The 53567-nt window shown below is 62.4% G+C and carries 42 protein-coding genes (1 of these 42 cut by a window edge); 25 read left to right on the plus strand and 17 right to left on the minus strand.

Annotation, left to right across the window (positions count from 1 at the left end):
- The 9 genes from ML539_RS11750 to ML539_RS11790 form a co-directional block, all read left to right on the plus strand.
- Positions 1-309, plus strand: partial view of a dTDP-4-dehydrorhamnose 3,5-epimerase family protein gene (locus ML539_RS11750; protein ID WP_243324063.1) — the 3' portion only. 192 nt of this gene lie to the left of the window's left edge; only the last 309 of its 501 coding nucleotides appear in the window; its start codon lies off the left edge, out of view; it ends in the stop codon at positions 307-309.
- Complete coding sequence (gene rfbD / locus ML539_RS11755; protein WP_243324065.1) at positions 309-1148, plus strand: dTDP-4-dehydrorhamnose reductase; 840 nt, start codon at positions 309-311, stop codon at positions 1146-1148. Before ML539_RS11750 ends, rfbD begins: the two co-directional genes overlap by 1 nt.
- Before the next feature lie 15 nt (positions 1149-1163).
- A complete protein-coding gene (gene gmd / locus ML539_RS11760) occupies positions 1164-2207 on the plus strand; it encodes a GDP-mannose 4,6-dehydratase (protein ID WP_243324067.1) in 1044 nt (347 codons plus the stop codon).
- A gap of 24 nt (positions 2208-2231) precedes the next feature.
- Positions 2232-3209, plus strand: coding sequence for a dTDP-glucose 4,6-dehydratase (gene rfbB, locus ML539_RS11765; protein WP_243324068.1), 978 nt, complete (start codon positions 2232-2234; stop codon positions 3207-3209).
- A gap of 158 nt (positions 3210-3367) precedes the next feature.
- Positions 3368-4633 (plus strand): hypothetical protein, encoded by a 1266-nt coding sequence (locus tag ML539_RS11770; protein WP_243324070.1) that lies wholly within the window; start codon positions 3368-3370, stop codon positions 4631-4633.
- Positions 4630-5562 carry an NAD-dependent epimerase/dehydratase family protein gene (locus ML539_RS11775; RefSeq protein ID WP_243324072.1) on the plus strand — a complete coding sequence of 311 codons (933 nt, stop codon included), beginning with the start codon at positions 4630-4632 and terminating at the stop codon, positions 5560-5562. Before ML539_RS11770 ends, ML539_RS11775 begins: the two co-directional genes overlap by 4 nt.
- A complete protein-coding gene (locus ML539_RS11780; RefSeq protein ID WP_243324073.1) occupies positions 5552-6517 on the plus strand; it encodes a glycosyltransferase family 2 protein in 966 nt (321 codons plus the stop codon). Before ML539_RS11775 ends, ML539_RS11780 begins: the two co-directional genes overlap by 11 nt.
- A 62-nt stretch (positions 6518-6579) precedes the next feature.
- Positions 6580-7818: a hypothetical protein gene (locus ML539_RS11785; protein ID WP_243324074.1), complete on the plus strand. Its 1239-nt coding sequence runs from the start codon at positions 6580-6582 to the stop codon at positions 7816-7818.
- A gap of 28 nt (positions 7819-7846) precedes the next feature.
- Positions 7847-8803, plus strand: a complete 957-nt coding sequence (locus ML539_RS11790) for a glycosyltransferase family 2 protein (RefSeq protein ID WP_243324076.1) — start codon at positions 7847-7849, stop codon at positions 8801-8803.
- A 35-nt stretch (positions 8804-8838) separates the two neighbouring features.
- On the opposite strand, the gene ML539_RS11795 is transcribed toward ML539_RS11790, so the two are convergent.
- From ML539_RS11795 to pnp, 5 genes are all read right to left on the minus strand, one after another.
- Positions 8839-9948, minus strand: a complete 1110-nt coding sequence (locus tag ML539_RS11795; RefSeq protein ID WP_243324078.1) for a glycosyltransferase family 1 protein — start codon at positions 9946-9948, stop codon at positions 8839-8841.
- Positions 9949-10063: 115 nt separating this feature from the next.
- Positions 10064-10912, minus strand: coding sequence for a polysaccharide deacetylase family protein (locus tag ML539_RS11800; protein WP_243324080.1), 849 nt, complete (start codon positions 10910-10912; stop codon positions 10064-10066).
- A 16-nt stretch (positions 10913-10928) separates the two neighbouring features.
- Positions 10929-11786 (minus strand): GNAT family N-acetyltransferase, encoded by an 858-nt coding sequence (locus ML539_RS11805; protein ID WP_243324081.1) that lies wholly within the window; start codon positions 11784-11786, stop codon positions 10929-10931.
- Positions 11787-11847: 61 nt separating this feature from the next.
- Positions 11848-12969, minus strand: a complete 1122-nt coding sequence (locus ML539_RS11810; protein WP_243324084.1) for a DUF1972 domain-containing protein — start codon at positions 12967-12969, stop codon at positions 11848-11850.
- A 178-nt stretch (positions 12970-13147) separates the two neighbouring features.
- Positions 13148-15322, minus strand: coding sequence for a polyribonucleotide nucleotidyltransferase (gene pnp / locus ML539_RS11815; RefSeq protein ID WP_243324086.1), 2175 nt, complete (start codon positions 15320-15322; stop codon positions 13148-13150).
- Positions 15323-15684: 362 nt separating this feature from the next.
- Here pnp and ML539_RS11820 point away from each other — a divergent pair, with 362 nt between their 5' ends.
- From ML539_RS11820 to ML539_RS11840, 5 genes are all read left to right on the plus strand, one after another.
- Positions 15685-16761, plus strand: a complete 1077-nt coding sequence (locus tag ML539_RS11820; protein WP_243324088.1) for an MraY family glycosyltransferase — start codon at positions 15685-15687, stop codon at positions 16759-16761.
- A 114-nt stretch (positions 16762-16875) separates the two neighbouring features.
- The gene (locus tag ML539_RS11825) at positions 16876-19797 is read left to right on the plus strand and encodes an SLBB domain-containing protein (RefSeq protein WP_243324093.1); all 2922 of its coding nucleotides are present in this window, start codon (positions 16876-16878) and stop codon (positions 19795-19797) included.
- 60 nt (positions 19798-19857) lie between these two features.
- Entirely contained in the window at positions 19858-20205 is a 348-nt protein-coding gene (gene queD, locus ML539_RS11830) for a 6-carboxytetrahydropterin synthase QueD (protein WP_243324094.1), read from the plus strand.
- 1 nt (position 20206) lies between these two features.
- The gene (locus tag ML539_RS11835) at positions 20207-20707 is read left to right on the plus strand and encodes a hypothetical protein (protein ID WP_243324096.1); all 501 of its coding nucleotides are present in this window, start codon (positions 20207-20209) and stop codon (positions 20705-20707) included.
- A gap of 13 nt (positions 20708-20720) precedes the next feature.
- A complete protein-coding gene (locus ML539_RS11840) occupies positions 20721-21401 on the plus strand; it encodes an HAD family hydrolase (protein WP_243324098.1) in 681 nt (226 codons plus the stop codon).
- A 343-nt stretch (positions 21402-21744) separates the two neighbouring features.
- On the opposite strand, the gene ML539_RS11845 is transcribed toward ML539_RS11840, so the two are convergent.
- From ML539_RS11845 to ML539_RS11880, 8 genes are all read right to left on the minus strand, one after another.
- A complete protein-coding gene (locus ML539_RS11845; protein ID WP_243324100.1) occupies positions 21745-23367 on the minus strand; it encodes a capsule assembly Wzi family protein in 1623 nt (540 codons plus the stop codon).
- A gap of 448 nt (positions 23368-23815) precedes the next feature.
- Positions 23816-25342, minus strand: coding sequence for an Rne/Rng family ribonuclease (locus tag ML539_RS11850; RefSeq protein WP_243324101.1), 1527 nt, complete (start codon positions 25340-25342; stop codon positions 23816-23818).
- A gap of 438 nt (positions 25343-25780) precedes the next feature.
- Positions 25781-26179: an aspartate 1-decarboxylase gene (panD, locus tag ML539_RS11855; protein ID WP_243324102.1), complete on the minus strand. Its 399-nt coding sequence runs from the start codon at positions 26177-26179 to the stop codon at positions 25781-25783.
- A 93-nt stretch (positions 26180-26272) separates the two neighbouring features.
- Entirely contained in the window at positions 26273-26818 is a 546-nt protein-coding gene (locus tag ML539_RS11860; RefSeq protein ID WP_243324104.1) for a hypothetical protein, read from the minus strand.
- A gap of 12 nt (positions 26819-26830) precedes the next feature.
- Positions 26831-27211: a hypothetical protein gene (locus ML539_RS11865; RefSeq protein ID WP_243324105.1), complete on the minus strand. Its 381-nt coding sequence runs from the start codon at positions 27209-27211 to the stop codon at positions 26831-26833.
- A gap of 323 nt (positions 27212-27534) precedes the next feature.
- Positions 27535-28416, minus strand: a complete 882-nt coding sequence (panC, locus tag ML539_RS11870) for a pantoate--beta-alanine ligase (RefSeq protein WP_243324107.1) — start codon at positions 28414-28416, stop codon at positions 27535-27537.
- A 52-nt stretch (positions 28417-28468) separates the two neighbouring features.
- A complete protein-coding gene (gene panB / locus ML539_RS11875) occupies positions 28469-29332 on the minus strand; it encodes a 3-methyl-2-oxobutanoate hydroxymethyltransferase (protein ID WP_243324108.1) in 864 nt (287 codons plus the stop codon).
- A gap of 406 nt (positions 29333-29738) precedes the next feature.
- The gene (locus ML539_RS11880; RefSeq protein WP_243324109.1) at positions 29739-30107 is read right to left on the minus strand and encodes a GxxExxY protein; all 369 of its coding nucleotides are present in this window, start codon (positions 30105-30107) and stop codon (positions 29739-29741) included.
- A 586-nt stretch (positions 30108-30693) separates the two neighbouring features.
- On the opposite strand from ML539_RS11880, the gene ML539_RS11885 reads away from it, so the two are divergent.
- The 11 genes from ML539_RS11885 to ML539_RS11935 all read left to right on the plus strand — a co-directional run bounded on the left by ML539_RS11885 (position 30694) and on the right by ML539_RS11935 (position 45354).
- The gene (locus tag ML539_RS11885) at positions 30694-31812 is read left to right on the plus strand and encodes a polysaccharide biosynthesis/export family protein (protein WP_243324110.1); all 1119 of its coding nucleotides are present in this window, start codon (positions 30694-30696) and stop codon (positions 31810-31812) included.
- A 3-nt stretch (positions 31813-31815) separates the two neighbouring features.
- Positions 31816-32277, plus strand: a complete 462-nt coding sequence (locus ML539_RS11890) for a low molecular weight protein-tyrosine-phosphatase (protein ID WP_243324111.1) — start codon at positions 31816-31818, stop codon at positions 32275-32277.
- The gene (locus ML539_RS11895) at positions 32274-34472 is read left to right on the plus strand and encodes a polysaccharide biosynthesis tyrosine autokinase (RefSeq protein ID WP_243324112.1); all 2199 of its coding nucleotides are present in this window, start codon (positions 32274-32276) and stop codon (positions 34470-34472) included. The genes ML539_RS11890 and ML539_RS11895 overlap by 4 nt, the downstream gene beginning before the upstream one ends.
- An 82-nt stretch (positions 34473-34554) precedes the next feature.
- A complete protein-coding gene (locus ML539_RS11900) occupies positions 34555-35958 on the plus strand; it encodes an oligosaccharide flippase family protein (RefSeq protein WP_243324113.1) in 1404 nt (467 codons plus the stop codon).
- A gap of 706 nt (positions 35959-36664) precedes the next feature.
- Positions 36665-37924: a hypothetical protein gene (locus ML539_RS11905; RefSeq protein ID WP_243324114.1), complete on the plus strand. Its 1260-nt coding sequence runs from the start codon at positions 36665-36667 to the stop codon at positions 37922-37924.
- A 174-nt stretch (positions 37925-38098) separates the two neighbouring features.
- On the plus strand, positions 38099-39058 hold the full coding sequence (locus ML539_RS11910; protein WP_243324115.1) for a glycosyltransferase: 960 nt from the start codon (positions 38099-38101) through the stop codon (positions 39056-39058).
- A gap of 318 nt (positions 39059-39376) precedes the next feature.
- Positions 39377-40663 carry a nucleotide sugar dehydrogenase gene (locus ML539_RS11915; RefSeq protein ID WP_243324116.1) on the plus strand — a complete coding sequence of 429 codons (1287 nt, stop codon included), beginning with the start codon at positions 39377-39379 and terminating at the stop codon, positions 40661-40663.
- A complete protein-coding gene (locus tag ML539_RS11920) occupies positions 40651-41847 on the plus strand; it encodes a glycosyltransferase family 1 protein (RefSeq protein ID WP_243324117.1) in 1197 nt (398 codons plus the stop codon). Before ML539_RS11915 ends, ML539_RS11920 begins: the two co-directional genes overlap by 13 nt.
- 58 nt (positions 41848-41905) lie before the next feature.
- Positions 41906-43033, plus strand: a complete 1128-nt coding sequence (locus tag ML539_RS11925) for an NAD-dependent epimerase/dehydratase family protein (protein WP_243324118.1) — start codon at positions 41906-41908, stop codon at positions 43031-43033.
- Positions 43030-44157, plus strand: a complete 1128-nt coding sequence (gene wecB / locus ML539_RS11930) for a UDP-N-acetylglucosamine 2-epimerase (non-hydrolyzing) (RefSeq protein ID WP_243324119.1) — start codon at positions 43030-43032, stop codon at positions 44155-44157. Before ML539_RS11925 ends, wecB begins: the two co-directional genes overlap by 4 nt.
- Positions 44158-44301: 144 nt before the next feature.
- The gene (locus ML539_RS11935; RefSeq protein ID WP_243324137.1) at positions 44302-45354 is read left to right on the plus strand and encodes a polysaccharide biosynthesis protein; all 1053 of its coding nucleotides are present in this window, start codon (positions 44302-44304) and stop codon (positions 45352-45354) included.
- Here the strand turns inward: ML539_RS11935 and ML539_RS11940 are convergent.
- The 4 genes from ML539_RS11940 to ML539_RS15560 form a co-directional block, all read right to left on the minus strand.
- Positions 45344-45904 (minus strand): sugar transferase, encoded by a 561-nt coding sequence (locus ML539_RS11940; protein ID WP_243324120.1) that lies wholly within the window; start codon positions 45902-45904, stop codon positions 45344-45346. The genes ML539_RS11935 and ML539_RS11940 overlap by 11 nt on opposite strands.
- A gap of 10 nt (positions 45905-45914) precedes the next feature.
- On the minus strand, positions 45915-47141 hold the full coding sequence (locus ML539_RS11945; protein ID WP_243324125.1) for a glycosyltransferase family 4 protein: 1227 nt from the start codon (positions 47139-47141) through the stop codon (positions 45915-45917).
- Positions 47142-47232: 91 nt separating this feature from the next.
- Positions 47233-49167 (minus strand): nucleoside-diphosphate sugar epimerase/dehydratase, encoded by a 1935-nt coding sequence (locus tag ML539_RS11950; RefSeq protein WP_279341627.1) that lies wholly within the window; start codon positions 49165-49167, stop codon positions 47233-47235.
- A gap of 789 nt (positions 49168-49956) precedes the next feature.
- The gene (locus ML539_RS15560; protein WP_279341628.1) at positions 49957-53385 is read right to left on the minus strand and encodes a hypothetical protein; all 3429 of its coding nucleotides are present in this window, start codon (positions 53383-53385) and stop codon (positions 49957-49959) included.
- Positions 53386-53567 lie beyond the last annotated feature (182 nt).

Below are 53567 nucleotides of genomic sequence, written 5' to 3' on the forward strand. Positions count from 1 at the left end.
GACCTCTTCTGCTGGGTGGGCCCCGGCGACTTCAAGCTCACCCTCTGGGACAACCGCCCGGACAGCCCCACCTTCCGGAACCGCATGGAAGTGGCCATGGGCGCCAACAACCCCGGTTCCGCCATCATCCCCAAGGGCGTCGTCCACTGCTACCGCTGCATCAGCGCCGAGCCCGGCTTCGTCATCAACTGCCCCGACCGCCTGTTCATGGGGCAGGGCAAGGCCGAGCCCATCGACGAGATCCGCCACGAGGACGATCCCGAGAACCCGTTTGTGAAGGACGAGCGCGCACGCCGGGTGCACGCCTGATGCGCGTCCTCGTCACTGGCGCCTCGGGGCAGCTGGCCCACGCCATCCGCCTTGTCTGGGCGGACCACGAGCTGGAGCTTCCCGAGGAATCGGTGCTGGACCTCTCCAGGGAGGAAGCCATCCATTCGGTGATCTCCGGCGTTCATCCCGACGTGGTGATTAACTGCGGTGCCTTCACCCAGGTGGACCGCTGCGAGTCCGAGCCGGAGCTGGCCCAGAAGATCAACGCCACCGCCGTGGGCTGGCTGGCGGAGGCCTGCGAGGCCCAGAAGGCCATGCTGATCCAGGTCAGTACGGACTACGTCTTCGACGGCACGGGCACCCGCCCCTACCGGGAGGACGATCCCACGAACCCCGTGTCCGTCTACGGCCGCACCAAGCTGGAAGGCGAGCGCCAGGCCGCCCGCTGCTCCCGGCACCTCATCGCCCGCACCAGCTGGCTCTACGACGCCTGGGGCAAGAACTTCCTCAACACCATGCTGAACGCTGCCGCCCAGGGCCGGTCGCTTCGGGTGGTGGACGACCAGCGGGGTGCCCCCACCACCTGTCGGGCCTTGGCCCGCCAGCTCAAGCTGGCCGCCGAGCAGGGCTGGCGGGGCCTCGTGCACACGACCTGCGCTGGTGAGACTACCTGGCATGGCTTCGCGAAGGCCATCTTCGAGGCCAAGGGGATATCCGCCGACCTCCATCCCTGCACCACCGCCGACTATCCCACCCCGGCCCGGCGCCCCGCCTACTCCGTCCTCGACGGAAGCCGCCGCAGGACCCTCGGCCCCGACCTCATGCCCGAGTGGCGTGACGGATTGCGCGAAATCGTCGAATCCGGCTTGGCCGTCTAACTGATTGAGGATTTTATGCAGAAGACCGCACTCATCACCGGCGTGACTGGCCAGGACGGCAGCTACCTGGCCGAGCTGCTGCTGTCGAAGGGCTACCAGGTCCACGGTGTGGTGCGGCGGGCCAGCCTGTTCAATACGGATCGCATCGACCACCTGCACGTGGGCGAGACGCCGGATCCCTCGTTCTTCCTTCACTACGGCGACCTGTCCGACGCTGGAGCCCTGCGGAACCTGCTGGACGAGATCCAGCCCGACGAGGTCTACAACCTGGGCGCCCAGAGCCATGTGCGCGTGAGCTTCGACCAGCCCGAATACACCGTGGATGTGGTGGGCGTGGGCGTCATCCGGCTGCTGGAGGCCATCCGCAGCTACATGAAGCACACGAAGAAGCAGATCCGCTTCTACCAGGCCGGCAGCTCCGAGATGTTCGGCAGCGCCAAGCCGCGCCAGCACGAGGGCACCCGGTTCGAGCCCCGCAGCCCCTATGCCTGCGCCAAGGTCTACGCCCACTACCAGGTGATCAACCACCGGGAGAGCTACGGGCTCTTCGCCTGCAATGGCATCCTGTTCAACCACGAGAGCCCGCGGCGCGGCGAGACCTTCGTGACCCGGAAGATCACGCGTGCCGCCACGCGCATCAAGCTGGGGCTCCAGGACAAGCTCTTCCTGGGCAACCTGGACGCGAAGCGGGACTGGGGCTTCGCGGGAGACTACGTGGAAGCCATGTGGCGCATGCTCCAGCAGGACACGCCGGACGACTACGTGGTGGCCACGGGCGAGAGCATCAGCATTCGCGATTTCCTGGGGCTCACCTTCGGGCGGCTGGACCTGGACTGGCAGAAGCACGTGGAGATCGACCCCCGCTACTTCCGCCCCGCCGAGGTGGACCACCTGGAAGGCGATCCGTCCAAGGGCCGCCGCATCCTGGGCTGGGAGCCGAAGACCGACATCCGGGCCCTGGCGGCCATGATGGTGGATTCGGACCTCAAGCTGGCCCAGAAGGAGCAGGTGCTCCGCGAGGCCGGCCACGCCGAGGCGCCTCGCGCCGGGTACCGCTGAACCCCTTACCAAGGAACATCGAACATGTCCGAATCCATCCTCGTCACCGGCGGCGCCGGCTTCATTGGCAGCAACCTGGTGCACCGCTGGCACCGGAACCATCCGGATGACCGCATCATCGTGCTGGACAAGCTCACTTACGCGGCCGATCCGAAGCAACTCGAAGGCCTGGACCGGGTGGAGCTGGTGGTGGGCGACATCCAGAACCTGGAGCTGGTCCGCCACCTCATCGAGAAGAACCGGGTGCAGAAGGTCTTCCACCTGGCGGCGGAAAGCCATGTGGACCGCAGCATCACGGGCCCGGCGGCCTTCATCCAGACCAACCTGGGCGGCACCTTCGCCATGCTGGAGGCCGCCCGCCAGGCCTGGGCCGGTCAGAAGGACTGCCGCTTCCTGCACATCAGCACGGACGAGGTCTATGGCTCCCTGGGCGAGACCGGCAAGTTCCATGAAGCCATGGCCTACGCCCCCAATAGCCCCTACAGCGCCAGCAAGGCCGGCAGCGACCACCTGGTGCGGGCCTACCACCACACCTACGGCCTGAACGTGGTGACGACCAACTGCTCCAACAACTACGGCCCCCGCCAGCACCCCGAGAAGCTCATCCCCCTGGCCATCACCCGTATGGCCAAGGGTGAGCCCATCCCTATCTACGGCGATGGGATGAACGTCCGCGACTGGCTCTACGTGGAGGATCACTGCGCCGCGTTGGAGACTGTCATGCTCAAGGGTGTGGCCGGCGAAACCTACTGCGTGGGTGGTGACAACGAGCAGACCAACCTGGCCCTGATCGACCTGCTCTGCGACCTGGTGGACCAGCACCTGGCCCGCCCCCAGGGCACCAGTCGGAAGCTCAAGACCTTCGTGCAGGATCGGGCCGGGCACGACCGGCGCTACGCCATTGACGCCACGAAGATCCAGGGGGAGCTGGGATGGACCCCGAATGCGACCTTTGTTGATGGGCTTAAACAAACGATCGCTTGGTACCTGACGAAGAACTGAGCCCTGCCGGCGCACCTCGGATCAACCGGAGGTGGATGAAAGATCCTTAGCACTACCTCGGGGGAGTAAGCATGTGGGCAAGGGTCAGATCCATCATCGGGAACAACCGGATCGCATTGATCACCGTCTTCGGGCGAATGATTTCAGCGGGGGGTTGGATGCTGAATCTGCTCCTTGTGGCGAAGTATCTATCTCCTGAGGGACAAGGGTATTACTACACCTTCCAAAGCCTCATTGCATTGCAGGCTTTTCTTGAAATGGGCGCAACAACAGTTATTATTACGGTTGGCGGACACGAGGTCTCCCGGCTTGCATGGCGACAAAGTCGCTGGTGTGGAGATTTGATCGCGCTGGAGCGATTGTCATCCTTCTTCCGGGTGGTTTTGAAGTGGTTTGGGGTAGTGTCCATCGCCTTCGCACTTGTAATCATTCCTGTCGGTTCCTGGTTCTTCTCGCGGAGAGGGGGAAGCGGTCACGAAGTCGCCTGGATTGGCCCCTGGGTGGCTCTGGGATTGGCCACTGCCGCGTCGCTCTTACTGGTTGGTCTGAATGCGTTCGCGGAAGGGATCGGAGCGATCGAAGAGGTGGCGAAAATCAGGGCATTCCAATCGGGCGTACGGGTGGTTGTATTCGCTGTGGCTCTGTGGCTGGGCGCTGATCTTTGGGCCTGTGCCTGGATGGCTGTAGCAGGAACCGTCGTCAACGCCGTTGGACTGTTCTGGATATGTGGCGCTAGGTTGTCGAAAATTTGGAAAACAATTCCCGCCATCGGAATGAAGTGGCGAAAAACAATTCTGCCTTTCCAGGGGCGGATTGGGCTTAGCTGGATGGCGGGTTATATTACGTTCCAGCTCATGACGCCGGTCATATTTGCATTCCAAGGGGCAAAGATCGCCGGAGAATTTGGAATGGCGTTGCAGATAGCCTTGGGGGTCAGCACCCTTGCGACCTCCTGGGTAATGATCCGCCAAAATCCCTGGGCACAAGCAATCGCTCGAGGTGAATGGGATCACCTCAGCCGTGATTTCCGTAGAACCCTGGTGGTATCCTCAGGCATTTCTGCCGTGATGGCTGTGGGCATTGGCCTTGTCTTTCTTGGGGTCCATCTGGTGCAGATCCCGATACGGATTCCAAGGTGGTCCTTTCTGATCCCCTTGGGCACCTCGGCAATACTCAATACGGCCATGTCTGCCATCGCCACTTATCTCAGGTCCTTCAAGCGCGAACCATTTCTGCCAATTTCAATCTTGATGGCCCTTAGTGTGGCCCTTGGCTCTTTCCTGTTGCGGGGTGGGCACCCGGTCCTCCTGGCGTGGTGGTATTGCGTCACGGTCGGGCTGATCGGATTGGGTGGGGGGCTTTGGCTGCTCCGCCAGCATCAAAATCCACTCGGGTCAGTCTTGCCCCAGGATATGTCGATATGAACAGAACGCTTATCCTGGGTGGAGCAGGGTTTATCGGCGCTAATTTGATTCGATCCCTGATCCAACAAGGACACAAACCTTCCATCGTAGAATTGCCCGATGCGAACCTTGGGCGAATCGAGAGATTCAACAATCGCATCAATGTCCATTCAGCGGGGCTTTCGGAGAAGAGCCTGATCGAAGACATCATTCGGCAGGGTCGTATCACCGAGGTCATCCATCTGGTATCAGGCCTTCTGCCTTCCAGTGGTGAATCCGATTTCCAGGCAGAGATCGACTCGGTTGTGAAACCCACCAAAGAACTGCTCCCAGTTCTTCGTGAATACGGATGCAGGCTTGTTTTCTTTTCCTCAGGAGGGGCCATCTATGGCCGAGGGCCCTCTACCACGCTCGCTGAGGGTGATCCGCTGGATCCTCTAAGCTACTATGGAAAATCGAAACAGCTTCTTGAAGACACGATTCGGGAATATGGGGTTAAAGAAGGGTTGAATTATCTGATCATCCGACCTTCGAACCCCTATGGGCGGTTCCAGAGCAGCCATGGCGCCCAGGGATTCGTTGCGGTTGCGGCCGGGAAGATATTGCGAGGCGACCTGCTGACGATCTGGGGGGATGGCAGTGTCGTGCGGGACTACCTGCTGGTGGACGATCTGGTGAGCGGTGTGCTGGGCCTGATGGAATCAGGAAGGAACCAGGGGATTTACAACATCGGGAGCGGGAGGGGCCATAGCCTGATTGACGTGGTCCGGATGATCGAAGGTGTTGCAGGGGTGAAGGCACGACTGGAGTTCCTGCCAGGCCGCTCGTGTGACCCAGTAGCCACCATCCTGGACATCTCCAAGCTGCGGTCTGTCATTCCTTTCAATCCCCTGGGGTTGGAGGAAGGTCTGAAGATCTACTTAGATGAGTTGAGGGGAAATGCCTTCTAAGCCTTTGGCACTGGCCATTCCAACCTATAATCGGCCTTCAGTGCTGATGGAAAACCTGCGCCATATGCTTCCTGAACTGAAAGCTCATCAGGTTCCGGTCTACATATCGGATGATTCGGATAACGAAGACACCCGGCATTTGATCGAATTATTGAAGCTGGAATATGATCTGATTCATTACCGCCGAAACACGCCCTCCTTGGGACACGATCAGAATTGCATTTCAACGCTGGCTTGGCCCGAGGCCGATTATATCTGGTACATGGGTGACTCAATCTTTTTCAAGGCCGGATCGCTGGGGAACATTCTTAAGGCTCTTGAAACGCAGCCAGAGTTCGTATTTTTGAACTCGTATGTGAAAGATGACATCTACCATACGGGTATCATAAGAAACTGGAAGCAATTCTTGATGGACACTACGTGGTATCTGACTTTGACAGGTGCTACAATATATTCTTCAAGATCTTTGGGCACAATTAAAAACAAAGAATTCGATGCTCAAAAATACCCCAATTTTGTTCAATTGGCGGTCGTCTTTGAATATTTTTCAAGATGTTCCGGTAACATATATTGGTTTAATGAAACAACTATTGATGTAAATAAAAACAAAAAAAGCTATTGGCTTAAAAATGCAATTAAGGTATTTGTGGTCGATTGGAGCAATTTCATAGAGTCAATTTTGATTTTCAATGAAACTGAGAAAAGTAAAATTATTCGCTCCCATTCAGCAAAAACACACCTCTTTGGAATAGTGAATTTACTATTAATTAGAAAATATGAAGGAATTTCTTTCCGTTTGTGGGTAAATTACCGAAAAAAAATTAAAAAAGCATTCCATCTACCATCTTGGATAGGGCTTGTAGTAAGCCTAGTTCCTGTTCAATTGGTATCCTTATTATTGGCCTTCGGGAAATCTACACGGAAAATGTGGAATCGCGACACGAAGCAAATATAAAGTTTAAATTCCCGAAGACATAATGCATATAAATTATAGTAAATTGGGAGGAGATCAAATAGATGTATAGAACCAACAACATACTCCTTGGGGTGTTGATAATCTATGCAACTATTTTTAATCCGTTCAACGACGGTGGAAAAAACATGCTCCTCGTTTTTTCTCTCCCCATTTTTCTTGCCGGCGCGGCAATTAGGAATCGAGATGGCTTAAAGGGATTGTTTGAAAAAAAGAATTCGATTATATGGATTTTTTTAATCTATTTTTTGTTGAGTTCAATCGTGAACTTTCAATCGTTAAGGTTAAGCTCTTTGGCCTATTCCCTTGATTTCATCATCTGTTTCATCCTTTGTATTCACTTGTTTAAGAGGCCTGTAAATTTGAGGCTGTACTCCAAATATTTAACTATAATAATAGGGATCTTTTTCTTGGCTTTAGTTATCCAGCAAATAGGCATCGTTTTGGGGTTCGATCACTTTTTCAACAAACTGGATAGTACCGACTATTACATCGAATCAAACTATATATTCAATCTAAATTCTCTTTCCACTGAACCCTCTTATGCGGTAACTATTGTTTCCGTTGCTTTTTATTCAATTCTAAAGATGAGGAGAATCGAAAATGATGGGAACTATGTCCTTCTCGACTTTTTGAAGGATACTCCTGTTTGGGCTATGTATCTCTATCAACTGGTATTTTATAGAAGTGTATTCGGAATATTGTTTTTTGTGATGATTTGCATCTACCTTGTTGATTTTAAAAAAATAAAAACCTGGATACTCCTCGGTTGCTTCTCGTTTGTCTTGGGGGTTTTGAGCGCAAATTACGAGGCATTAGGCCGTTTGTTTACCATATTTAAAATGCTGGATCTTCATAACATTACAGAGTTGGCTCAAATCGACCATAGCGGCTCAATGAGGGTTCTACCGTTGTATTATTACCTCGTGAATTTCAACTTTCGTGATTTTCATTCATATATAGGGTACGGACTGGATTATTCGCAAGATTATATTCGTGCGCTTATCCCTGGTATTCCAGATGGCACAGCTTTTGGGGGACTGATTCCATCCTTTCCTTTTGATTTTGGAATTATTGGTTTTGGGTTGCTATGGAAGGTTATATCTAAATTTGCGCTTATGAAGTGGCTCTCCATAGAGGCGATCATAATATTTTTAGTTATGTTGAATGCGACCTTCAATACCCAGATGTTCTGGTTTGTCGTCCTCGTGTTTACGATAAATAAATTTATAGTCTCTTCACGAACGCCTAAAACCCCGCCACTCGCGACCGCGAGTGAATAGTATCATATTGAATTGTCATGGGAAGCTTATGAATCAAGCAGGGAGAGTCTCAGTCGTTATCGTCAATTACAATGGCGAGGCATTCATTGGCGATTGTTTGAATTCTCTGCTTGGTGATGAAAATGTCTGTGAAATCATCGTTGTAGATAACGCATCGAAGGATGGAAGCCTAGAGTATTTGGGAAGGCGTTTCCCGGATGTCACCCTACTTCAATCTACCGGAAACATTGGTTTTGGTCGGGCGTGCAATCTGGGCGCAGAGAAAGCCAAGGGTGAATTTCTGCTGCTGCTGAATTATGACGCTGAGCTGGGGTCGAGGCTTGAAGGGGCCATAAATTACCTGGATGCCCACCCGGAAACGGGAATGTTGGGTGGAAGAATTACCTACCCGGATGGGCGCATGCAACCTTCAATTGGCCGGTCGATGGTGCCCATACGCCTCGCCTGTTCGTGGCTCTCCCTTTCCCGTTGGTTTCCACGAAATTCCTGGCTAAGTCAGGAGATCCTAGACGTCGATTGGTACCTCACTGCTCATAAGTCTGTCGACTGGGTTACCGGGGCTCTCATGCTGATCCGGCGCACCAGTTGGGAGAGAGTAGGAGGAATGGACCCGGCCTTCTTCCTCTACGTCGAGGACGTTGATCTCTGCGAACGTTTGAAGGCTTCAGGAGCAAGCCTCGACTATAGCCCAGTTTTTTCCGCCAGGCATCGCAAGGGCGGGGGGGCTGAGATTGTCAGCCCGCGTGCGCTGATGTCTTCGATTGACTCATACGACACATATTTGAGCAAACATCATGGCCATATTGTTGTAAGCGTCACGCTTGCTTCCATCGGTATCATTTTCTCGCTTCGGGCCCTCGCCATGGCCCTACGCTTGTGGCGCGGCGACCGCTCAAGGGCCGAGGCAAGAACGTACCTCATGGCTGCTCGTAGGGCCTTTCGGCTCAGTGCTGGGGTGAAATTCCCATGGGGTCCACCCATTTGATAGGACAGGCCCTCAGCAAGGATGCCGCTCGGAATTTAATCGAGCCGATCATAGGCTTCAAGTAGGGCTTTTGCGCTTCTCTCCCACGAATATTGGGTCGCTTGAACCAGGCCCTTTCTGATGCGTTCTTGGCGGCCCGAGGGGTCTTGAATGGCCATAAGCAAGGCTTCTGAAATGGTCGGCCACTTTTCAGGGTCGATGAGCCACCCAGAATCCCCAACCACTTCCGGCAGGGCCGTGGTTCCGGATGTGATCACTGGGCAACCGCAAGCCATGGCTTCCAGGGGGGGGATGCCGAAGCCTTCCGCAAAACTGGGGTAAGCCATGACCAAGGCAGCGCGGTACAGGTGGGGCAGCATCACATCTGAGACAGAGTGCAGAAAGACGACGTCCTTCTCCAACCCCTTTTCCTGGATCAATGCGGCGAGCTCACGGTACCCGAAGTCCTTGCCGCCGACAAATACGAGCTTTGGCAGGGACTTCCCCCGGGTCTTTAGATCAGCGTAGCTCCGGACAAGGGACTGGTGATTCTTCCGGGGTTCGATCCGTCCGACAGAGAGGATGTAATCTTCCACATCATAGGTCTCTTTCACGAGCTTCCGGGATTGGGAGAGGTCACCTGGATTGAAGATGGTGGGATCGATGGCACAAGGGGTGAGGCATATCCGCTCCTCAGAAATCCCCCAGCGCTCCATGAGCATCCGCTTGCTGTATTCGGAAATGGTCAGGATCAACGAGGCCCGGTGGGCGCTCCTGCGGATAAGGGGCGCAAGCGTGAATGGGGCAGATCGGGGAAAAAACTGGGGGTGGGTGTCGAACAAAATGTCATGAACGGAGACGACCTCTTTGCATGTTTGGAATAAAGGCGCCACGAACTGCATATGACAGCAATCAAGCTGATTCTTGCGAATACATCGATTGATTTGCCACCCTAACCGGGCGACTCGCGAGGTGGTCCCGAGATCTTGCCACTCCGGCCTGCCTGGCCAGTCCTGCGGTACCCGCGTCGGATCCTCGACCAGGAAAACCCACTCGTGGTGGCTCGGGACTTTAAGCACCGCGCGGTAAAGTCCCTCAATGTAGCGGCGGATGCCAGATCCCTGCCATTCATGATGCAAAACATGGTAATCAATACCGATTCTCATTCATTCACTCCACCGAAAAACAATGTTCCATGCCATATGGTTCTATTGTTGACAATGTTTTTATACTGTCGACCCGGGTGTTATTTGTGTAAATAATTCATGATGAATTTGATGATTAGAGGGGCACGATTGGTTGATTTTCTGCTTCAATTCTGCCTAATACTGCACCAATCGATGCCCACCCTTCCTCTCTGATCAATCTGGCAAGCTTGGAGCGACTACCACGCAGGCCGACAGTAGCTTTGAATTTCCGCCATTGCGAGAGGTCACCTAGAAGCGGCTGGTCCGGATCAAGGTCCCTGGGGTGGATGTAGCTCATCACATAGGCCCGCGAAATCAGCATATGGCGGATGATGCCATAGGGAAGAATCCTGAAATAACCACCTCCGGCAGGAGCCATGGTCATCGGGCCCAATCGCATCGTGGTCGCTGGAAACTCAACGAGTTCAGCACCCAAGTGCCGAAGCCGGAAAGGGGTCTGGTAATCGAGATCCGGGAATCCGCCGTGTGCATGCCGCCCGCCGAAGAAGGATGCATCGCAGGTGATGCCTTCAGACACCAGGATGGGGACGGCCCAGAGGCAGGATGGGGTCAGACTGAAGCCTGGGGCTCGGTAGGCTCGGATGGGGGCACTCCCGGCATCTTCCAGATAGCGAAGCGCGGTGCGAAGGTCCTCCCGGAAGGTGGATTCGTCCAACGCATGGATGGGGCGATGCAGATGGGAGTGACAGGCCAGTTCATGCCCACGTGAAACGACTTCTCTGACCAGCCGTGGGTAGGTTTTTGCCACCCAGCCTAGGCAAAAGAAGGTGGCGCTGACCTTGGCCTCATCGAAGAGATCCAGCAGGCGATGAGTGTTGGCTTCGATGCGAGGCTCGAGCGAATGCCAACCTGCAGCGTCAGCGACAGACGGGACATCGATCTGATGGAACCAGTCTTCCAGGTCCACCGTGAGCACCCTCATGGGGGAGGCAGACGCGTCAGACGACATCGAAATCGAACAGTTCAAACCGGCGGGTCTGGATGTGGTTCAAGAGGGGGAGGATCGGGCCCTCCAGGGAAGGCCTGCAGATCAGATGGAAGGGGCTTGGCCGGAGGCTTTCCGGCACCACCCAAGCGAAGTGGGTGGTGGGTCCGTAGGTGGCGTAGATGGCTGGGCGTGTCAGTCGTGCCAGGCGCCCATAAGCGGGGGCCTGAACTTGGCTGACATCCAGCCCTCCGGCGGTAAGGATGCAGTGGACAGGCATGCCCTTGAAAGACCGGGTGCAGGTCATCTGTCCTTCCGCGGATACCTCGTAGCCACCGGCGGGCCTGGAGAGTCGCCATCGAACCCCGTCCGGACCGGGTGCAAGCAAGCGAGGGGCACCTGGGCGTGGAGATCCGCCCGGGAAATGAGCCTCCACTTTCAGTTGGCCAAGCAAGTGGAATCCAAGGGAGTTGATGAACCCGTGGACGCTGTTCTCGTTGGCGACGCCTAGAATTACGTGCGGACCCAAGCTGGTCAGATGGTCATAAGCGGCTTGCGCAGTCCGCTTGAAAAGCCCCTGTCCCTGAGCCTTCGGATGAACAGCGGTGTTGAGGGAAAGGTAGGTCCGGATCTGCGAGAATTTCGGCTCGGCGAAGGCAAATGTCGGTATGACGGCATAGTGGGCGATGAGGTCGCCGGTTTCGTTGTGGGCATTGATGTAAATGGCTTTCCCCGCAGGGTTCTGAAGGTACTGCCACGCCAACTCTTCATCCCAGGCCCTCTCGGGCCCGAAGACCTCCTTGAGGAGGTTGGCGATCGCTGGGATGTCTTCTTCCGATGCGGTCTGGGCAGGGGCTAATCTTGCATCCATGGGACCTCGAAACCGGGCGCTGAGAAGAAAGGTAGGTTAGCAGGTTCACCCAGATGGGCGGCTACCTGGAGCCCCTCAGGTCGGCCTTGGCAAGCCGATCATAAGCGAGAGCCACACCATCCCAGGTGTATCGCTCTCGCAATCGCTCCTGCGCGGATGCGAGCCATTGGGCATTCTCGGCATCGGTCCGGGAGGACAATGCATCCAGAATCGGGGGAATGTCACTCGCTGTCCGGAAGTAGGAAAGCAGGTCGCCTCCAACCTCCCGGTTGAACGGATTGTCGTGGGCGATGATCGGCCGCCCTGCGGCCAGCGCCTCAAGTAGAGAGGGGTTGGTCCCCCCCACGGTGTGTCCGTGGAATGCTGCATGGGCGTGCTTCCTCAAAGCGCCAAGGCGCGCCTTGTCATAGACACCCCCGAGGAATCGGATGCGATCTCCCTTGTGGGCCAGCAGCTCTCGCACGTACGGGCGGTCGTCGAGTCCACCCACTACGATCAGTGGGCGGGAAGTCGACGAGGCCAGGTAGCCCTGAACGATTTCCAGAATTTGATTTTCGGGCTCGAGCCGGGCGACTGTCAGGCAATAGCCCCCTGGCTGAAGCCCATCGGGAAGCAGGGAAGCACTGTTCTCGGGAAGATTAGGTGCATTGGCTCCATAGGGAATGAAGGCCATCCCAGCCGGGCTCCTGAAGGTTTTCCGGTAATAGGCCTCAATGGCTTTGGCGTCGCACAGAACCTGGTGGGCGGCCTGTCCGCAGAACCATTCCGCGACTCGGACGTAAGCCCGAATGATGGGCGGCCATTTTGTGCGTTTCCATTCCAGTCCGTCGAGGTTGACCCAGACCCGGCTCCCGGCAAGCCGTGGAAGCAGGAATGCGGGAGCAGCCCCGTAACCGAGCATGTAGACGATGTCGTAACGGCCCATGCTGTCCAAGAGGCAGGCCACATCGAACAGAACGTTCCCAAGCCCCCCAGTGGCTGGCACCGGAAGGTGCCGCAATCGGACCCCCCGGTAGTCGCCATCAGACGCGGTCGAGCCTTTCGGTGCCGGGCAGTAGACAGTGACCTCATAACCACCCATGGCCATCAGCCGGATGGAGAGCTCCTCAGCGAACGTTTCATATCCACCGTATTTCGCGGGCAATCCTTGAGTGCCGAGGATGGCCATTCGGATGGACTTCATGAGTGCCTCATTTGAAAACGGAGGAGAGTCGTGGTCCGGGTAGGACTGTAAATCGTGCCTCTCCATGATGCCCAGGCTCTCCGGCGGTACCCTCGGAAAGGGCCATGATGACGAGCACAATCACAATCGGGGAGCCGAAGCCCCCCGATTGGCAATCCCTGATGATTCAGGCTGGGTTTTAGCGCCGGGGCCTGGGCCGCCGCTCGCGGCGGGGCTCGTCGCCGCCTTCGCTGGCGGGCTCTTCTTCCATGCCTTCGGGCTTGGGGATGAGGGCCTTGCGGCTGAGCTTGATCTTGCCGTTCTTCTCGTCGATGCCGATGCACTTGACCATGACTTCCTGGCCTTCGCTCAGTTCGTCGGCGGGATCCTTCACGCGGTGGTGGGCGATCTCGCTGACGTGCAGGAGGCCGTCCAGGCCGGGGAGGATGGTCACGAAGGCGCCGAACTCGACGACCTTGGCCACCTTGCCGAGATAGGTCTTGCCGACCTCGGCGGTCTGGATGAGCTCGCCGATCATCTTGAGGGCGATCTGCAGCTTCTCCTGGGTGGGGCCGGCGACCTGGCAGAGACCGTCGTCGTCGATGTTCACCTCGCAGCCGCTCACCTCGATGATGTTGCGGATGGTGGCGCCGCCCTTGCCGATGACGTCGCGGATCTTCTCCTTGGGGAGCTGGATGCTGTGCATCTGGGGGGCGTTGCTGGCGTAGTCGCTGCGGGGGGCGGCGAGCACCTTGCCCATGGCGTCCAGCAGGTGCAGGCGGCCGGCCTTGGCCTGGTCCAGGGCCTTGGTGAGGATCTCGGTGGTGATGCCGCCGATCTTGATGTCCATCTGGAGGGCGGTGATGCCCTTCTCGGTGCCGGCGACCTTGAAGTCCATGTCGCCGTAGTGGTCTTCCTGGCCGGCGATGTCGGAGAGCACCACGAACTTGTCGCCGTCGCTGACGAGGCCCATGGCCACGCCGGCCACGGGGGCCTTGAGCTTGATGCCGGCATCCATCAGGGCCAGGGTGCCGCCGCAGATGGTGGCCATGGACGACGAGCCGTTGCTCTCGGTGATGTCACTCACCACGCGCACGGTGTATGGGTTCTCCTCGGCGGGGGGCAGCACGGCGAAGAGGCTGCGCTCGGCCAGCATGCCGTGGCCGATCTCGCGGCGGCCGGGCCCGCGGTTGGGCTTGCACTCGCCCACGCTGTAGCCGGGGAAGTTGTAGTGGAGGTAGAACTTCTTCTTGTACTCCTCCTCCAGCCCGTCGATGATCTGGATGTTGTTGATGGTGCCCAGCGTGGCGGTGACCAGCGCCTGGGTCTCGCCGCGGGTGAAGAGGCAGCTGCCGTGAGCGGCGGGGAGGACGCCGACCTCGATGTTGAGGGGGCGGATCTGGTCGAACTTGCGGCCGTCCAGGCGCACGCCCTGCTTGAGGATGGCGTTGCGGAAGAGGGTCTCCTTCAGCTCGTCGAAGCAGGCGACCACGTCCTTCTTCAGCTCGGGCTTGTCCGCCGTGAACTGGGCCACGGCCTCCTTCTTCAGGACGTCGATGGCCTTGTAGCTCTCGATCTTCACCTTCATGGTCAGCGCCGCGAAGAGCTTCTCGGCGAAGGCGGCGGCGACGTCCTGGTAGACCGCTTCGTTGCGCGCGGCCTTGGCGGCGGCGACCTTGGGCTTGCCCACCTTGGCCTGCAGGTCCTTCTGCAGCTTCACGAGGGTCTTGATCTGCTCGTGGCCGAAGGCCAGGGCCTTCACCATGTCCGCTTCCAGCACTTCCTTGGCGCCGCACTCCACCATCACCAGGGCGTCGGCGGTGCCGGCCACCAGGAGGTCGATGTCGCTGTCGGCGCGCTGATCCACCGTGGGGTTCACGACGAGCTGGCCGTTCACGCGGCCCACGCGGACACCGCCCACGGGATTCACGAAGGGGATCTCGCTGATGATCAGCGCCGCGGAGGCGCCCACCATGGCGAGCGTCTCAGGGGCGTGCTGGCCGTCGTAGCTGAGCACCTGGGCGGTGATCATGGTGTCGCCGTTGTAGCCCTCTTCGAACAGGGGCCGCAGGGGGCGGTCGATGAGGCGGGAGGTCAGCGTCTCCTTGGTGGTGGGGCGGCCCTCGCGCTTGAACCAGCCGCCGGGGATCTTGCCGGCCGCCAGCACGGGCTCGCGGTAGTCCACGGTCAGCGGGAAGAAGTCGATGCCTTCGCGGGGGGTGCCGTAGCACACGGCCACGAGGACCATGGTGTCGCCCTGGCGGACGATGACGGCGCCGTGGGCCTGCTTGGCGACGCGGCCGGTCTCGAGGCTGATGGGCGTGCCGCCCAGGTCGACCGAGACGGTCGTGGGATTGAACTTGAGTGCGTTCATGCGGTCTCCGGGCCGTGCGGCCCTTTGGGGGCTCCCCCTGAGCCCGGGCACCGGCCGGGGCTCCAGCGATCGCTCCATGAAACCCGTCCGCCGGGGGCTTTGGTTGGCCTGGGGAGGTGGGCTTCCTGCAGAGGTCGCCGCCGAAGGGGAGCAGGTGGAAATCGGCAGGATCAGCATAGCAGATCGCCGGGAATTGGGTCCTGGCCGCACACCTCCTGGCCTCGCATCGCGAGGAGTAAGGATCCCGGTTGAACCTTGCAAAACGGCGAATGTGATGCAATTATTGCATCCTAGCAATTTTCTAAACCCTGACCCGACCAGCGACCTCCCTTATTCCCTGAACCTCTGTTGCCGAGGACGTCGTGGCATCTTCCTGGACCCAGCCTGCGATCGGATTCGCCCTTGGGCTGGCGCTCTCCGGGGCGCTGATCCGGTGGGTGGGGCCCCTCGGCTGGATGGATCTCCCCGACGCCGCCCGGAAGAAGCATGGGCGGCCCACCCCACGGACAGGGGGCCTGGTGCTGTGGCTGCTTCTCATGGCGGCCCATGCCATGGGCCAGTGGCGCTTCCATCTGGATCTCGCCGACTGGGCGGGCGTGTATGCCATGGCCTTCATCGGCATGCTGGATGACCGCTTCAACCTCCGCCCGAGGTACAAGGCCATGGCGGGTTTCGGAGTCGCGCTGATGCTGGCGTTCCATGTGACCGGAACGCTCGGGCGGCAGCTCGAAGAGGTGTCCTTCCTGGACTTTACCCTGTCCGGCCACCCCATCGTGCTCGTGCCCCTGCTCACCCTGTGGTTCTGGGCCCTGCCTCAGGCCTACAACCTCATCGATGGCATCAACGGCCTGGCCATGGGATTCGCCGCCCTGGTGCTGGGCGTGCTGGGCTGGAACCTCGGGGTCCAGTCCGGACTTCTCTGGGGCGGGCTGGCGGCGGTCCTGGTCCTGAATTTCCCGAAGGCCCGGCACTTCCTGGGTGATTGCGGAGCCCTCATGCTGGGCACCCTCTTCGCCATTCTCGGGGTGGAGGCCTTCGCGCTGAGGAATCCCAACCTGCTGCTGTGGGTCTTCGCTTATCCCACGGTGGATGTCCTGCTGGTGGTGGGCATCCGGGCCTGGAAGGGCCTTCCTCTCGGCGCCGCCGATCGCAGCCACCTCCACCATTGGATGATGGATCACATGAACGGTCGCTCCTGGTTCGCCACGCCGACCCTGTTGTGCATCGCCGCCCTGCCCATGCTGCACGCCACGAATCTTCCCGGGCACGAGGCCATGTCGCGCGTGGGCGTGGTGATCCTGGCGGTCCTGGCCCTCAAGGCCTTCAAGGACCGCGTGACGGTGAAGGATCGGCCCGCGACCGCCCAGGTGCGCCGCGAGATCCCCTTCATGGTGTCCGGCAGCGTCCGTGAAGTCTCCGGGTCCCACACGAGGCTCTGATCGATCGGTCGAAGAGGCCGATGTCTGCCGAGGGTCGGGCATACTGGATCATCATGCCTTCTGCTCCGCCGGTGGGATGGATCCCCCGGAATCCACACCGATAGGACTGTCCTGATGCGCGTCCCGATCTCCCGCACCATCCTGGCCCTGGCGGTCGCCACCACGCTCTCCGCCCAGCTGCCCCAGGGCCTGGATCTGCAGGCCCTGAAGCAGGCCGCCTCGGCCCAGGGGGTGGGCGGGGCGGCGGATTCCGTACCCGCCAGGTCCACGGCCCTCCCAGCCACCTCGCCCACGCCGGAGGAGGCAGCGCGTCAGCTGGATGCCGACGACAAGCTGGATCGCGAGATCCAGGCCCTCAAGCGCCGGGAGAAGGGGCCCCGCCGGTTCGCGGCGGACCTGTTCGACGTCCGCCAGCGCGGCTCGGCGGCCACGGAAGGCGGCATCGCCGAGGACTATGTGCTGGGCACCGGCGACCGCCTCAACCTCAACGTCTTCGGCAGTGCCACCTTCGAGCTGCCCGTGCAGGTGGATGGCCGCGGAGAGATCGTCATCCCCAAGGTGGGCACGGCCAAGGTGGGCGGGCTCACCTTGGGCCGGGCCAAGCAGGTGGTGCAGGGGGTGGTGGGACGCAACTTCTCCCGCTCCTCCGTGGACCTGCAGGTGATCAAGCTCCGCGAGGTGCGGGTCTTCGTGCTGGGCGAGGTCTACAAGCCCGGCAGCTACCTGGTGTCGAGCCTCAGCTCCCTGGTCAATGTGCTCAGCCTGGCCGGCGGCCCCACGGCCGTGGGCAGCTACCGTGACATCCGGGTGATGCGCGGAGGCCAGAAGGTAGCCGGCCTGGACCTCTATCCCCTGCGGGCCGAGGGCCTGGGGAATCCCAACGTGGCGCTCCAGAACGGCGACACCCTGTTCGTACCCATGGCCCAGAACCAGGTGACGCTGGAGGGGACCTTCGCCCGGGTCGCCTTGGCCCCGGTGCAGGATCGGGCCGATGAGCAGCTGCTCCAGCTGGGAGCGCTGCAGTCGGGGGATGAGGACGAGGCCCTGCTTGAGCAGGAGATCCTCCGCCTGGAATACCAGATGGCCCAGGCTCCCCGCGAGCAGGCCCAGGAGGAAAACCTGGTGCGGAACGGCGCCGAAGCGGCGGATCGCTCATCCTCCCAGGACCTTTGGCTGGGTCTCGTGCCGAAGGTGCCGACGGCCCGGAACCAAGGAACCGATACCAAGACCAGGGCTTCGAACGGGGCGGAACCTCTGGCTCTCGAGGAGCGCCTGGCCGTGGAGGCCCGCCTGGCGCAGCTTCGCCGGGTGCTGGCTGCGCTGAAGCTGCGGGCCCGCGGCGATCACCGGATCCTGAAGGAGCCCGTGGCGGGCCAGGAACCTGTGGATGAGAGCCTTCCCGAATGGCGGCGCCTGTGGGATCTCAAGGGTGTTGCCCCGCGGATGGTCTTCGAGATGAAGCCCGGCGAGACCACGGCAGACGCGTTGCGCTACGCCGGTGGGCTGCTGCCCGAGTCCTCCCCGGCCTCCTTGACCCTCCGTCGCCGGGGGCCCGATGGCGCGCTCCAGGCCGTGGACGTGCCCCTGGTCGGAGCCCCCGCAGTCCTGGGCTGGGGCGACGTGCTGTCGGCCCTGCCGCGGCGCGGGCCCCAGGAGCGCGCTGTCACCGTGCAGGGCTGGGCGCGGGTGCCCGGCTCCTTCGCCCGGACCGAAGGGCTGCGGGTAGGCGATCTGCTGGCCCGCGAATCCCAGGTGCTGCCGGACACCTACATGGCGCGGGGCGAGATCGTCCGCCAGCTGCCCGACGGCACCACGCGCTTCCTGAGCTTCGATCTGGCCAAGGCGCTCCAGAAGGATCCCTCCCACAACCTGCTGCTGGAAGACCGGGACCGGGTGGAGCTGTACCGCCTCCAGGACCTGCGCCTGCCGCGGACGGTCAAGCTGCTGGGCCCTGTGACCCGGCCGGGTATCTTCCCCTTCCACGAAGGAATGCGGGCCTCGGATCTGATCTTCCGAGCCGGCCTGCCCCTCAAATCCGCGGATCGCCTGACGGCGGAGCTGGCGCGCAGCCGGGATGGCAAGCCCAGCGAAGTGGTGCGGCTGGACCTTGCCCGGCTGCTGTCCACGGAGGCGGGGAGTCCCGTGGGCATCCAGGATGATGCCCAGAACCCCCGGTTGCAGCCTGACGACCAGATCAGCCTGTTCGAGAAGCCAGACTACCGCGTCCACCGCACCGTCCGGATCCTGGGCCAGGTGGCCCGGCCGGGCAGCTACACCATGGATACGGAGCGGCCCACTCTGGCCCAGCTCATCCAGCGGGCCGGCGGGCTGACGAGGGAGGCCATGCCGAAGGCGGGGATCTTCCTGCGCAGCATGGGCGGCGAGACCCCCGAGCTGGAGGACCCCTTGAAGCTGCTGGAGGCGCTGAAGAAACCGGACCCGCGCGCCCAGGCAGGCGCCGCCCTGGGCGCATCCGGCCAGGAGCTCCCGCCGTCGAAGCGGCTCGTGCAGCAGGCCCAGGATCCCAGCAGCAAGGGGGTGAATGACATCCTGGAGCGCCTGAACGAGACGCGCCGTCAGGGCGCCACCGGCCAGCTGCTGCGGGGGCCGCTCATGCACGGGCTGATCACGGGTTCCCTCAACCGCATGGTGGTGGACTTCGAGGCGGCCCTCAATGGGAACGCCCAGGCTGACGTGGAACTGCAGGACGGGGACGAGATCGTCATCCCCCGGGCCACGGACGCAGCCTACGTGGTGGGCGAGACGGCCAGCCCCTTCGCCACCTACAAGGTCCAGAAGGGCATGAAGGTCTCCGACATGCTGAAGCTGGCCGGCGGCCTCACGCACAATGCGGACTACTGGGGCGTGAGGCTGCTCAAGGCCGACGGCCGCATCCTCGACAGCTGGGTGCAGGGCCGCGCCGTGGAGCCTGGCGATACGGTGCTGGTGCCCCAGCGCTTCCGCCGAGATACCAGCTGGCAGGAGAACCTCCAGGCCCTGACACCGCTGGCGCTGGTCCTGAATGCCATCAAGTAGGGCAGGCCGCTGCTAGAATGAAGGGCCCCGCGACCGCGGGGCCTTTTCTTCGTGAGTGCCATGATCCTGCGCAAAGAGTACTGGTTCGAAGCGGCCCATTTCATCTACAACCACCCCGGCAAGTGCCGGAACCTGCACGGCCACAGCTACAAGCTGTTCGTCTCGCTGGAGGGGCAGGTGAACCCGGAGACGGGCATGATCATCGACTTCGACGACCTCTCGAAGGTGGTGACAGAGAAGGTGATCTCGAAGCTGGACCACCGCTTCCTCAACGACTTGATCCCCCTGTCCACGGCCGAGAACATCTCCGTGTGGATCTGGGAGCAGCTCAAGCCCGCCCTGCCGCAGCTCTGCCAGGTCGAGGTGTACGAGACCACCGACAACTGCGTGATCTACCGCGGAGCCTGACATGAAGCGCGCCCTCGCCCTCTCGGCCCTCGTGATCCTCGCCGGCTGCGACGCCATCAATCCGGCCCTGCGCTACCAGGAGGCCGCCCGTCAGCTCCGCTTCTCGCTGGACCGCGTGGAACCCCAGGTGGAGCTTGCCTTTCCCCTGGAGCAGTCGCGGCTGCGGCTGCGCCTGGACGTGGGCGTGGACAACGCGTCGGACATGCGCCTCCGCACCCGGCGCGTGAGCGGGAACCTGCGGCTGGCGGCCCAGGGCGGGGACCATGCCCTGGGCGCCATCGGCTTCCCGGAGGGCATGGACCTGGCCCCGAAGGGCCGGAGTACCCTGCACGCCGAGGTGGTGATGACCTACGCGGACCTCAAGAACGCGTGGGGACCGATCACGGCCGCCGCCGTCCGCCGCGAGTCCGCCACCTGGAGCCTGGCCGGCGAGGCCCGCTTCGAGGTCATGGGCATCGAGTTCGGCGTGCCCTTCCGCACGTCGAAGAGCACCGGACGCTGACCTCCGGAGCCGCATGATCCGCGCCGTCGTCTTCGACCTCTGGAACACGCTGGTCTTCAGCCCGGCGGGCAGCCCGTTCCAGCGGCTGAAGGGCCTGCTGCGGCCCGAGCAGGAGCACCTGCACCCCGCCCTCATGCGGGATGGCATGATCCGGCCCTACGCGTCCGTGGAGGCCTTCCTGGAGGCCTGGCGGGAGCCCGCGGGACTGGAGCCCGGGCAGATGGAGGCCATGGCCCAGGCCTTCCGCGAGGCGGGGGACCAGGCGGAGTGCTTTCCCGGCGCGCCGGAAGTGGTGGCCGCGGTGCGCGACCTGGCGCGGGTGGCGCTGCTCTCGAACACCCAGAGCTTCGGCCTGGAGCTGCTGGACCGGCTGGGCATCTCCGAGCGCATCCGCCTGCAGCACCGCAGCGCGGACCTGGGCGCCCTCAAGCCCGAGCCCGCGGCCTACGAGGCCGTGCAGCGGCGGCTGGGTCTGTTCCCGGGCAACCTCGCCATGGTGGGCGACAGCTGGACCGACGATGTGGAGGGAGCCCTGGCCGCGGGCTGGACGGCCATCTGGGTGAACCGCGAGGCCAAGCCCCGGCCCCACCACGATCCCGACGCCCCCCTCTACGAAGTGCGCAGCCTGGACCGCGTGCCCGAGCTCATCGAGAACCTCCAGCTGGGGATGCGCTGCCCGACGTGCCTGGGGTAGCCTTCAGTTCGAAGCAAAAAACGTTTTTCGCCGCCGATTTCGCCGATTTCAGTGATGAAAAGCGACTCCATGCCCCAGCGCAGCATGGGCTCATGGGGGGGGGGGGGGGGGGGGGGCCCCCCCCCCCCCCCCCCCCCCCCCCCCCCCCCCCCATGACTTCCGGCGCCGCCGGAAGCCGCCTGCGGCGGGCCCATGCGGGAAGCATCCGGGGTGCAATCAGCGCCATCGGCGAAATCGGTGGCTAAAAATCCTTTCGCCGAGAGCTGCCGAATGATGCGGCCGCGCGCGGACGCTCTCCTGAAGGCTTCCTCGACGTGCGTGGTTCGGTGGCTGCCGAGGTGTGTCAGCGCCCCGGCCAGGTCCAGCCCAGATCGATGAACCAGCGGAAGCCGGTGCGCGCGTCGCCCTTCACGTTGAGGTAGGCGTTCTGGCGCTGGGCGCTGACCCCGGCCTGGACGCGCAGCACCGGGTCCGGCCGCCACGCCACGACCTGCTGGAGGCCCAGGAACCGGTTGCGCACCGGGGTGGCGCCGGGGTGGTCCAGGAGCCAGTCGGCCAGGCCGTCTCGATAGGGCTTATCAACCCAGTAGTAGGACTCCCGGAAGGGGCGGTCGCCCCAAAGCAGCCAGGTCCTCGTCGCCCATCGGGGCGTCCAGTCGACCTCGGCGCGCAGGGTGACCGTCCGCGCCTCGCCAGCGGTGGCATTGCCCAGGGGATCGCCCTCCTGGTAGAAGCCGGACAGGTAGGTGTCCTGCTCGAAGGTCCGGTGGTTTGTAAGGCCTGGGTTGTCAGGGTTCAGCAGGCTGTTGGCGGTGTCGAGGTATTCCACGCCGAGCCGGACCCTGCCCCAGTTGATCAGAAGGCCGACCGCGTCGTTGGGAACGGTGGGACTTGGGAGGACGTAGCGGGATCGCTGGTTCCAGGGCCTGAATGGCGCCTGGGTGAGGCTGATCCAGTCGTTGCGGAGGTCCGTGCGGAAGGCCGTGCCTGGTCGATGGATCAGCCACTGCATCCGCGTGTTCACCGCCTTGGCGCCGCGGGATACGTAGAAGCGGACGTCCTCGGCGCCGAACAGGCGCTCGAGGGGGTTCATGCGGATCCGCACGCCGACATCGGACGTGGAGGCGCTCTTGACGCGACCCGTGCTCAGGAACGAGGAGGAGCCATCGAGGCCGAGCCCTCCCTCGGCATAGGAGTCCTTAAGTCCGAAGAACGAGGCGATCCAATGGCGGGTCTGGTATCCCTCGGTGAGGGACCTCCCCTGGACGCTGCCGCCGAACAGGTTGATGTAGTTGATGTACAGCTCGGTGCTCTCGCCCAGCTGGGACTCCAGCCGGAGGCCGGAGAGGAAGGGACGCTGCGGATCCCCCACGCCGGCGATGGCGCGCTGCCGGTACGAGGGATCCTGGCTGTTTTCCCCGATCACCTTGTGGCCTTCCACCTGGCCCAGGAAGATCTGCCCCTTCCAGGTGCCGAGCGGCACGCCGAACACACGGATGTCCGTGAACGGGCTTTCCACCCGGAACCTGGGGAAGGGTCGCGCGGCCTCGCCCAGGACGTAGCCGCCGTTGAGCCCATAGCCCCACACGAGGGGCTCCTGCTCAAGGGCGGTGCGCCATCCGCCCGCGGAGGCGTAGGCGATGTGGAAGCGCTGGACGATGATCCGGGACTGGCCCTGGGCATCCCGCCAGGCGTTGATCTGCCCCGCCAGGTCCCAGCGGGCGCCGCGCCAGCCGGTCTCCAGGTGCGTGCCCTGGCCGGTGAGAGCGTTTCCGAGACCGAGGCTGTCCACGAAGGTGGCCGGCGCGCTGTGCTTGTCCCCGGCCCAGACGCCTCCCCCATACCAGACGCCCTGCCTGCCGGCGCCCAGGGATTCCTGGCGGAACCAGCCGGGCGGCATCTGGGCCGCCAGGGGCAGGCCGGCCAGTAGGCAGGACAGGTTCAGCGCCAGTCGATCGTATCTCACTCGGGAATCCATGGTTGGTGGCGCCCGGGAAGTCGAAGGCCTGGCCGCCCGCAGGCGGAGTTGCGGCTCCGCATCCCGCCAGTCTATACGGGATTCCCAGGTCATCAGATACCGAAGATCGAGGTGGGATCGAGGTGGGGCGATGTGGAAGGGGCGCTCGCCAGCCCTGGGTTCTGAAAGCCAAAGGATTTTTTTCGCCACCGATTTCAGTGATTTCAGTGATGGAAAAGGATTCTCTGCCCCAGCGCAGCATGGGCTCCATGGGGGGCGCCAGGGCCGCGATCTTTTGGGGGCTCGCGGCCCTGGCGCCCCCCATGACTTCCGGCCACGCCGGAAGCGGCCTCTGGCCGGCCCATGCGGAACCCATCCGAGCCCCAATCAGCGCCATCAGCGAAATCGGTGGCTAAAAGTTTTTTTGATTGGGTCCCAGGAACGGCTCGGGCTGGGATCAGGCGGTGGCGCTGTCCTGGCCGGGCAGCTGCACATCCATCACCACGGAGTGCCGCGGGGTGTCCGGGCGCTCGATCCACTGCACGCGGGCGCCGAGGAGGCGGGCCAGCTGCAGCAGGCCCTCGCGGGCCTCCTGGTGGAGGGCGCCGGACAGATCCGGATGCAGGGTCAGGCGCACGTCTGCGCCGCGGAGGCGCTCGCCCAGGCGCACCAGCTCGCGGTAGGCCTTGAGCAGGGAGGTCTCCGGGCTCTGGTGGCGTCCGGTGCCGTTGCAGGCAGGGCAGGGCTGGGTGAGCTGGCGTTCCAGGGAGGGGCCCGTGCGCTTGCGTGTGAGCTCCACCAGTCCGAATTCGGAGATGCCGCCGGCCCGGGCGTGGTTGCGGTCGCGCTTCAGCTCCTCCTGGAGCCGCGCCAGCACTTCGTCGCGGTGGGCCGGGTCCACCATGTCGATGAAGTCGATGACCACGATGCCGCCCAGGTTGCGCAGGCGCAGCTGGCGCACGATCTCGGGGATGGCCTCCAGGTTGGTGAGGTAGACCGTCTCCTCCAGATCCTTCTTCCCCACGAACTTGCCCGTGTTCACATCCACGCTGACCAGGGCCTCCGTCTGGTTCAGCACGATGGAGCCGCCATGCTTGAGGAAGACCTTGGGCTGGCGCGCCGCCTCGATCTCCGACTCGATGCCGAAGGCCTCGAAGATGGGCAGGTCCGAGGTGAAGTGCTTCACCCGGTTGGCCCACTCGGGGTGCAGCTTCTCCACGAAGGTCAGCACCTCGCGGTGGGCCTCGGGGTCGTCCACCCAGAAGCTGGCCACTTCTTCGCGGAAGATGTCGCGCAGCACCTTCTGCAGCAGGCGCAGGTCGTGCCAGACCAGGCCCGGGGCGGGCACGGTCTCGGCCTTGGCCTGGATCTCCGCCCACATCTGGCGCAGGAACGCCACGTCGCCCACCAGGTCCTCGTCCTTCTCGCCGATGGCGGCCGTGCGGACGATGAAGCCCTCGCCAGGCTGGGCGTGGCTGCGGATCAGCTCGCGGAGCCGCTCGCGCTCCACGGGATCGGTGATCTTGCGGGAGATGCCGATGTGGTCGATGCCCGGCATGAACACCAGGAAGCGGCCGGGGAAGCTCAGGTGGCGGGAAAGCCGGGGCCCCTTGGAGCCGATGGGATCCTTCACCACCTGGACGAGCGTCTCCTCGCCCTCCTTGACGGGGGGCAGGGGTGGCGGCGGTGGGGGCAGGTCCTCGGCGGCCTCCTCGCCATCCTCCTCGGCGGACAGGTCCGCGCCCAGGCGCTGGGCCATGGGGTCATCCAGGTACAGGAAGCCGTCCTTCGCCCCCCCGATGCCCACGAAGGCGCTCTGCATGCCGGGGAGCAGCTTGGCCACGCGGCCCTTGTACACATCCCCCACCTGGCTCTTGTTCATCGTCCGCTCGAGGAACAGCTCGCAGAGCTGGCCGTTCTCAAGCAGGGCGATGCGCGTCTCCAGGGGGGTCGAATTGACCACCAGGGACTTGCGGACTTCCATGGAACCAACCTTTCAGAACCGTGCAGGGGGTCGCCGTGCCCCGACTGCGGGCCCCAGGGCCGTACCAGGCCGAAGGGTAGGTCATTTCTACCATGACCCTTGGATGCCGCGCCAACCGTCGAAGGTTCCGGAGTTGGTGTTTATTCCTTGAAGAGGGAACAGCTGGGACAGGATTTACAGGATTAAAAGATGGATTGACAGAGTTTGAAAAATAATTTGCCACCGATTCCGCTGATTTCAGTGATTTGAAAGCAATACCCGGCCTCAGCGCAGCATGGGCCCCATGGGGGGTGTCAGGGCCGCGTCCTTCTGGGAGAGCGCGGTCCTGGCGCCCCCCATGACTTCCGGCTCCGCCGGAAGCGGCCTTCGGCCGGCCCATGCGGGAAGCATCCGAGGCGCAATCAGCACAATCAGCGAAATCGGTGGCGAAAAAGCTTTTCAGTCCGCGAAGGCGCTGGTGCAGAGGGGGGTGCGCTCCTGGCGGCGGCGCTCGGTGATGCGGTTGCGCTCGTCCACGAAGACCACCTTGGGCGCCACCGTCTCGGCCTCCTCGGCGGTCATCCAGCCGTAGGCGGCGATGATCACCAGGTCGCCCTTCTGGACCAGGTGGGCGGCGGCCCCGTTGATGCCCACCTCGCCGGAGCCCGGGACCCCCGGGATCACATAGGTGGACAGGCGCGACCCGTTGGTCACGTCGTAGATGTCGATCTTCTCGTTCTCCATGAAGCCGGCGGCCTCGATGAGCAACGGATCGAGCGTGATCGACCCCACGTAGTCCAGATCGGCCCTCGTCACGGTGGCGCGATGGATCTTACCGAGCAGGAAGTGGCGCAGCATGCATCCTCCGGTCCAGGCTCTCAAGGGAGTCCCGGCCAACGCATAAGGATGGACCCAGGTGTACCCTGGGTCCATCCTCGATTTTTACCTGATCTAGTTGAACAGCACCACGTGGAGATCCACGCCCAGCCGGGGCGGGGCCACCGGGGGCGGGGCCACGGGCAGGCGGAAGGCGCCTTCCAGGTCCAGGCGGGCCCGGGGGTCGCGGATCTGGCGGAGCACCCAGCGGCCCTCGATGAAGACGTAGCAGCGGGAGGGATCACCGGGCACCAGGGCCACGTAGTGCCGGTCATCGCCGGAGCGCCAGTAGCCGTCCATCCAGACGGGGGCCCGGTAGCGGCGGTAGCGGCGCTCGCCCCGGTCGTCGTCATCATCGCGCTCGTAGCGGTGGCGCTCGTACTTGCGCGCCTCCTTGTCCCGCTCCTTCCAGTACTTGCGCTCGGCCTTGTCGCGTTCCTTCCAGTACTTCCGGTCTTCGCGGTCATCCCGGCGGTCATCCCTGCGGTCATCCCGCCGGTCGTCATGCCGCTCCTCCCGCTCGCCGCGCCAGCCCCGGTGGTCGTCGGGACGGGCCGTGGCGGGGGGAGCAGCCAGGGAAACGGCCGCCAGGAGGGCGGCGCTCATCACGTGGCGAAGCATCAAACCTCCTCGCTAGTTGAACAGGGCGACGTGGAGGTCCACGCCCACCCGGGGCAGGGGCACCGGCGGAGGCGCGGCGGGCATGCGGAGGACATCGCGCACCTCGGCCTGGACGCCCACGGAGAATCCCTTGCGGAGCTCCCAGCGGCCATCGATCAGGAACCAGGCGCGGTCGGTGTAGCGGGGATCCACGGCGATGTAGGGGCGCTCGGGCAGCCGGGCGCCGAACTTCTTGGCCAGGCCCGGGGGCATGCCGCCCTTCTTGGCCAGGCCCGGAGGCACGCCGTCCCCCCCGCGGGCATGCCCGGGAGGGCCATCATGACCGTGCTTCCCATGGCCGCGCCCCTGGGGCATGGCGATGAGAGCCGCGGAAATCAGGATCGGGACGAGCATGGAACCTCCCGGAATGGGTCCCCGGACGGCAGCCCGGAGGACGCCGCCATTCTAACCCCCGGCCCTGGCGAAGGCCTCCATCCATGGGAGGAGGCGTGGGTAGTCCGAAAGGTGAGGGGCTCTTTCTGTGCAATGCCGTTTTCGCCACCGATTTCGCTGATTCCAGTGATTAAAAGCGATTCCCGGCTACAGCGCAGCATGGGCTCCAAGACTTCCGGCAACGCCGGAAGCGGCCTCCAGCCGGCCCATGCAGGACACATCCGAGCCCCAATCAGCGCCATCGGCGAAATCGGCGGCTGAAAAGCCTTTCGCCGAGCAGCCGCTCAGGCGCCCTGGCCTCCACTGGTTCCCGTCCCGTTCGCGGGAGGGGTCAGGAGGACGTTGTCGATGAGGCGGGTGCTGCCCAGGTAGGCGGCCACGCAGAGGGCGGCGGAGCGGTCCACCGGGCTCTGCAGGGGCTCCAGGGTCTGGGCGTCCACCAGCTCCAGGTACTGGATGGAGTCCGCCCCGGTCATGAGGGTCCGGGCGAGCTCCAGCAGCTTCGCCGGTTCCCGCTCCCCCTCGTCGAAGGCGGCCTTCGCGGCCAGCAGGCCCTGGCTGAGGGTCAGGGCGCGCTTCCGGCCATCCTCATCCAGGTAGGTGTTGCGGCTGCTCAGGGCCAGGCCGTCCGCCTCGCGCACCGTGGGCACCACCACCACGTCCACGGTGAGGTTCAGGTCCCGGGCCATGCGGCGGATCACCGCCGTCTGCTGGAAGTCCTTCTGGCCAAAGAAGGCCAGGTCCGGCTGCACGATGTTGAAGAGCTTCGCCACCACCGTGGCCACGCCCCGGAAGTGGCCGGGCCGGTAGCGGCCGCAGAGGGTGTCGGCCAGGTGGCCGGGCTCCACATGGGTCTGGAAGCCCGTGGGGTAGATCTCGGCGACCTCGGGCATGAACAGCACCGTGGCCCCGGTCTCGAGGCAGAGGTTCTGGTCCCGCTCCAGGTCCCGGGGGTAGCTGGCCAGATCCTCGCCGGGGCCGAACTGCGTCGGGTTCACGAAGATCGACACCACCGTGGCGTCGCAGCGGGCAGCGCTCTGGCGGATGAGGGCCCCGTGGCCCTCGTGCAGGAACCCCATGGTGGGGACGAAGCCGATGCGCTTGCCCTCGTCCCGCAGGGGTCTCAGGAGGGCGCGGAGATCAGCAATGGAACGGACGACTCGCATGGACAAAAGCGGGATCCTTCAGAAAGCGCCTGTCAGTTTACCAAGGGCGCGATCAGGGGTGCCACTGGGTCAGAACCGGACGAACGGCATCTGGAAGCGTATAGGATTCCCGGTCGTCGGGGAACCCTCCGGAGCGGACATCCTCGGCCCAGAGGGCCAGTGCGTCCCGCAGGTCTTGGAATCCTTCGGCATAGCGGCGCACGAATTTCGGCGAGGTGCCCGGCAGCAGGCCCAGCACATCATGGAAGACCAGCACCTGGCCCGAGCACCGGGGGCCGGCCCCGATGCCGATGGTGGGAATCTCCAGGGTTTCCGTCACCCGGGCCGCCAGGTCCGCCGGGATGCCCTCCAACACCAGGCTGAAGCAGCCGGCGTCCTGCAGCTTCTGGGCGTCCTCAAGCAGGCGGATGGCATCGCCCTTGTGCTTGCCTTGCACCTTGAAGCCGCCCATGGGGTTCACGCTCTGGGGCGTGAGGCCCAGGTGGCCCATGACGGGGATCTCCGCATCGATGAGGGCGTGGATCATGGGCAGGCGCTTGGCTCCGCCCTCGAGCTTCACCGCCTGGGCCCCGCGCTGGAGGAAGCCCCCGGCGTTCCGCAGGGTGTCCTCCACGCTGAGATGGAAGCTCAGGTAGGGCATGTCCGCTACCAGCATGGCCGTGGGCTGGGTGCGGGCCACGGCCTCCAGGTGGTGGTTCATCATGGCCATGCTGACGGGCAGCGTGTTCTCGAAGCCCAGGCACACGTTCCCCACGCTGTCGCCCACGAGGATGAGGTCCACCCCCGCCGCGTCCGCGATGCGGGCGGTCGCGGCGTCGTAGGCCGTGACCATCACGAGCTTCCGTCCCGCGTGGTGCCAGGCGTGCAACTGGGGAAGGGTGACGCGGGTGCGCGCGTCCGCGGGCAGGTGGCTCATGGGGTCTCCGCTGGAAGGTCGAAGCCGTGGGCTTCCATGAAACCACCAAAAAGCTTGAACCGGAGGAGGAGGATTCCTGGGGAGGCGGAGGCACATCCAGCGCAAAGCATTTTTCGCCACCGATTTCGCTGATTCCAGTGATTAAAAGCGATATTCGGCCCCAGCGCAGCATGGGCTCCATGGGGGGGGGGGGGGGGGGGGGGGGGTGGGGGGGCGGGCCCCCCGGGCCCCCCCCGCAGCACGGGCTCCATGGGGGGCGCCAGGGCCGCGATCTTTTGGGGGCTCGCGACCCTGGCGCCCCCCATGACTTCCGGCGAAGCCGGAAGTGGCCTCTGGCCGGCCCATGCGGGACCCATCCGAGCCCCAATCAGCGCCATCGGCGAAATCGGTGGCTAGAAAGTCTTTCTCAACCTCCGTGAACCAGCCGCCGGACCTGGAGGCTCGGGCCGAAGTTGAGGAGCAGGCACACAGGTCTGCCGCTGGCCTTGAGGTAGTTGAGGCTCTGGGCCATGTGGACGTCCAGGATGCCCGCGACCGCTTTCAGCTCCACCAGGACCCGGCCCTCCACGAGCAGGTCCACCTGGAACTCGCCAACCAGCGCGCCGTCGTAGTGGACCTCCAGGCCATGCTGCTGGAGCACCTCAAGTCCCGCCTTGCGGAGCTCGTGGGCCAGGGCATTCTCGTAGACCTTCTCCAGGAAGCCGTGGCCGAGGGTGTTGGCCACCTTGAAGGCGCAGCCGATGATCCGCTCCGTCAGGGGATCGTGCTCCTGCATTGTCTGTCTCCATGCCGGGAAGGGAGAGACAGCTTAGCCCGGCGTTCGGCAGATCCGACACCAAAGAAAAAGATGGTTTTTGCCGCCGATTTCGCTGATTTCAGTGATTTAAAAGCGATTCCTGGCTCCAGCGCAGCATGGGCTCCATGGGGGGCGCCAGGGCCGCGATCTTTTGGGGGCTCGCGGCCCTGGCGCCCCCCATGACTTCCGGCGGAGCCGGAAGCGGCCTGCGGCCGGCCCATGCGGGACCCCTCCGAGCCCCAATCAGCGCCATCGGCGAAATCGGTGGCCAAAAAGCCTTTCGCCGAAGTCCTCACCTGGCCCGTCCATGCGGGAAGCGTCCGAGTCTCAATTAGCGTCATTGGCGAAATCGGTGGCAATAAAGCCTTTCGCCAGGGCAACCCCCCCTATTTGCCCGGGCGCGAAAGCTCGATCCGGGCGGTCTGTGCCTCTTGTCACTTAGTCTCGAATTGTGAATCCCCGGCGGCGGATGAGACGATATGAGGCTCTGTTGAAACTGGCCTCCTGCTTGTACCTGACCGATAGGAATGGAATGTCTGAGATTCTCCCGATCCACCCGTCCTCTATGCCGGGTGCCCCGGCCCTCTGCCGGCGCCTCCCGGTCCTGGCCGTCCTGGGCCTGACCCTCCTGCTGGGCGCCTGCCGGGCCCCAGGCATGAAGTTCAACGAGCGCGCCTTCGAGCGGGAGACCCGCACCCAGGTGAACGGCCAGGATGTCACCCTGCATCCCCTGAATCCCGAGACCCTCAAGGCCTATGGGGCCCGCCCGGCCTCCACGGAGGTCAAGGAGCTGCTGGCCACCAAGGTCGAGCCCTACCGCATCGGCCCCCAGGACATCCTCATGGTCACCGTCTGGGACCACCCGGAGCTGACCCTGCCCCTGGGCCAGTACCGCACCGATGCCGCCACCGGCATGGTGGTGGACGAGGACGGATTCCTGTTCTACCCCTACATCGGCCGCGTGAAGGTGTCGGGCCTCACGGTGGTGGAGGCCCGCGCCCTCCTCACCGCCAAGCTCGATGACGTGCTCCAGCGGCCCCAGGTGGATCTGAAGGTGATCGCCTACCGGTCCCAGAAGGTCTTCATCAGCGGCGAGGTGCGCAACCCCGCCGTCTACAACGTCACCGACATCCCCTTCACCCTGGCGGAGGCCGTCAACCGCGCCGGCGGCTTCCTGCCCACGGCCGACCAGAGCCACGTTCTGGTCTCCCGCGGGGATCGGACCTGGTCCCTCGACTTCCTCCAGCTCATGACCCGGGGCAACCGCATCGGCCAGATCCTCCTCCGGGACGGCGACTCGGTGCACGTTCAGAACCGCGACGAGGAGCCCGTCTACCTCCTGGGCGAGCTGCGCAACCCCCGCTCCGTGCCCACCTACCACGGCAAGCTGTCCCTGGCCCAGGCCATCTCCGATGCGGGCGGCATCAACACCACCACCGCCGAGGCCCGGTCCATCTACGTGTTCCGGCGCGGCCAGGCCGAGAACGCCGTGGACGTGTTCCACCTGGACGCCTACAACCCCGTGGCCATGGTGCTGGCGGACCGCTTCGCCCTCCAGCCCCGGGACCTGGTCTACGTGGACGCCGGCCCCCTGGTGCGCTGGAACCGCGTCGTGAGCCTCATCGTGCCCACGGTCTCCGCCCTCACCTCCACCGCCTCCGAAGTCAAGTACCTCAGCCAGTAGCCCATGCCCCTCGCGATCCGCCGCATCCTCGTCCTGTGCGAGGGCAACCACTGCCGCAGCCCCCTGGCGGAGGCCCTGCTGCGCAAGGCCCTCGGCCCCGCCGTCGAGGTGCGCTCCGCCGGGCTCGGGGCCCTGGTGGCCCAGCCCGCCCACGAGGAGACCCGGCGCCTGGCCGCGGAGCTGGGCCTCGACCTCGAGCCCCACCGGGGTCACCAGGTGAGCCCCGAGCTGATCCGGGACTCGGACCTCGTCCTGGTGATGGACCGAGCCCAGAAGGAAGCCTGCGAGGCCCTGACCCCCCACGCCCGGGGCCGGGTCTTCCTGCTGGGGCACTGGCTGTCGGAAGGCCAGCAGGAGATCGCTGATCCCATCCTCGGCACTGCCCAAGTGCACCAGAAGACCTACGAACACCTCCAGGGGGCCGTGGACGCATGGATTCCCCGCCTCACTCGAAGGAAGCCATGAGTCAGTCTGAACAGCCCATCCGTCCCAACCTTCGGGGGGGAGTCGGATTTGAACACCGTGACGAAACCTCACTGGGAGAGCTGGTGGCCCTGCTCTGGGACGCGCGGTTTCTAATTCTCGGAACCACCCTTGTGGCCCTGATTCTGGGGGTGTATGTCACTTGGCGCACCACCCCGATCTATCAAGTCGAGGCGCTGCTCCAAGTCGAGGATAAAAAGGGTGGCAAGGGGGGGCCAGGTATGGAGGCCCTTTCCGCCCTGCTCGACCAGCCCGCTGCGGCTCAGACCGAGATCGAAATTCTCCGGAGTAACCTCGTGCTCGGCCGCACGGTGGAATCCTTGGCCCTGGACATCGCGGCCCAGCCACAATTCAATCCCTTGCTGGGGGATGCCCTTGTGCGGGGGAGGCTCGATGCTCCCACCTTACGCATCGAGCGCTTCGATGTGCCTGCACCACTGAGGGGAACCCCGTTCCGGATTGTGGCCCAGGGGAACGGCGCCTTCCTCTGGGAGGCTCCCGATGGTCGCCAGTTGGCCAGCGGGCATGAGGGCGAGATCCTTCAGGCCACTTGGCGGGGCCAGCCCATGCTACTTCAGGTTCGTGCCCTCCTGGCTGCCCCGGGCCAGCGCTTTGATCTGATCCGCCGACCCTATCTCCAGGCCATCGAAGCCCTGCGCCAGAACCTGCATGTCGCCGAGAAGGGCAAGCAGACCAACATCCTCAGCTTGAGTTTCGAAAGCCCCGATCCCAACCGGGGTGCCGAGATTCTCAACGAGATCGTGGCCCAGTACATCGGGCAGAACATCGCCCGCAAGGCCGAGGAGGCGTCCCGGTCTCTGGCGTTCCTTCAGGAGCAACTTCCCCAGCTCAAGGCCAAGCTCGAAGCAGCTGAAAACCAGCTGAACCAATACCGCATGCAGACCGGCTCCGCTGACCTCACCGAAGAGACCAAGCTCGTGCTCAAGCAGAGTGTGGATCTGGAAGGTCAGATCCTAGCGCTCCGGCAGAAGAAGGAGGAGCTTCTCCGCACATACAAGGAGCGGGCGGATGTGGTGGCCACCCTGGATCAGCAGATCGCCAAGCTGGGCTCCGAGGCTCGTCAGCTCGATGGCAAGGTGCGAGCCCTTCCCCGTACCCAGCAGGAGCTGGTGCGCCTCATGCGCGAGGTGCAGGTCAGCACGGACATGTACACATCCATGTTAAACAGCGTCCAGCAGCTCCAGGTGGCCAAGGCCGGGGAGATTGGCAATGCCAGGATCGTGGACCACGCCCTTCCCAGCTTGGGGCCGGTCAAGCCCCAGAAGGCCGTGGCCGTGGGTCTATCCGCCGTGCTCGGGCTCCTAGGGGGCATTGGGCTGGCTTTGCTCCGCAAGGCTCTGCACCGGGGCGTGACCGATCCCAGGCTCATCGAGGTTCACCTGGGGTTACCGGTGGTGGTGACGGTTCCCCATAGCCTTCGCCAGGAGGGAATCCAAAAGGAACTGCAACGAGGCGTGCCCGGAAAGCACCTTCTGGCCGAAACCCAGCCGGAGGACTTAGCCGTGGAGAGCCTGCGCAGCCTTCGCACCAGCCTCCATTTCAGCATGCTGGATGCACGTAATTCCGTGGTCCTCTTCACCGGCCCGACCCCCGCCATCGGCAAGACCTTTGTGAGCGCCAACTTCGCCACCCTCTTGGCCCAGGCAGGCAACCGTGTGCTATTGGTGGATGGTGATCTGCGCCGAGGCTACTTGCATCGTCCATTCGGTTTGCCAGAGCGTGGCCGAGGGCTGTCCGAAGTGCTTGCCGGCCAAGTAAGCTGGCGCGAAGCGCTCAATACTTCTCTGCTGCCAAGTCTCGATCTCCTCACCACGGGTGCCCTTCCACCGAATCCTTCGGAGCTGCTGATGGGTCGGCGATTGGTTGAGTTCATTCAGGAAGTTTCCAGCGCCTATGATTTGGTGCTCATCGACGCTCCCCCCGTGATGGCGGTCACCGATCCGGTCATTCTGGGGAAGCATGCAGGTACCACACTCCTTATTACAAAAGCCGAGCAGCATTCACTGGAGGAACTCCAACTCACCCTCCAACGCTTGGAAGGTGGGGGCGTAAAGGTCCAGGGATGCGTGTTTAACGATCTGAACACCTCGAAATTGGGATATCGGTACTATGGATATTCCTACCGGCAGACCAGCCGAACCTCTCAGGCCCGCTAGTGCCGTTGCCAGCCCAGACGCTGGCTGTGGCACCGTGCACGCTGCAAGGTCACAACCACGAAGTCTCCAACCAGGGGCGCCCTTGATCGACGATTCATTCGGAGAGGAGTCAGAGCGAAACCATCCGACCCTAGGCTCGGGCTCCAGTGATCAGGAAGCCTCTCGTTTCCGCGAGAATCGGTTTCGCTATGCAGTGGTAACTTCACTCTCGTCGAAGGTGACAACAGCTCTTTTGCAGATTATAGCCATGCCTGTTGCAGCAAAATCGCTTGGTATACATGGGTTCGTGCTTTATTCTATGTTGACATCTCTTGTGGTCTGGCTTTGGGTTTCCAATATTGGTATAGGTCCGTCACTTTCAGTTTCATTGGCGGCAGCACGGGCAATTAGTGATGAGAAGGAAGAACGGCACCTTTTTTCTTCTGCATTTTATTCTGTGATGGTGATTTCATCCATAATAAGTATTTTGAGCTTGATTTTAACATGGTATTTTCCTGTGCATTTGATATTTGGGAATTTATATCAAGCCGATTTGGTCGTTATTAGATGGGGATTGAGTATCCTTGTGGTTATGTTCTTTCTTCAAATGAATATTTCTTTATTTGAAGCCTCACTGACGGGTTATCAAGAGCTCCATGTGATTAATCTGAATTCCACGTTCAATAGTATTCCAGTCATCGCCGCGATAATCTGGGTTGCTTCTTATCGGCCGAGTGTCATTGGGATGATCTTGGCTGTGAACGCCCCAGTAATACTGTGCCGCTCGCTGAATGTATGGTGGGCTTTATGGCACCATCCTCAGACGCGCCCTTCCTTCGCCTGTTTCCGATTCAAATTATGTTTGAAACTTGTAAAAAGTGGAGTTTCATATTCATTGGCGGGTGCTATCGGCCATATCCTGGCCCACATATTTCCAGTTATTTTAGTGGGAAGGGTGTGCGCCCCTGATAGGGCGGCGGCTTTTACGGCAGTTGTGAATGGAATAGTCATGGCTAGCGGTGTTTATGCAATGCTGGGAACGCCGCTGTGGCCTGCTATTGCTGATAGTGCCGCTAGGGGCGAAGGTGAATGGGCCAGGAAGGCCTACCGCCAATTACTCATTCTTTGCTCGGCGTACTCTCTTTTGGTTGCAATTATACTGATTGGTTGGGGTTTGGCGTTGTTTAGATTATGGTTTCACGGGGAGATCCAACCTTCTCGCGCCTTGCTTCTGGCGGCATCAGGATATTTTCTGGTGCTGGGATGGGAACAGGCCCATTTCTCTATTCTGATGGGTTTCCAGAGAATTAAGCTAGCAGCCTTGATGGTCCTTCTTCGATCTATTTTGGCAATAATCGCCACCTTTCTTTTATTATCGCCTGATCGTGAATATGTTCCTTTTATTTCGATGACTATATGTGTTTTATTGTTAGATGCGTACCCGCTGTGGCTTCTCGTCCAGCGGCATTTAAAAATGCTGATTCAAAACACACATTACTATTCCTGACAGGAGCTTAATATATGGGTTATATTTCTCTTGAAGTTGAGCCGGTGAGTTAATCCTATGAGCCTGGGGTTGACATTATATAATTCTCTAACAATTTGGTTTCCGAATAAGGGATTTTTTGGATTACGGCGTAGGGTGTTGAGGTTGGTTGGCCTGAGAGTCGGTAAAACGACCCGAGTCGCATCCACTGCACGTTTTTATGGCCAAAATATATCGCTCGGAGAGGGTGTATGGGTGGGGCCAGAGACTGTGATCATCGGGAACGTGGATGGTCGGGTTGATATTGGTAATAATGTTGATATCGGCCCAGGTGCCCTCATAACCTCGGGGACACACGAGCTGAGTTCGGGGTTACGTCGAGCCGGAATCGGGGCTTCCAGTCCAATATCTGTCGGTTCCGGAACGTGGATTGGGGCCCGGAGTCTAATTCTCGCCGGGGCCCAGCTGGGCGAAGGGTCTGTTGTGGGAGCTGGTGCCGTTATCCTCTCGGGTACCTACCCTTCAAATGTTTTGCTGGCCGGGGTCCCCGCGAAGGTCCGTAAACAATACGAATCCACGCTGGTCGGTCATGATTGACCCTCGCCTTCAAGGGACCGCGGGCGCTGTAATGGGTGAGAGGCTGGCATGCCTTTCCCGCGCCGTCCTCGACTGGCATGTGGTCGCCTTGGTGGGAGTGGTCTTCTTGATCCAGGGGGGGGCATCCTTCATGGCTGCGGGCACCCTTGGGCTTCTGATCCTCTGGAGCCTGAAGAGCCCAGGCACTGCTCTGAAGGCGCTGTCGATTGGGATTCTGGTCACCTTCATCAACCCTGCGATTGCCCCCGCTCAACCAGCCGCTTCCCTGATGAAGTGGGTTCTCCTCTTTGTGGCTTCGGGCCGGATCGTGGCCGCCAGGCTCCAGCGGGGGGCTGTCCCCCAATGGATGCTGAGTCTGGCGGGGTTCCTGACCATCGCCGCTACATTGGCCCTTTTCTCTAGTGCTGCCCCAGGGCTCTCCCTGCTGAAACTCGTGACCTTTTCCGTAGGTGTCGTGGCAACCATGTGGGGGTTCGATGGTGGGGACATCGATCGGCAGGTCTTCGCGAACTGGTTTCTATCCCTCCATGCGGCGGTAGTGATCTTCAGCCTCCCCCTCTTGTTCTTGCCCTTCGGGTACTTGCGAAATGGTTGGGCTTTCCAGGGGCTCTTGAACCAGCCACAGGCTCTAGCGATCTACCTTGCCCCCATGACGGTGGCCCTGATCCATCGAGGGTTCTTCGGGCAGGAAGGGCGGGGCTGGGTGATCCCCTTGGGGCTTGCAAGCCTCGTATGCATGGGGGCCAGCGCATCTCGAACTGGTGCCGTGGCCATGGGAGTGGCAGGCGGGCTGGTGGCCCTTCGCAAACTCGCGATGAGCCGACCAACCACCCAGCCCACCCGGAAGTTCGGGTTTGGCAAGTTCTATGTTCTGGTGATCTCCACCGTGCTCCTCCTTCTGGCTTTTGGTGGCCGGATCACAACCTTTGCTACCCAATTTATTGCAAAGGGCACGGAGGTCACGACCTTTTCTTCTGTGGCCGATCTCAAGGACGCCTCGGCGTCGCGCAGCGGACAGGTGGAGGGCAATCTAACGAATTTTCGAGCTCACCCTTGGGTTGGGGTGGGGTTTGGTATGGCTTCCGAGGGGGGGGGGGGGGAGGTTGATTACGACCCCACGCTTGGGTTGCCGCTCAGTGCGCCGACGGAGCCTGGCTTCTTGCCTCTGGCGGTGCTTGGTCAGACGGGCTTGATCGGTGGGTTGGCCTGGTTGGTATTCCTTCTTTCTATCTTGATCCCCATGGCCACTCGGACGACTATCGACCTCGCCTTGTTGGGATTGGCGGCCTTGGCTGTGAACCTAGGAGAGATGATCTTCTTCTCCCAGGGCGGACTGGGCCTTCAAATGTGGATCCTGCTGGGGTTTGTTCATGCCTGCCGAGATAGATGAGGTGAGATCTTGAAATATCTTTTTTGGCAGGACACCATCAGCCCCCACCAGAAAGCCCTTCTATGTGCGCTGGCCCGGCGGGTGCCTGGGCAGGTAGGCTTGATCGCAGACCGGAAGATGAGACCAGACCGGAAGGCCCTGGGATGGCAACCGCCTGAACTCCCGGGAGTGGCGATGTTCCTGGCGCCAGAGGTTTCGACCATCAATGCGCTGGTGGAGGATGGGCCGAGCGACCGGGTGCACATTTTCTCGGGGATCCGTGGAAACCGCCATGGATCGAGGCGCAGGGGATTCGATCGAGTCAAAGCGATGGGCGCACGCGCAGGGATAATGGCCGAACCTGGTGAATTCCGGCCACCAAGGGGTCTATTTCGGCTGGCGGTTCACTATGCAGCCCATCAGCAAGTTCAATCCCATATTGATTTCGCGCTGGCCATCGGGTGCAATGGGCCTAGGTGGTTTCGATGGTGCGGCTACAGCGCCAGTAAAATTTTCCCATTTGCCTATTTAATTGATGCCAATCAAGCAGAGACTGTAGAAATCGTGGGTAGGGCCCCGGGCTGCGTTAATTTAATATTTATTGGAAGAATGGACTTTAAAAAAGCGGCAGATATTATGTTTGCTGCGCTGGCTAGACTGGTCGAGTATGAGTGGACATTGAGCATGGTTGGTAATGGCCCTGTGAAGGGCGATCTAATATCGATGGCAAATAAACTGAATATATCGAAACGAATTAATTGGCATGGAGTCGTCCCAAATGCGATGATTCAAGGGTTGCTCTGCTCACACGATATACTCATTCTTCCCAGCCGTTGGGACGGTTGGGGGGCCGTGGTCAATGAGGCACTCATGCAGGGGGCTGCAGTGATCTGTAGCGATCATTGCGGGGCCTCGGTGTTACTGGAGGATCCTTGGCGTGGAGCTGTGTTCAGGGCGGGTGATCCAGATGACCTGGCGCATGTCCTCCAAGCCTGGGTGGCTCATGGGAGCCTGAGTTCCCAGGAGCGGGCCCGCATCTCGGCTTGGTCGCAGTGTGTCCAGGGTGAGGCCGGCGCCGATTACTTTCTGAGCATCATGGGCCATGTTTATGCGGGGGGGCCGCGGCCCAATCCCCCATGGATGGCTGACCAATGAGGTCTGGGCACGGCATCTTGGATGGCCGTGTGGACACATGAACATTCGTCAAGACCGATTCAAATGCTGGCTCAATTTCCGGTGATTTGGACCCTTTTGACCTCACAACCGCGGGAAGCCAGGTCAGAACCTGCGTTCGGCAGCCATGGTCCGGATGAGTGGCACCGAATTTCTCGCCATTTTTTGCCGAGTTGAGCCCTGCCGCACTGTGGCCCAAGGTGCTTTCTGTCACAAAGAGGATCTGAAGGTAGCGTCTGTTTTCCACCAGCCAAGTTGGCCGCGCCAGAATGGGGACACCGTGGAAAGGCAGGATGGATGATGGTTCAGACGATTGCAGTCGTGGGGCTCGGGTATGTGGGGCTACCTCTTGCGACAGAGTTCGGTAAGCGCTTCAGGACCATCGGGTTCGATGTGGCAGCCCCGAAGGTCGCGGCCCTGGAGCACGGGGTGGATCCCACCGGCGAGGTCGGCCCCGAGGCGCTGCGTGCCGCCGAGCAGCTTGAGTTCACAGACCGCCCTGAGCGTTTGCGGGAGGCTGATCTCATCGTCGTGGCTGTACCCACGCCCGTAAACGAGGCCAACCAGCCGGATTTCGGGCCGATGATTCGAAGCTCGGAGACCATCGGGCGGTATCTAAAGCCCGGCGCCATAGTGGTCTATGAATCCACGGTGTACCCGGGCGCTACCGAAGAAGTTTGCATCCCAGTCCTGGAAAAACATTCTGGCCTCACGTGGAAACAGGGGTTCTTTGTGGGTTATAGCCCGGAACGGATCAACCCGGGTGACAAGGAACGAACCTTGACCAAGGTTGTCAAGGTCGTGTCCGGGGATACCCCGGAAACTCTCCGGAAGGTCTCAGAAATCTATGGTCGGATCATATCGGCGGGCGTCCACCCGGTCAGCAGCATCAAGGTGGCCGAGGCCTCCAAGGTCATCGAGAACACCCAGCGGGACCTGAACATCGCCCTCATGAACGAGCTGGCGATCATCTTCCATCGGATGGACATCGACACCCTGGAGGTTTTGAAGGCAGCTGGGACCAAGTGGAACTTCTTGAACTTCCGCCCTGGCCTGGTGGGCGGGCACTGCATCGGCGTCGACCCCTACTACCTCACCCACAAGGCGGAAGTGCTGGGTTATCATCCACACGTGATCTTGGCGGGCCGATCTATCAACGACAGCATGGGTGCCTATGTGGCCCAACAGACCATCAAGGCCATTATCCAGGGAGGTGGGGCGGTAAAGGGTAGCCAGGTGCTGGTACTCGGGCTGACCTTCAAGGAGAACTGCCCCGACTTGCGAAACAGCAAGGTCGCTGATGTGGTGAGAGAACTGAGAGAATTTGGGTGCGAGGTGATAGTGCATGATCCCCTTGCCAATCCTAGTGAAGCGATGGCTGAGTACGGGATTGAACTGACTCCTTGGGAAAAACTCCCAAGCAGCGCGGATGCTGTGGTGGCTGCGGTGTCGCATCGGGACTATCTCGCTCAGGGAATTGATCAGCTGCTTGCCCACCTGAAGCCAGGTGGCGTGTTTGCCGATGTGAAATCTGCCTTCAGTTCAGCAGAAATCGAGGAGAGGGGCTTCCGACTTTGGAGGCTTTAATTCTAAATTCCAAGGGGGCGGTTTTGATTTTAGGTGTTGATGCGTCGAACATCCGCGCAGGTGGCGGGGTTACCCATCTCGTGGAGTTATTAAAAGCCGCGGACCCGATGTCGCATGGATTCAAAAAGGTCATCGTATGGGGCAATGAAAAGACCTTAGAGAAGATTCATGAGAAAACATGGTTATATAAACTACATGACCCAATGCTAGATCGGATATTACCCATTCGCATTTATTGGCAACGATTCCGATTGAAGGCCCTAGCCAGGGATGCTGGGTGCGACGTATTGCTTATTCCAGGTGGTTCTGACTCAAGTGGATTCAAACCTGCAGTTGCCATGAGTCGCAATCTATTGCCGTTTGAATGGCGGGAGTCGAGGCGGTACGGCCTGTCATGGATGACCTTAAAGCTTCAATTACTACGAATCACACAGACTCGGACTTTCCGTCGGGCGAGCGCCGTGATTTTTATAACGGAGCATGCTCGGGAAGTAGTACTCAGGGTGACAGGGACGCTCAAGGGAAGAACTACCACGATCTACCACGGAATTGATACAAGGTTTTTTACTTCGCCACGTCCTCAAAGGGCGGCAGAAGCGTTTACGCAATCGGATCCATGCAGAATTCTTTATGTCTCCATTGTTGATGTATATAAGCACCAGTGGCATGTCGCTGAAGCAGTGGCATGCTTGCGGGCCGCCGGATTCCATGTGGTCCTGGATTTGGTCGGTCCTCCAGCCTATGGAATGGCGAAATTGAAGGATGTGCTAAAGCGTGTTGATCCCGAAGGTGAATTCATCACCTATCGGGGTGCTGTTCCTCACGCTCAACTACACGAGCATTACAAGGCGGCAGATATTGGAGTATTTGCATCCAGCTGTGAAGCCTTTGGTCAAATTTTGACAGAGGCGATGAGCGCAGGATTGCCCATGGCGTGTTCGAACCGTTCCGCCATGAGGGAACTATTGGCTGATGCCGGGGTCTATTTTGACCCTGAATCACCCGATGACATTGCCCAGGCCATTCAATGCCTGATGCAATCCCCAGATCTCCGAATGCAGAAAGCTCAAGCGGCCTTTACGCGTGCAAGCAACTTTTCCTGGGAACGTTGTTCAAGAGAAACATTCCAGTTTTTAGCTGAAGTCGGCGGGCAGCATTCACCCAATTCCGAAAACAAAAATTGAATCCTTATAATTTGCTTCAGTTATTATGCATAATTAATAACAAATATCTGGAATCAACGTGAACGATTCATTGTCCCACTCAGCCATTACAGGTGCCGGGGGCTTCCTTGGGTGGCACTTACGCTGCCGCTATCAGCACGCGCCTGGCCACAAGGTCCGATCGGTATTCCAAAGAGATTTCGAATCGGACGACTCTTTAGCGCAAGCACTGCGCCCGGCTGAGGTCGTGTTCCATCTGGGAGGGATGAACCGCGGGTCGGACACGGAAGTCTATGAAACGAATATCCACTTGGCCAAGCAGTTGATTGCAGCACTTGACCACCGAGCACTCCCTCCGACTATCTTGTTTGCCAATTCCATCCACAGCCTGGGCGATACCGCCTTCGGCCGATCCAAGCGCGAGGCTTCGAGCATCCTCGCGGATTGGGCCAAGTCCCGTGGCGCCCGCTATGTGGATGTGATCCTCCCGCACCTCTTCGGCGAGGGGGGGAGGCCCTTCTACAACAGTGGCTTCGCCACCTTCTGCCACCAGCTGGCCAAGGGCGAGGAGCCGCAGATCATCCAGGATGGCCAGCTGGAGCTGATCCATGCCCAGCGGGTGGCGGCGAAGTTCCTGGAGTGGGCGCTGGATGGCACCACGTCGGGCCAGGTGCGGGTGGAAGGCACGCCCATGCGGGTGTCAGAGGCCCTTGCGCGCCTGAGGGCCCTGCATGAGACCTATCAATCGGGGGTCATTCCCGATCTTTCCGATCCCCTGGATCTGGAGTTCTTCAACACCTACCGGTCGTACCTGTACCCAGAGCACTATCCGGTACGCATGAAACGCCACACGGATGCCCGAGGCGGGCTCTTCGAGGCCGTGAAGTCCCATCATGGCGGCCAAGCCTTCCTATCCACCACGCATCCGGGCGTCACGCGCGGCCGGCACTACCACCATCACAAGGTGGAACGGTTCCTGGTGGTGGAGGGCGAGGCGGAGATCCGCATCCGGCGGCTCTTCGATGACGAGGTGAAGGTGTTCCGGGTCAGCGGCGCCGAACCCTGCTACATCGACATGCCCACGTTCCACACCCACGAGATCACCAACGTGGGGGATCGCGACCTGCTGACGCTCTTCTGGAGCCACGAGATCTTCGATCCCGCCCGCCCCGACACGTACCCCGAGCCGGTTATTCTGAACCCATGAGTCGATTGCGCGTCCTCACCGTGGTTGGAACCCGCCCGGAGATCATCCGGCTGTCCCGGGTGATCGCCCGGCTGGAGCAGGATTTCGATCACTGCCTGGCCCACACCGGGCAGAACTACGACTACGAGCTGAACCAGGTCTTCTTCGAGGATCTGGCCCTGCGGAAGCCTGACTACTTCCTGGACGCGGTGGGCGGCTCGCTGGCGGAGACCATCGGCAACATCATCGCCCGCATCGACCCTGTGCTGGAGGCGTTCCGGCCGGATGCCCTCCTGGTGCTGGGGGACACCAACAGCTGCCTGTCCGTGATCCCCGCCAAGCGCCGCAAGATCCCCATCTTCCACATGGAGGCGGGCAACCGCTGCTTCGATGCGCGGGTGCCCGAGGAGACCAACCGGAAGATCGTGGACCACACGGCGGACATCAACCTGCCCTACAGCACCCTGGCCCGGGAGAACCTGCTGCGCGAGGGCCTGCCGCCGGATCGCATCATCAAGACCGGCAGCCCCATGTATGAGGTGCTGCACCACGCCATGCCCCGCATCGAGGCCTCGGAGGTGCTGGCCCGCCTTGCCTTGGCGCCCGGCAGGTACTACGTGGTGAGCTGCCACCGGGAGGAGAACGTGGACGCAGAGGGGAACCTTCGGCGCTTCGTCGAGACCCTCAACCAGCTGGCTGCCACCCGGAAGCGGCGGATCATCGTCTCCACCCACCCCCGCACCCGGGCCCGCCTGGAGACTCTGGGCCTTGGGTTGGATCCCATGGTGGAACTTCTGAAACCGCTCGGCTTCCTGGACTACATCAAGCTCCAGATGGCGGCGGCGGCCGTCCTGTCCGACAGCGGCACCATCACCGAGGAATCCTCCATCCTGGACCTGCCTGCCCTCAACCTCCGGGAGGCTCACGAACGGCCCGAGGGTATGGAGGAAGGTGCCGTGATGATGACGGGCCTGGGCTGGGAACGGGTTGACCAGGGTCTGGCCCTGCTGGAGTCGGGCCGTCGGGAAGGCCGGCAAACCCGTCTTGTGGCGGACTACGACGCGCCCCAGGTGAGCCAGACCGTGGCTCGGGTGATCCTCAGCTACACGGACTACGTGAACCGGGTGGTGTGGCGCCGGTATTGAGGGCCAAGCGCCACCTCGGATGCCAGTTTCTCCGCGCCTTCTGGACGGGCCCTTGGGGAGGGTGTGACCCCTGTTTCTTCCTCAAGTGGGCATTCTGGGGTGTCGTAACCACCTTCGCTTGATGTGGAGTTACCCGTGTCCCCGATCGCCGGTCTGTCGCGAAAGAAATTGCTCATCACCGGAGGGACCGGCTCTTTCGGCAACGCGGTGCTGCGCAAGTACCTGAAGACCGACATCGACGAGATCCGCATCTTCAGCCGGGACGAGAAGAAGCAGGACGACATGCGCCACGAGTACCGCGATGACCGCATCAAGTACTACATCGGCGATGTGCGGGAACCCCATGGCATCGCATCCGCCCTGCGGGGCGTGGATTACGTGTTCCATGCCGCAGCCCTCAAGCAGGTGCCTTCCTGCGAGTTCTATCCTGCCGAGGCCGTGCGCACCAACGTGATGGGAACCCACAACTTATTGAACGCCTGCATCCAGGAGGGCGTCCGGAAGGTCATCTGCCTCAGCACAGACAAGGCCGTGTACCCCATCAATGCCATGGGCATCTCCAAGGCCCTCATGGAAAAGGTGGCTGTGGCGGAATCGCGCAACCTCGGGGAAGGCCAGACGACCATCGTGGTGACCCGCTATGGCAACGTCATGGCCTCCCGCGGTTCCGTCATCCCCCTGTTCCTGGACCAGATCAGGGCCGGGAAGCCCCTCAGCGTGACGGACCCGGCCATGACGCGCTTCCTCATGCACCTGGATATGGCGGTGGAGCTGGTGGAATTCGCCTTTGAGCACGGGCAAAGCGGGGATACCTTCATCCGGAAGTCGCCGGCCGCCACCATCGGCGACCTGGCCTTGGCCATCAAGGGCCTGCTCCAGGTGGACAATCCCATCCAGGTGATCGGCACCCGGCATGGGGAAAAGCTGTACGAATCCCTGGTCTCCCGGGAGGAGATGGCCCGGGCCGAGGACATGGGGGACTTCTACCGCGTGCCCGCCGATACCCGGGATCTGAACTACGGGAAGTACTTCACGGAAGGAGATCCCGGGCACAGCAAGGCCGAGGAGTACCACTCGCACAATGCGCGGCGGCTGGGCCTTCAGGAAGTTCAGCAGCTCTTGCTCACCCTGGATTGTGTGGAGGCAGCGGTGAACGATTCCGGCAAGGGCATGGTGGAGGAAGCGGTCAATGGGTGACGCCCTCGCGAAGAAGAACCCTCTTGGCCGTGAGGCCAATGATCTTTAGGTCGAACCAGATGGATTGGTTCTCAAGGTAATAGGCATCCAGATCGACCTTGATGGGAACGGGGATCTCATCCCGGCCGTTGATCTGGGCCCAGCCCGTCAATCCCGGGCGGGGACGGTGAACCCCCCGCTCGGTGCGCAACTGAATGAGGTCTTCCTGGTTGAACAGGGCGGGGCGGGGCCCGACGATGCTCATGTCCCCCTTCAGGATGCTCCACAATTGGGGCAGCTCATCAAGGCTGGTCTTTCGCAGGATTCCCCCCACCGGGGTCAGCCACTGCGACGGATTCTCCAGCAGGTGGGTCGCGACGGCGGGGGTATCGATTCGCATGGTGCGGAATTTAGGCATCCGAAAAACTTTGTTGTCTGCGCCGATTCGATCCGAGAAATATAACACTGGGCCGGGAGATGTCAGCCGCACCAGAAGTGCCACAAGCAGCATCGGGAGCCATAGGATCGATATGGCAATGAGTGTAATCAACAGGTCAAGAACTCGCTTCATATGATCAACCTCATTTATTTCTAGTTTTTGAATTTGATGAAACCGCTTCTTGGATCCACCCGTCCAAACGGTCGAATAGCAACTCGCGATCGAAATGGTCGTTTGCGTATATCTTTCCGTTTCTGCCCATCTCGTCACGTTTTTCACGTGAAAAGGCGTGGACCTTCCTCACGGCGTTAGCCAGGCCCTCGACGTCTCCCGCCGCAACGGCCAGCCCACCAGTTGATTCATGAATGAGGGCCGCCCCTTCTCCATTAAGGGCGGCAATGATGGGGCGGCCGCAGGCTAGGTAAGATTGGACTTTCCCAGGAACAGTCAGGGCAAATACGGGTTCCGGAAGAAGTGTCACAAGCAGGGCATCAGCCGCAGAAAAGAATGCAGGCATGGTGGTTGATGGGAACTGGCCCAATAAATGAAAACAATTTGAAAGGTTCCGCTTGGTTACTTCTTCCTTGACCCAAGGGGCCATCCGCCCATCACCCAAGATAATCCATTTAATATCACGAAGATCAGCCACCCTTTCGGCGGCAGTCAGAATGGTTTCAAAATCTTGGGATACTCCAATATTTCCGGCAAAAATGATCTTGAAGCCATCAGGAAGCGATATGGGAAGCTCTTCATTCGAGCCCATCTCGGGCTCAATCCAGTTGGGGAAATACGCCAAGGAGGCGTATCGGGGGGACTTTTCCGACAAGCTTTCTAGGAAGCCTTTCGATGAGTACATAATTTTTTTACAGTGACTATAAATCCACTTTATCAAATGGTCCGTGCCACGAAGGATTCTATCTGATTTGATGGCTCCGGTAGCGGCCAGTGAATCGGGCCATAAATCAACGATCCAAAATAAGATGGGTGCCTGCTTAAACCATTTCATGACAATGGCGGGAATTCCGACCGTGACTGGAGACGCTTGAAATACGAATATAGCATCGTAATCTCCCCGGCACAGGATGGGCCCCAATAAAGAAGCTGATAGCGCGAATGATAAATAGTTGAAGCCTAGGCGAAGCCCACTACCATTGCCGCGGGGCAACATCGGGACACGGATGACCTTGGCCCCTTCATGGGTTTCTGGTCGATTGAAAATCCCATAGCCGTTGAATATCTTTCCATTGGGATAATTGGGGCACCCAGTAAGTACCGTTACTTCATTTCCACGCTCAATCAGCCCCTTCACCAGATCATTGATCCGGAACTGCTCGGGCCAGAAGTACTGGGTGACGACCAATATTTTCATTGGATCCTTGGGAAGGCCTTCGTAATCAGGAGAAACTCACAAGCTTTTCGCGGGTTGGAGGCGATACCGCACTGGGGTGTGCAGGTCGGGATTAAGCGCCGTCCGGGAGGTAGACGGGGTTGGCGCCGGAGTGGCGGCGGTCGCGGTTCTCTGCGGCGAACCGGCCGAGGCCCAGGGCGGAGGGGGTGTAGGTGGGCACCAGGCGGCGCAGCCAGCGCAGCATCTGGGCCTGCCGCCGGCCCTCGTCCTCCTCCATGGCCAGGCGCAGGCCATCCAGGCCCTGCTCGAACAGGGCGTCCTCCGGCGCCTGGAGGTGGGCGTCCAGGACCTTGGGGTGCACGTCCGTGCGGGATTCCTCCTGGGCGGAGAACAACTCCTCGAAGAGCTTCTCGCCGGGCCGGATGCCGGTGAACTTCACTTCGATGTCCCGGCCGGGCACCAGGCCCGAGAGGCGGGCCATGTCCGTGGCCAGGTCGACGATGCGGACGGGCTCGCCCATGTCCAGCACGTAGACCTTGCCGGTGTCGCCCAGGATGCCGGCCTGCAAAGCGAGTTGGCTGGCCTCGGGGATGGTCATGAAGTAGCGGATCATGTCCGGGTGGGTCACCGTGAGGGGACCGCCGGCCTGGATCTGCTGACGGAAGATGGGGATCACGCTGCCCCGGCTGCCCAGCACGTTGCCGAAGCGCACGCTCACGTAGTGGGCGCCCGCGGGCGCGCGGCGGGCGGCGCGGAGCACCAGGCCCTCGGCGATGTGCTTGGAGGCCCCCAGCACGTTGGTGGGGTTGACGGACTTGTCCGTGGAGATGTTCACGAAGGTGTGGACGCCCACGGCCAGGGCCGCGTCCAGCACCCGCTCGGTGCCGAAGATGTTGTTGTTGACCGCCTCCTCGGGGTGGGCCTCGAGGTAGGGCACGTGCTTGTGGGCGGCGGCGTGGAGCACCACCTGGGGTCGCCAGCGCTCGAACACGTGCCGCAGGCGGTTGGTGTGCCGGATGTCGCAGAGCTCCAGGGAGAGCGCCTGGTTGGGGAACAGGGCGCGGAGATCGCGCTCGATCTCCCACAGGCTGTTCTCGCCGCGGCCCAGGAGGATGAGCCGGGCGGGGCGGAAGGCGGCCACCTGGCGGGCCAGCTCGCTGCCGATGGAGCCGCCGGCGCCGGTGATGAGCACCGTGGCGTCCTCGAGGATGCTGCCGAGGGCGCTCTGGTCGAGCTGGATGGGCTCGCGGCGCAGCAGGTCCTCGATGGAGACGTCGCGCAGCTCGGGCTTCCAGGTGCGGGGACCCAGGAGGTCGGAGATGCCCGGGACGGTCTTGATGCGGACCCCGGTGGCCTGGGCCGCCTCCCGCAGGCGGCGGATGGTGGCGCCGCTGGCGCTGGGGATGGCCAGCACCACCTGGGTGATGTGATGGTCGGCGACGAGGGTGCGGAGCAGCCGGGACGGGCCCATCACGGGGACGCCCTGGAGGAGGATGCCCTGCTTGTCGAAGGCGTCGTCCACATAGCCGATGACCTGGCTGCCCAGCTCGGGGTGCCGCTGGATCTCCTGGGCCACGAGGAGCCCGGCCCGGCCCGCCCCCACGATGAGGGTGCGCTGGCGGGCGTCGGGGGCTTTCTCCCGCAGGAGGCCCTCGTAGCGCGCTCGGACGAAGGTGCGGGCCAGGGCCCAGGTCACGGCGGTGGCGAGGCTGGCGGTGACGAGGGTGTCGAAGCTGAGCGCGCCTTCGAGGTCGGGCGTGAGGTGGCCGAGGACCAGGGCCGTCAGGCAGAGGGTGAGGGAGGCCGCCACCAGCTGGAGCGTGTCGCGGAAGCCGATGTAGCGGTACTGCTGGCGGGTGAGCCGGAAGCCGAGGTTGACCACCCCGCACAGGCCGACCCAGGCATAGATATGCCAGGCGATGGGGGATCCCACGGACAGGAACCGCTCGCTCGCCGCCCAGGCCAGGCCCGCCAGAAGGAGGTCCAGGGTCAGCTTGACCGCCTTCCGGAGGAGGGGGTGGCGCCTCAGGGTGCGGTTGGTGGGCATGGGTTGGCTCGGGTTCAGGGAGGGGGAGGCATCCATCAGCGGGGCTTTCTTAGATGACTCGATGGTAGAACAAGCGGCAGGAGTATCGGCATGAAATACAAGCGATGGATACGGAAAAAGGAGACATGTGATATTCGTTTTCCAGCAGGCTTTATGTGCCCGGTTTCGATGTGTTTCGAATGTAACCAAGGCCCTAATGGGCCTAGGGAATGTGGTGGCATCAAAAACCCGCTAATCGGTCGATCGGGGTGTCCGCATTAATGTTGGGACAATAGCGCGATATCTAGATTCAATTACTATGAAATTCATTTGTTATAATAATAACATCAATGCTGGTATTTTCCGCATGTAAAGCCGCGCGATAAGCGATTGATGACCCTGTGGGCCGATGACATCGGGATCAGTTGGCGGTATCGGATTCCGGTCGGGACAAGGCCGGGGCAGGGCTGGATGGGGTGGCGAACGCGAGGCCCGAATCCTGGTTGTGACGGGAGGCACACCGGGAATGCCTGCAAGCAGAGGTCCGGCAGGCTCCTTTGAAAGGGCTTTTTTTGCCACCGATTTCGCTGATTTCAGTGATTTTAAAGCGATTCCAGGCCCCAGTGCAGCATGGGCTCCATGGGGGGCGCCAGGGCCGCGAACTTTTGGAGGCTCGTGGTCCTGGCGCCCCCCATGACTTCCGGCGAAGCCGGAAGCGGCCTGCGGCCGGCCCATGCGGGACCCATCCGAGGCCCAATCAGCGCAATCGGTGAAATCGGTGGCTAAAAAGGCCTTTCGCCGGAAGAAGCCTCACTCCCCTTCGGGCACCGCCGGTAGGTTCATCTGGGTGGGGGTCCAGTCCTGGAGGGGGTCGGCGCGGTCGGGGAGGATCCAGCGGAGGCCGGCGGCTTCGACGGTCTGGCGGAAGCGGTGCAGGTCTTCGCGGCCCAGGAAGGCGGTGCCCTGGCTCTCGGGCAGGTGGGACCAGAGCTCCTGGAAGCTGGGGAAGGCGTCCTGGAGGCGGGCCTTGGCGCCCAGCTTCTCGCCACGCTGGAGCAGGAGCTGGGCGCCCTCGGCGCAGGCCTCCACCACCTGGGCGGGGAACTGGAGATCCCGGGCCGCGGCCAGGACCTCGCTCCAGGCCTCCAGCCCCTCCTCCGCCACGGCCTCCGTCGCGGGCACCGTGGAGAGCAGCAGGGCGTGGGCCCGGTGCCACTCCAGCTCCAGCCAGCGGGAGCCGGAGCCCTCCACGGGGGCCTTGAGGTTCTCGAGGATGGCCCAGCCCTGCTCCGGGGCCTCCTGCCGGGTGCGCTGGGATTCCCGGGACAGCACCTGGGCCAGCCGGAGTTGGGCCAGCCGATGGCGCCAGAGCATGCCGGAGGCCTCGAACTGGTCAGCCGCGGCCTTGAAGAGCCGGGCCGCGTCCCGCCAGGCGCCGCGGAACCGGGCCACGTCGCCCTGGAGCAGGGTGTGGTCGCCCTGCTCCTCTGGGGCCAGCAGGAGGCGCTGGGCGCCCGACGAGGGGCCCTGGGCCTGGAACAGGGCATGGTCCGCGGTCACGGGATCGCCCATGGCGGCGAAGGTGCGCGCCCGCCAGATCTGGATCATGGCCACCTGGGGTGCGTCGCCGAGCCGCTGGGCCTGGCCCAGGGCCCGGTTCAGGTGAGTCAGGGCCGGCCCCAGGAACTGCTGGAGGCTCCGCACCGCCCCCAGGGCCAGGTGGCTCTGGCTCTGGAGGCCGAGGTCGCCCTGCAGCCGGGCGGTCTGGAGGGCTTCCTGCAGCAGGGTGATGCAGGGGCCGGCCTGGCCCTGGGCGAGGCGGACCTGGGCCAGGCCGATCTGGGCCGGCACGAGGCCGCGGAAGTCCTGCCCGTGCTCCAGCAGGCGCTGGGCGGAATCGAGGTGGCCGGCCGCGCGCTGGAACTGCCCCTGGGCGGCCAGGGCCCGGCCCAGCGCGGTGAGCAGGGCCGCCTGGTCCTGGGGCTGGGACCGGCCGCCCTGGGGATGGAGGCCTTCCTCCAGGGCGCGGATGCCCTTGGTCAGGTGGCCCTGCAGCAGGTGGAGCTGGCCCAGGGCCAGGCGCAGGCGGGGCTGCTCGGGATGCAGGGGGTGGTCCTTCAGGCGGGCGGCGGCGCCCATGACCGGTTCCTGGGCCTCGCCGGGGCGGTGGAGGTGGAGCAGGAGCATGGCCCGCTTCCGAAGCACCCGGGCCTCGGCCAGGCGGACGCCCTCGTGGAAGGCGGATCGCCCCAGGGCGTCCAGGGCGTGGTCGAGGGCCTCCAGGGCGAGGTCCGCCACGGGTCGCGCCGGGGCCTCGCCATCCGCCAGAGGCCCCTGGGAGCCGGCGGCCCAGGCATCTGCCAGGTGTTCGTGCAGGCGCGCCTCGTCCCAGGGCCGGGGCTGGAGCTGGAGGGCCTGCGTCACCATGCGCTGGGCCTCCTGGGGTGGCGCGGGCGGGTGGTGGTCGAGGGCCTCCAGCACGGCCGCCAGCGCGGTGGCTTCGTCGGAGGCGAGGGCCTGGAGCGTCACCGAGTGGGCCACGGGGCCGCCCTGCTCCTGGATGACCGCCAGGAGGGCGCGGGCCAGCCGCTTGAGCTCGGCCTGGGGCGTGTGGGCGAGCACCAGCTCGCGCCAGCGGGGATCGGGCATGAGGGCCTGGCCGCCCTGGAGCTGGACCAGGCGGGAGCCCAGGGCGCCCTGCTGGGCATCCTCCAGCGCATCACCCGCCAGGCCCAGCAGGCGGCCGAGGGACCCGGCGGGCACGGGCCGGTCCGCCAGGGCCAGCAGGCGCACCAGGGTGGCGGCGGCGGGGGTGAGCCGCTGGAGGCGACCCAGGAAGACCTGCTGCACGAGATCGGCCTGGGCCTGGAGGGTCGCGGGGCGGTCGGGGGCCAGGATCCAGTGGTCCTGGTCCCAGGTCAGGGCGCCCTCCTGCTGGGCCAGCTCCAGGACGTTCCGCAGCAGGCCCGGGTTGCCCAGGCTCTGGGTCAGCAGGTCCGCCACGTAGCCCGGGGGCAGGGCGTGGCGGCCCAGCAGGTCGTCCAGGATGGCGCGGAGATCCTCGTCCTCCATGCGGTTGACGCCCACCAGGGCGGCGGAGGCCTCCTGCCGCAGGTCGGCGATGAGGGGCTTCAGCCCGGCGCCCTGGGCGCCCGTGGTGAGGGAGAGCAGCCAGGGAAGGTCCGAGCGGTGCACCAGCTCCCGCACCAGCGACAGCACCTCCGGCGCGGCGCGCTCCAGGTTCGAGAGGTGGACGAGGCGGGGATGGAGGAGGCGGGCGAAGTCCAGGACCTCGAGGGCCGCCTTCACCTCCTCGGGCTCGGGGCCGGGATCCTGGCGGTTCCGGTGGCGGCCGCCGGTGAGGAAGGCGAAGGCGGGCATCCGCAGGGACAGGGCCCGGGCGGTCTCGGGACGCTGGGCATAGAGGTCCGCCTCGTTGCCGGCGAGCAAGGTCTCCAGCAGCCGGCCCAGGAACCGCCCGGCGGATTCGTCTGCGGAAGCTTCGAGGGGGTGGACCCAGATGCCCTCGCCCTCGGCCACGGCGCAGGCCCAGGCCGCCAGGTGGGCCTTGCCGATGCCCTCCTCGCCTTGGAGGAGGACAATGCGCTCCATGGGTATGGGGGCGTTGAGGCCGAGCATGAGGGACTTGAGGTAGGGCAGCTCCTGGCTCCGCCCCCGGAGGGGCCGGGCGATGAGTTCCGACAGGTCCCGGGTGTGGGTCCAGGGAAGGTCGTCGGAGAGGGCCGAGGCGGGAACGGCCTCAGGCAGGAGACTGGAGAGCTCGGGCAGGCCCCAGGGAGCCCCGCCGAGGACGCGCGGGACCTGGGTGAGCCCGGCGCGGAAGGAGATGACCTCCGGGTGCAGGAACCGCGGGTGGAGGTCGCGCGCGAGCTCCCGCGCGAGGTGCTGCGTCAGGGCGGCGCGCTGGGCCGCGCCCCAGGCCGGCCAGAGGCGGGAGAGGGGCGTTCCCTGGAGGGCCTGGAGGTGCCAGGCCTGGCCGTCGTCGAAGCCGAAGTGGCCGATGACCGAATCCAGCGGGTCGGCGTCGCGGAAGCGGGCCAGGAAGGTGTCGCGCAGCTGGTCCAGGTCACGCTCCGCGGGCAGCGGCGACCAGATCTGCGCCAGGAAGCGCGCGCCATCGAGTTCCCGCTTCAGGAGCTGGAAGGCGCAGCCCTCGCCCTGTCCCAGGTCCATGAGCCAGGTGTAGCGGTGCGTCCCGAGGAAGCGCGTCACATCCACGGATGCGGCTTTCGCGCGGGTTCAGCGGGGCGGGGAGGCATGGCGGGAAGTGTACCGCAGGGATCCGGGGAATGAGTTGACCGGTGGTTTCAAAAGCAAAAGCCTTTTTTAGCCACCGATTTCGCTGATTTCAGTGATTAAAAGCGATTCTCGTCCCAGCGCAGCACGGGCTCCATGGGGGG

The organism is Geothrix sp. SG200 (assembly GCF_022808935.1).
GTDB classification, from domain to species: Bacteria; Acidobacteriota; Holophagae; order Holophagales; family Holophagaceae; genus Geothrix; species Geothrix alkalitolerans.

Coding starts and splice junctions, on each gene's coding strand:
- rfbD (WP_243324065.1), top strand. CDS start 309: ATGCGCGTCCTCGTCACTGGCGCCTCGGGGCAGCTGGCCCACGCCATC.
- gmd (WP_243324067.1), top strand. CDS start 1,164: ATGCAGAAGACCGCACTCATCACCGGCGTGACTGGCCAGGACGGCAGC.
- rfbB (WP_243324068.1), top strand. CDS start 2,232: ATGTCCGAATCCATCCTCGTCACCGGCGGCGCCGGCTTCATTGGCAGC.
- ML539_RS11770 (WP_243324070.1), top strand. CDS start 3,368: ATGCTGAATCTGCTCCTTGTGGCGAAGTATCTATCTCCTGAGGGACAA.
- ML539_RS11775 (WP_243324072.1), top strand. CDS start 4,630: ATGAACAGAACGCTTATCCTGGGTGGAGCAGGGTTTATCGGCGCTAAT.
- ML539_RS11780 (WP_243324073.1), top strand. CDS start 5,552: ATGCCTTCTAAGCCTTTGGCACTGGCCATTCCAACCTATAATCGGCCT.
- ML539_RS11785 (WP_243324074.1), top strand. CDS start 6,580: ATGTATAGAACCAACAACATACTCCTTGGGGTGTTGATAATCTATGCA.
- ML539_RS11790 (WP_243324076.1), top strand. CDS start 7,847: ATGAATCAAGCAGGGAGAGTCTCAGTCGTTATCGTCAATTACAATGGC.
- ML539_RS11795 (WP_243324078.1), bottom strand. CDS start 9,948: ATGAGAATCGGTATTGATTACCATGTTTTGCATCATGAATGGCAGGGA.
- ML539_RS11800 (WP_243324080.1), bottom strand. CDS start 10,912: ATGAGGGTGCTCACGGTGGACCTGGAAGACTGGTTCCATCAGATCGAT.
- ML539_RS11805 (WP_243324081.1), bottom strand. CDS start 11,786: ATGGATGCAAGATTAGCCCCTGCCCAGACCGCATCGGAAGAAGACATC.
- ML539_RS11810 (WP_243324084.1), bottom strand. CDS start 12,969: ATGAAGTCCATCCGAATGGCCATCCTCGGCACTCAAGGATTGCCCGCG.
- pnp (WP_243324086.1), bottom strand. CDS start 15,322: ATGAACGCACTCAAGTTCAATCCCACGACCGTCTCGGTCGACCTGGGC.
- ML539_RS11825 (WP_243324093.1), top strand. CDS start 16,876: ATGCGCGTCCCGATCTCCCGCACCATCCTGGCCCTGGCGGTCGCCACC.
- queD (WP_243324094.1), top strand. CDS start 19,858: ATGATCCTGCGCAAAGAGTACTGGTTCGAAGCGGCCCATTTCATCTAC.
- ML539_RS11835 (WP_243324096.1), top strand. CDS start 20,207: ATGAAGCGCGCCCTCGCCCTCTCGGCCCTCGTGATCCTCGCCGGCTGC.
- ML539_RS11840 (WP_243324098.1), top strand. CDS start 20,721: ATGATCCGCGCCGTCGTCTTCGACCTCTGGAACACGCTGGTCTTCAGC.
- ML539_RS11850 (WP_243324101.1), bottom strand. CDS start 25,342: ATGGAAGTCCGCAAGTCCCTGGTGGTCAATTCGACCCCCCTGGAGACG.
- panD (WP_243324102.1), bottom strand. CDS start 26,179: ATGCTGCGCCACTTCCTGCTCGGTAAGATCCATCGCGCCACCGTGACG.
- ML539_RS11860 (WP_243324104.1), bottom strand. CDS start 26,818: ATGCTTCGCCACGTGATGAGCGCCGCCCTCCTGGCGGCCGTTTCCCTG.
- ML539_RS11865 (WP_243324105.1), bottom strand. CDS start 27,211: ATGCTCGTCCCGATCCTGATTTCCGCGGCTCTCATCGCCATGCCCCAG.
- panC (WP_243324107.1), bottom strand. CDS start 28,416: ATGCGAGTCGTCCGTTCCATTGCTGATCTCCGCGCCCTCCTGAGACCC.
- panB (WP_243324108.1), bottom strand. CDS start 29,332: ATGAGCCACCTGCCCGCGGACGCGCGCACCCGCGTCACCCTTCCCCAG.
- ML539_RS11880 (WP_243324109.1), bottom strand. CDS start 30,107: ATGCAGGAGCACGATCCCCTGACGGAGCGGATCATCGGCTGCGCCTTC.
- ML539_RS11885 (WP_243324110.1), top strand. CDS start 30,694: ATGCCGGGTGCCCCGGCCCTCTGCCGGCGCCTCCCGGTCCTGGCCGTC.
- ML539_RS11890 (WP_243324111.1), top strand. CDS start 31,816: ATGCCCCTCGCGATCCGCCGCATCCTCGTCCTGTGCGAGGGCAACCAC.
- ML539_RS11895 (WP_243324112.1), top strand. CDS start 32,274: ATGAGTCAGTCTGAACAGCCCATCCGTCCCAACCTTCGGGGGGGAGTC.
- ML539_RS11905 (WP_243324114.1), top strand. CDS start 36,665: ATGGCTGCGGGCACCCTTGGGCTTCTGATCCTCTGGAGCCTGAAGAGC.
- ML539_RS11910 (WP_243324115.1), top strand. CDS start 38,099: ATGTTCCTGGCGCCAGAGGTTTCGACCATCAATGCGCTGGTGGAGGAT.
- ML539_RS11915 (WP_243324116.1), top strand. CDS start 39,377: ATGGTTCAGACGATTGCAGTCGTGGGGCTCGGGTATGTGGGGCTACCT.
- wecB (WP_243324119.1), top strand. CDS start 43,030: ATGAGTCGATTGCGCGTCCTCACCGTGGTTGGAACCCGCCCGGAGATC.
- ML539_RS11940 (WP_243324120.1), bottom strand. CDS start 45,904: ATGAAGCGAGTTCTTGACCTGTTGATTACACTCATTGCCATATCGATC.
- ML539_RS11945 (WP_243324125.1), bottom strand. CDS start 47,141: ATGAAAATATTGGTCGTCACCCAGTACTTCTGGCCCGAGCAGTTCCGG.
- ML539_RS11950 (WP_279341627.1), bottom strand. CDS start 49,167: ATGCCCACCAACCGCACCCTGAGGCGCCACCCCCTCCTCCGGAAGGCG.